Origin of the sequence: Epibacterium sp. MM17-32 (assembly GCF_022348205.1) — a bacterium.
Lineage (GTDB): Bacteria > Pseudomonadota > Alphaproteobacteria > Rhodobacterales > Rhodobacteraceae > Epibacterium.
Map to the genome: position 1 here is coordinate 508,377 of NZ_JAKRFC010000002.1, position 51,300 is coordinate 559,676.

44 protein-coding genes (1 of these 44 cut by a window edge) are annotated in these 51,300 nt (G+C 61.9%); 20 read left to right on the plus strand and 24 right to left on the minus strand.

The features are described 5' to 3' along the window. From MHM88_RS05425 to MHM88_RS05455, 7 genes are all read right to left on the minus strand, one after another. Nucleotides 1–424: the 5' portion of a beta-N-acetylhexosaminidase gene (locus MHM88_RS05425; protein WP_239360934.1), read on the minus strand. 1,460 nt of this gene lie to the left of the window's left edge; the window shows 424 of its 1,884 coding nt (coding positions 1–424); the start codon lies at nucleotides 422–424; its stop codon lies off the left edge, out of view. A gap of 37 nt (nucleotides 425–461) precedes the next feature. Further along, complete coding sequence (locus MHM88_RS05430; RefSeq protein ID WP_239360960.1) at nucleotides 462–917, minus strand: GNAT family N-acetyltransferase; 456 nt, start codon at nucleotides 915–917, stop codon at nucleotides 462–464. Further along, nucleotides 910–1,839, minus strand: coding sequence for an ATP-binding cassette domain-containing protein (locus MHM88_RS05435; RefSeq protein ID WP_239360970.1), 930 nt, complete (start codon nucleotides 1,837–1,839; stop codon nucleotides 910–912). The genes MHM88_RS05430 and MHM88_RS05435 overlap by 8 nt, the downstream gene beginning before the upstream one ends. Next, nucleotides 1,829–2,641 (minus strand): ABC transporter ATP-binding protein, encoded by an 813-nt coding sequence (locus MHM88_RS05440; protein ID WP_239360980.1) that lies wholly within the window; start codon nucleotides 2,639–2,641, stop codon nucleotides 1,829–1,831. The genes MHM88_RS05435 and MHM88_RS05440 overlap by 11 nt, the downstream gene beginning before the upstream one ends. Continuing rightward, nucleotides 2,638–3,546 carry an ABC transporter permease gene (locus MHM88_RS05445; RefSeq protein ID WP_005623685.1) on the minus strand — a complete coding sequence of 303 codons (909 nt, stop codon included), beginning with the start codon at nucleotides 3,544–3,546 and terminating at the stop codon, nucleotides 2,638–2,640. Before MHM88_RS05445 ends, MHM88_RS05440 begins: the two co-directional genes overlap by 4 nt. Further along, nucleotides 3,546–4,523 (minus strand): ABC transporter permease, encoded by a 978-nt coding sequence (locus MHM88_RS05450; RefSeq protein ID WP_239360984.1) that lies wholly within the window; start codon nucleotides 4,521–4,523, stop codon nucleotides 3,546–3,548. Before MHM88_RS05450 ends, MHM88_RS05445 begins: the two co-directional genes overlap by 1 nt. Nucleotides 4,524–4,610: 87 nt before the next feature. Continuing rightward, the gene (locus MHM88_RS05455; RefSeq protein WP_239360987.1) at nucleotides 4,611–6,266 is read right to left on the minus strand and encodes an ABC transporter substrate-binding protein; all 1,656 of its coding nucleotides are present in this window, start codon (nucleotides 6,264–6,266) and stop codon (nucleotides 4,611–4,613) included. A gap of 354 nt (nucleotides 6,267–6,620) precedes the next feature. Between MHM88_RS05455 and MHM88_RS05460 the strand changes: the two genes are divergently transcribed. Beyond that, entirely contained in the window at nucleotides 6,621–9,902 is a 3,282-nt protein-coding gene (locus MHM88_RS05460; RefSeq protein ID WP_239360990.1) for a hybrid sensor histidine kinase/response regulator, read from the plus strand. Between the two features lie 3 nt (nucleotides 9,903–9,905). Here MHM88_RS05460 and MHM88_RS05465 read toward each other — a convergent pair whose 3' ends face one another. Next, nucleotides 9,906–10,811 (minus strand): MurR/RpiR family transcriptional regulator, encoded by a 906-nt coding sequence (locus MHM88_RS05465; protein ID WP_239360993.1) that lies wholly within the window; start codon nucleotides 10,809–10,811, stop codon nucleotides 9,906–9,908. Nucleotides 10,812–10,986: 175 nt separating this feature from the next. Between MHM88_RS05465 and MHM88_RS05470 the strand changes: the two genes are divergently transcribed. The 7 genes from MHM88_RS05470 to MHM88_RS05500 all read left to right on the plus strand — a co-directional run bounded on the left by MHM88_RS05470 (nucleotide 10,987) and on the right by MHM88_RS05500 (nucleotide 17,808). Further along, nucleotides 10,987–11,508, plus strand: a complete 522-nt coding sequence (locus MHM88_RS05470) for a TRAP transporter small permease (RefSeq protein ID WP_065325328.1) — start codon at nucleotides 10,987–10,989, stop codon at nucleotides 11,506–11,508. Continuing rightward, nucleotides 11,505–12,791 carry a TRAP transporter large permease gene (locus tag MHM88_RS05475; protein WP_239360995.1) on the plus strand — a complete coding sequence of 429 codons (1,287 nt, stop codon included), beginning with the start codon at nucleotides 11,505–11,507 and terminating at the stop codon, nucleotides 12,789–12,791. Before MHM88_RS05470 ends, MHM88_RS05475 begins: the two co-directional genes overlap by 4 nt. A 49-nt stretch (nucleotides 12,792–12,840) precedes the next feature. Further along, nucleotides 12,841–13,884, plus strand: a complete 1,044-nt coding sequence (locus MHM88_RS05480) for a DctP family TRAP transporter solute-binding subunit (protein ID WP_239360997.1) — start codon at nucleotides 12,841–12,843, stop codon at nucleotides 13,882–13,884. 63 nt (nucleotides 13,885–13,947) lie between these two features. After that, nucleotides 13,948–15,414: a M81 family metallopeptidase gene (locus MHM88_RS05485; RefSeq protein ID WP_239361000.1), complete on the plus strand. Its 1,467-nt coding sequence runs from the start codon at nucleotides 13,948–13,950 to the stop codon at nucleotides 15,412–15,414. Next, nucleotides 15,414–16,469 (plus strand): D-TA family PLP-dependent enzyme, encoded by a 1,056-nt coding sequence (locus MHM88_RS05490; RefSeq protein ID WP_239361003.1) that lies wholly within the window; start codon nucleotides 15,414–15,416, stop codon nucleotides 16,467–16,469. The genes MHM88_RS05485 and MHM88_RS05490 overlap by 1 nt, the downstream gene beginning before the upstream one ends. Next, the gene (locus MHM88_RS05495) at nucleotides 16,466–17,392 is read left to right on the plus strand and encodes a sugar kinase (protein ID WP_239361006.1); all 927 of its coding nucleotides are present in this window, start codon (nucleotides 16,466–16,468) and stop codon (nucleotides 17,390–17,392) included. The genes MHM88_RS05490 and MHM88_RS05495 overlap by 4 nt, the downstream gene beginning before the upstream one ends. 26 nt (nucleotides 17,393–17,418) lie before the next feature. After that, nucleotides 17,419–17,808 (plus strand): RidA family protein, encoded by a 390-nt coding sequence (locus MHM88_RS05500; RefSeq protein ID WP_239318417.1) that lies wholly within the window; start codon nucleotides 17,419–17,421, stop codon nucleotides 17,806–17,808. A 94-nt stretch (nucleotides 17,809–17,902) separates the two neighbouring features. Here MHM88_RS05500 and MHM88_RS05505 read toward each other — a convergent pair whose 3' ends face one another. Beyond that, nucleotides 17,903–18,748 carry a flagellin gene (locus tag MHM88_RS05505; RefSeq protein ID WP_239318415.1) on the minus strand — a complete coding sequence of 282 codons (846 nt, stop codon included), beginning with the start codon at nucleotides 18,746–18,748 and terminating at the stop codon, nucleotides 17,903–17,905. A 557-nt stretch (nucleotides 18,749–19,305) separates the two neighbouring features. On the opposite strand from MHM88_RS05505, the gene MHM88_RS05510 reads away from it, so the two are divergent. Beyond that, the gene (locus MHM88_RS05510; protein ID WP_239361009.1) at nucleotides 19,306–20,298 is read left to right on the plus strand and encodes a cytochrome c peroxidase; all 993 of its coding nucleotides are present in this window, start codon (nucleotides 19,306–19,308) and stop codon (nucleotides 20,296–20,298) included. Nucleotides 20,299–20,308: 10 nt separating this feature from the next. Then, the gene (locus MHM88_RS05515; RefSeq protein ID WP_239361012.1) at nucleotides 20,309–22,411 is read left to right on the plus strand and encodes a bifunctional diguanylate cyclase/phosphodiesterase; all 2,103 of its coding nucleotides are present in this window, start codon (nucleotides 20,309–20,311) and stop codon (nucleotides 22,409–22,411) included. 23 nt (nucleotides 22,412–22,434) lie between these two features. Here the strand turns inward: MHM88_RS05515 and MHM88_RS05520 are convergent, their stop codons facing one another. Next, the gene (locus MHM88_RS05520; protein ID WP_239361015.1) at nucleotides 22,435–24,480 is read right to left on the minus strand and encodes an NADH:flavin oxidoreductase; all 2,046 of its coding nucleotides are present in this window, start codon (nucleotides 24,478–24,480) and stop codon (nucleotides 22,435–22,437) included. 93 nt (nucleotides 24,481–24,573) lie between these two features. On the opposite strand from MHM88_RS05520, the gene MHM88_RS05525 reads away from it, so the two are divergent. Further along, a complete protein-coding gene (locus tag MHM88_RS05525; RefSeq protein ID WP_239361017.1) occupies nucleotides 24,574–25,194 on the plus strand; it encodes a TetR/AcrR family transcriptional regulator in 621 nt (206 codons plus the stop codon). Here the strand turns inward: MHM88_RS05525 and MHM88_RS05530 are convergent. The 10 genes from MHM88_RS05530 to MHM88_RS05575 all read right to left on the minus strand — a co-directional run bounded on the left by MHM88_RS05530 (nucleotide 25,191) and on the right by MHM88_RS05575 (nucleotide 36,952). Beyond that, nucleotides 25,191–25,982 (minus strand): pyrroline-5-carboxylate reductase, encoded by a 792-nt coding sequence (locus tag MHM88_RS05530; RefSeq protein WP_239361020.1) that lies wholly within the window; start codon nucleotides 25,980–25,982, stop codon nucleotides 25,191–25,193. The genes MHM88_RS05525 and MHM88_RS05530 overlap by 4 nt on opposite strands. 24 nt (nucleotides 25,983–26,006) lie before the next feature. After that, nucleotides 26,007–26,972, minus strand: coding sequence for an ABC transporter ATP-binding protein (locus MHM88_RS05535; RefSeq protein WP_065334913.1), 966 nt, complete (start codon nucleotides 26,970–26,972; stop codon nucleotides 26,007–26,009). Further along, nucleotides 26,972–27,946: an ABC transporter ATP-binding protein gene (locus tag MHM88_RS05540; protein WP_046002536.1), complete on the minus strand. Its 975-nt coding sequence runs from the start codon at nucleotides 27,944–27,946 to the stop codon at nucleotides 26,972–26,974. The genes MHM88_RS05535 and MHM88_RS05540 overlap by 1 nt, the downstream gene beginning before the upstream one ends. Further along, a complete protein-coding gene (locus MHM88_RS05545) occupies nucleotides 27,946–28,887 on the minus strand; it encodes an ABC transporter permease (RefSeq protein WP_239361030.1) in 942 nt (313 codons plus the stop codon). The genes MHM88_RS05540 and MHM88_RS05545 overlap by 1 nt, the downstream gene beginning before the upstream one ends. Next, nucleotides 28,887–29,867 (minus strand): ABC transporter permease, encoded by a 981-nt coding sequence (locus MHM88_RS05550; protein WP_009175819.1) that lies wholly within the window; start codon nucleotides 29,865–29,867, stop codon nucleotides 28,887–28,889. Before MHM88_RS05550 ends, MHM88_RS05545 begins: the two co-directional genes overlap by 1 nt. A gap of 63 nt (nucleotides 29,868–29,930) precedes the next feature. Continuing rightward, nucleotides 29,931–31,508 carry an ABC transporter substrate-binding protein gene (locus MHM88_RS05555; protein WP_239361032.1) on the minus strand — a complete coding sequence of 526 codons (1,578 nt, stop codon included), beginning with the start codon at nucleotides 31,506–31,508 and terminating at the stop codon, nucleotides 29,931–29,933. A gap of 108 nt (nucleotides 31,509–31,616) precedes the next feature. After that, nucleotides 31,617–33,197: an ABC transporter substrate-binding protein gene (locus MHM88_RS05560; RefSeq protein WP_239361034.1), complete on the minus strand. Its 1,581-nt coding sequence runs from the start codon at nucleotides 33,195–33,197 to the stop codon at nucleotides 31,617–31,619. 412 nt (nucleotides 33,198–33,609) lie between these two features. Continuing rightward, the gene (locus MHM88_RS05565; protein ID WP_239361036.1) at nucleotides 33,610–34,224 is read right to left on the minus strand and encodes a hypothetical protein; all 615 of its coding nucleotides are present in this window, start codon (nucleotides 34,222–34,224) and stop codon (nucleotides 33,610–33,612) included. Between the two features lie 13 nt (nucleotides 34,225–34,237). Continuing rightward, a complete protein-coding gene (locus MHM88_RS05570; protein ID WP_239361047.1) occupies nucleotides 34,238–36,490 on the minus strand; it encodes a xanthine dehydrogenase family protein molybdopterin-binding subunit in 2,253 nt (750 codons plus the stop codon). A gap of 3 nt (nucleotides 36,491–36,493) precedes the next feature. Continuing rightward, on the minus strand, nucleotides 36,494–36,952 hold the full coding sequence (locus tag MHM88_RS05575; RefSeq protein WP_009175968.1) for a (2Fe-2S)-binding protein: 459 nt from the start codon (nucleotides 36,950–36,952) through the stop codon (nucleotides 36,494–36,496). 351 nt (nucleotides 36,953–37,303) lie between these two features. Here MHM88_RS05575 and MHM88_RS05580 point away from each other — a divergent pair, with 351 nt between their 5' ends. The 3 genes from MHM88_RS05580 to fdhD are packed head-to-tail and all read left to right on the plus strand — an operon-like array spanning nucleotide 37,304 to nucleotide 40,769. Beyond that, nucleotides 37,304–39,607 (plus strand): FdhF/YdeP family oxidoreductase, encoded by a 2,304-nt coding sequence (locus MHM88_RS05580; RefSeq protein ID WP_239361069.1) that lies wholly within the window; start codon nucleotides 37,304–37,306, stop codon nucleotides 39,605–39,607. Then, entirely contained in the window at nucleotides 39,604–39,939 is a 336-nt protein-coding gene (locus MHM88_RS05585) for a hypothetical protein (RefSeq protein WP_239361071.1), read from the plus strand. The genes MHM88_RS05580 and MHM88_RS05585 overlap by 4 nt, the downstream gene beginning before the upstream one ends. Next, the gene (gene fdhD, locus MHM88_RS05590) at nucleotides 39,936–40,769 is read left to right on the plus strand and encodes a formate dehydrogenase accessory sulfurtransferase FdhD (protein WP_239361085.1); all 834 of its coding nucleotides are present in this window, start codon (nucleotides 39,936–39,938) and stop codon (nucleotides 40,767–40,769) included. The genes MHM88_RS05585 and fdhD overlap by 4 nt, the downstream gene beginning before the upstream one ends. Nucleotides 40,770–40,836: 67 nt before the next feature. Here fdhD and nagA read toward each other — a convergent pair whose 3' ends face one another. The 4 genes from nagA to MHM88_RS05610 form a co-directional block, all read right to left on the minus strand. Next, nucleotides 40,837–41,979: an N-acetylglucosamine-6-phosphate deacetylase gene (gene nagA, locus MHM88_RS05595; protein WP_239361097.1), complete on the minus strand. Its 1,143-nt coding sequence runs from the start codon at nucleotides 41,977–41,979 to the stop codon at nucleotides 40,837–40,839. Beyond that, entirely contained in the window at nucleotides 41,976–43,004 is a 1,029-nt protein-coding gene (locus tag MHM88_RS05600; protein WP_239361099.1) for an SIS domain-containing protein, read from the minus strand. Before MHM88_RS05600 ends, nagA begins: the two co-directional genes overlap by 4 nt. A 73-nt stretch (nucleotides 43,005–43,077) precedes the next feature. Further along, a complete protein-coding gene (locus tag MHM88_RS05605; RefSeq protein WP_239361101.1) occupies nucleotides 43,078–43,833 on the minus strand; it encodes a GntR family transcriptional regulator in 756 nt (251 codons plus the stop codon). Next, the gene (locus MHM88_RS05610; RefSeq protein ID WP_239361102.1) at nucleotides 43,820–44,707 is read right to left on the minus strand and encodes a BadF/BadG/BcrA/BcrD ATPase family protein; all 888 of its coding nucleotides are present in this window, start codon (nucleotides 44,705–44,707) and stop codon (nucleotides 43,820–43,822) included. The genes MHM88_RS05605 and MHM88_RS05610 overlap by 14 nt, the downstream gene beginning before the upstream one ends. Before the next feature lie 191 nt (nucleotides 44,708–44,898). Between MHM88_RS05610 and MHM88_RS05615 the strand changes: the two genes are divergently transcribed. The 6 genes from MHM88_RS05615 to MHM88_RS05640 all read left to right on the plus strand — a co-directional run bounded on the left by MHM88_RS05615 (nucleotide 44,899) and on the right by MHM88_RS05640 (nucleotide 51,040). After that, the gene (locus MHM88_RS05615; RefSeq protein ID WP_239361104.1) at nucleotides 44,899–45,789 is read left to right on the plus strand and encodes an N-acetylmuramic acid 6-phosphate etherase; all 891 of its coding nucleotides are present in this window, start codon (nucleotides 44,899–44,901) and stop codon (nucleotides 45,787–45,789) included. Between the two features lie 40 nt (nucleotides 45,790–45,829). Further along, a complete protein-coding gene (locus MHM88_RS05620) occupies nucleotides 45,830–47,083 on the plus strand; it encodes an ABC transporter substrate-binding protein (protein WP_239361105.1) in 1,254 nt (417 codons plus the stop codon). Between the two features lie 84 nt (nucleotides 47,084–47,167). After that, nucleotides 47,168–48,082, plus strand: coding sequence for a carbohydrate ABC transporter permease (locus tag MHM88_RS05625; RefSeq protein WP_009176119.1), 915 nt, complete (start codon nucleotides 47,168–47,170; stop codon nucleotides 48,080–48,082). 12 nt (nucleotides 48,083–48,094) lie between these two features. Beyond that, entirely contained in the window at nucleotides 48,095–48,934 is an 840-nt protein-coding gene (locus MHM88_RS05630; RefSeq protein ID WP_065328286.1) for a carbohydrate ABC transporter permease, read from the plus strand. A 79-nt stretch (nucleotides 48,935–49,013) separates the two neighbouring features. Continuing rightward, nucleotides 49,014–50,048, plus strand: coding sequence for a Gfo/Idh/MocA family protein (locus MHM88_RS05635; RefSeq protein WP_239361108.1), 1,035 nt, complete (start codon nucleotides 49,014–49,016; stop codon nucleotides 50,046–50,048). Then, nucleotides 50,045–51,040 carry an ABC transporter ATP-binding protein gene (locus MHM88_RS05640; RefSeq protein WP_239361110.1) on the plus strand — a complete coding sequence of 332 codons (996 nt, stop codon included), beginning with the start codon at nucleotides 50,045–50,047 and terminating at the stop codon, nucleotides 51,038–51,040. Before MHM88_RS05635 ends, MHM88_RS05640 begins: the two co-directional genes overlap by 4 nt. Nucleotides 51,041–51,300: the final 260 nt, after the last annotated feature.

The following is a 51,300-nucleotide window of genomic DNA, read 5'->3' on the forward strand; positions in this document are numbered from 1 at the left end:
TTTGCTGAGGTGCGGGCAAAATCCCACATGTTAGAGCCGCATTTTGCGATGCATTTGTATCTGCAACCGCCGCGGAGGCCTGCAAATCCCCCGCAAAGGCCGGGACAAGGGTTCCGTCGTCCAGCAAGACTCCGGCAGATTTTGGCCCCTCATTGGAATGCAGCGCCGGACGGGTGAGGTTGAACTCGGTGAACCGCCACGTCTCGCCCGGTTGCAGCACAAAGCCCGCGTCAGAGGCATACTCGTGAAAATTCGCCTGCCGCCGTATCAGCCGCGCCCCCGTGCAGCGCGAGGGACGCAGGCAGCGCGTCAGGGTGGCGTAGACAAGGCGCGGATTTGCAACCGGCGTGTCGCCGCAATTGGTCAGCGCGAACTCCATCGCGCCCTCTTCGGCGTGCCACAGGCTGTCGAGGTGGAAATGCATTTGAGATGATCCTGTTGGTTGTATGTGTCAGAGGATGTCAGACAAGGGCGCGCGCAAAGACGCCCTCATCAGAGTCCGGGATCGCCACCGCGCCGCAGACCTGCTGATAAAATTCCACCGGCCCGGCCTGACCGATGATGCCATAGGCAAATCCTTCGTCATGGAGGCGATGCAGTGCAGCGAGCAGAAGCGCCTTGCCAAGCCCCTTGCCGCGGGCCTGCGGGTCGACGCCGGTGGGACCAAAAAAGCCGCGACAGGTGACGTCATAACAAGCAAACCCCAAGAGGCGCTTGCCTTCGGTCGCGATCAGAACCCGCGCCGGGCGCGCCGCCAATGCCACCGTGCACTCATCCACCCATTTGGGACTGAAATGCCGACCCACGAATTCCAGCAGGACATGCGATTCAAACGGCAGTGCAGGACGGATCGTGAGACCGTCCACCAGATTGGGCACCGGCGGCAGACGATAGAGCGGCACCAACATATCAGGCATGGGCGGCCTCCGCGTGTTCGGCGATGAGGTGGCCGGGGCCCACCTCCTGCAAGGCACGGACGGGATGCGCGCTGAGGTCCCGCACCCGGCGTGCCTCGGCGGCAAAGCCCGCATCGCTGCCGGTGAGGCGTAGCTCTGGGTCGGGAACCGCCGCGCGCAGCAGTTTCGTATACCCATGTTGCGGCGCGCCCACGACCTCTGCGGTGGGGCCTTTCTCGACCACCTGACCGCGAAACATCACCGCCGTGTCTTCGGCGAGATACTCGGCGGTGGCGATATCGTGGGTGATGTACAGGAGCGACAGCCCGTGTTCGTCCTTCAGGCGCTGCATCAGCCCGAGGATGGACTTGCGGATCGACACATCGAGCATCGAGGTCGGCTCATCCGCCACGATCAGACGCGCCTTGACCGCCAATGCGCGGGCGAAATTCACCCGCTGGCGCTGCCCGCCCGACAGTTCGTGCGGGAACTTTGCGGGTGTCGAGATCGGGTCCAACTCGACATCCTCAAGGATCATGCGCAGGGCGGTTTCGGGATCGGCCTCTGGCTGGTGCAGCGACAGGGCGCGCAGCAGGTGGTGGCGGATCGTATGCGCGGGGTTGAGCGCCGAAAACGGATCCTGAAACACCATCTGCACTGCTTGCCGGTAGCGCATCTGATCGGCGCGTGTGGTCAGCTCTGCGATGTCCTGGCCCTCAAACAGGATGCGGCCCGAGGTCGGCGTATGGTGGCCAACAATCATCCGGCCCACGGTGCTTTTGCCAGAGCCGCTCTCGCCCACCAGTGCCAGCGCACGGCCCGGCATCAGATCGAGCGAGACATTGCGCAGCGCATGCACCTTGGTTGCGCGGCCGAAGGCAGGGCGTAAGGTGAAGGTCTTGCTGAGGTTATCAAGGCTGAGGATCGGGGTTTCAGACAGCATGACGCGCTCCTTCCGGGCGTTTGGCAAGGATCGGCATCGCCTCCCACAGGCTGCGGGTGTAGTCGTGGCTCGGGTTGGTCACGATCTGCGCGGCCGTGCCGATCTCGACAATCTCGCCCGCGCGCATGATGCCGATGCGGTCCGAGATCTGCGCCATCAGGGCAATGTCGTGAGTGATGAACAGAACCGAAAACCCCAGTTCATCCTTCAGCCGCAGCACCTCTTGCAGGATCTCGCGCTGCACCACCACATCGAGCGCCGTCGTTGGCTCATCCATGATGATGAGTTTGGGGTGCAAGGTGAGCGCAAGGGCAAGCGCCACCCGCTGCCGCATCCCCCCCGACAGCTGATGCGGATGTGAATGCATGCGATCCGCCGGGATGCCGACCATCTCCAGCATATGGGCGGTGCGATCCTGTGCGTCCGCCTTGGTGATCGGACCGTGCGCGCGCAGCATGTCGTAGAACTGGCGAAAGATCGTCATCACCGGGCTGAGCGAGTTCATCGCACTTTGAAACACCATGGAGACTTCGGACCAGCGCCACGCGCGCAAATCCTTGTCGGAGAACGACAAAACATCGCGCCCCTCAAACAGGATGCGTCCGCGGCGCACCAATGCCGGAGGTTTGTGCAGGCGCATCAGGGCATAGGCCACCGTGCTCTTGCCACAGCCGGACTCGCCCGCCAGACCGAGGATCTCATTGGGCTGGATCTCAAACGAAATGTCCCGAACAGCGGTGAAGGGTTCGCCTGCGGTCAGGTAGTCGACCCGCAAGCCGTCGACAGAGAGAAGCGCGCTCATTGGCTGGCCTCCTGCATCCGTTGGCGCAACAGGCGCTTTTCGATCCGGAGCGCCTTGGCGACATTGCCAAGGGTGCGCATGCGCGGGTTTGCGATCTCGTCCACGCCGAAGTTCATCAGCGACAGGCCCACGCCGATCAGGACGATGGCGGCACAAGGGGCCAGAACCTCCCACCAGGCGCCAACCATGATCGCCGATGCGGTCTGCGCATTGTAAAGCATGGTGCCCCAAGACAGGGCCAAGGGGCTGCCAAGGCCGAGGAATTCCAGCGTCGCCTCGGTGATGATGGTGAAGATGACAGAGCCGATGAAGTTGAAACCGATGATCGACAGAAGGTTTGGCAGCATCTCCACAAGGATCATCCGCCATGTGGGCTCGCCAATCATCGCGGAGGCCTGAATGAAGTCGCGGGTTTTCAGCGACATCGCCTGCGCACGGGTGACGCGCGCACCCCACGCCCAAGAGGTCAGGCCAATAATCAGCGCAATCGCCCAAGGCCCGACCTGACCGAGGAACGCAGCCAGAACCAGCAAAAGCGGCAATTGCGGCAGCACCAGCACCACATTGGTGAGAAAGTTCAGCACATCATCCACAAGACCGCCGAAATATGCGGCGGTGATGCCGATGAAGGTGCCGATGGCGGTCACGATCAGCCCGGCAACAATCCCCACCATCAAGGAGGTGCGGGTGCCCCAGATCAACTGGCTGAACACATCGCGCCCCATGCGGGTGGTGCCCAGCCAATGCTCGGCCGAGGGGGCCTGATGCGGACGCCCTACGCGGGCGATGGGATCAAAAGGGGCAAGCAAAGGCGCGGCCAAAGCAATCGCCACATAGGCCAGCACGATAGCAAGCCCGATAGCGGCCTTGCGGTTGCGCAGGAAGGTACGGAGGAGATCTGACATCAGGCCCTCTTCAGTCTGGGGTCAAGGAAGACATAGGCCAGATCCACCGCGAGGTTCGCGAGCAGCATGGCGAGTGTCATGATGAGGAGCTGGCCCTGGATCAGCGGGAAGTCCCGCCCGACGATGCCAAGGTACAAAAGGTTGCCCACACCGGGGTAGTTGAACACCACCTCGGTGATCAGCGAGCCACCAAACAGCGCCCCGAAACTGAGCGCCAGCGCAGTGACCGAGGGCAGCAGCGCGTTGCGGGCGGCATAGGCATAGCGCACGCGGGCATCGCTCAGCCCCTTGGCTTCGGCCATGGCGAGGTAGTCCTCCCCCAGCTGCCCGATCATGTTGTTGCGCATGGTAATGAGGTAGCCGCCGATCAGCACCACGCTCAGCGTCACCACCGGCAAAAATCCGTGATAGGCCACGGAAGAGAGGAACTCCCAGCTCCACGCCGGGTCGAGCTTGGGATCAAAGGCATAGGAAGTCGGAAAGAAACGGTTGCGCACCGCAAGGAAATAAAGCCCACAAAGTGCGACCACGACAGCGGGCACCGATTGCAGCGCCAACGCGGTGGGCGAGGCGATCACATCCGTAAGCTGCCCGCGCCGCCATGCCGCAAGCACACCAAGAAGCGTGCCGATGGAAAAGGAAATCAACAGGGCCGAGCCGGTCAGGAACAAGGTCCACGGCAACGCCTGTGTCAGCACATCGGCAACCGGCATCGGGTAGAACTTGATCGACAGCCCAAAGTCCCAGGTAAAAATCGAGCCGAGATAGGCGAAATACTGTTCATGCAGCGGCGCGTCGATGAACCCAAAGGTGGCCATCAGCGCCTCGCGCGCTTCGGGTGCGATCATGCCACCGGAGTTCGCCAGCATGATATCCGCCGGGTTGCCGGGCAACAGGCGCGGGATCATGAAGTTGAAGGTCGCGGCCACCAAAAAGGCAACGGCATAAAAGCCGAGCCGCTTCAAAAGAAAACGCATCAGGTCAAACCATCTGTCGGGAGGGGGAGTGTGGCGCCAAAAGCGGGACCGCCCCTCAGATGAGCGGTCCCGAAGGTCGGGGAGGAATTATTCGACCGGGCGCAGGTTCAGGAGGTGGATCAGACGGGCCGGATTGGTCTTGTGAACCACCGGGTTGGCCACCGGGTTGTCGGCATTAAAGAAGCCTTCAAAACGCTTGGTGTTGTACTGATACCAACGCGGATTGTTGAACACATAGGCCAGCGGCATGTCTTCACCGACGATTTTTTGCACATCGGCGATGATCGCCATCTGCTTGTCGGTATCGCTGGTCTGTGTGAAGGCATCCAGCAGGCCGCTCAGCTCTTTATTGTAGTAGCGCGACGCGGCAAAGCGCGATTTGGCTTGATTGATCTCATGCAGCGAGTCCAGATACTGGTTGAAGGGGGTCGCACCGACACGAACAGAATTGATCGCCATGTCGTAGTCGCCCTTGATCAGCTTTTCGGTCCAGATCGCGGACTCGGGGGTTGAGACATTGGCCTTGATGCCAGCTGCATTCAGGCCCTCGACCGCAATCTGGCTGCTGTTGACCCAGTCAGTCCAGCCATTGGGCACGATAACTTCGATGTCGATCTGCTCACCGCTTGGGGTCTCGACAAAGCCGTCACCATCGACATCCTTGAACCCGGCCTCGGCCAGCTGCGCCTTTGCCCCCTCGATATCGTACCGTGTGAAGGCGCCGAACTTGTCTTCCACCTCGGGGTTGTTCCACGCGTGGTAGGCGCGGCCCAGTCCGGACGGATACTGGTTGATGGTTGGATAGCCGTAGCCTGCGATTTCAACCATCGCCTCGCGGTCAAACGCCATCGACACCGCACGGCGGAAGGCAACATCGTTGATCGCTTCTTTGTCGCCGGCTTCTTTGGCCTCAAAGTTCATGTAGAACGCAACAAGGGAGCCTGCGGGCAGCCAGTAGCTGTGATGCTCCGGGTCCTTGGCAACATAGGTGTTCTCGATATCGGGCAGGAAAGACCCCATCCAGTCCAGCTCGCCATTGGCTGCGGCTGCCAGCGCCTGATCGTTGTTGGCGATCTGCGGGAAACGCATGCAGTCGACCTTGAGGCTCTCGGCGTCCCAATAATTGTCATTGCGGCACTGGATGTATTCTTGCGGCGTGAAGCGGCGGATTTCCGTCAGCGGACCAGAGCCAACCGGATCAGGGTTGGTAAAGGTGACGGGGTCTGCAACTCCGCTCCAGATGTGTTCCGGCACGATCGGCACGCGCACGATCTGATACATTGCCTGACTGGAAGGGGTGGAGAGGTTGAACTTCACCGTCATCTCGTCGATTTTTTCGACGCCAGAGAGCATCTGCGCCATGCCCACGCTATCGAGCGCCGGATCGCTCAGCGCCAGATCGAAGGATTTGACCACGTCATCGGCGGTGAACGCCTCGCCATCGGACCACTGGACGCCCTCACGCAGGGTCACGGTGATGGTGCTGAGATCCTCGGAATATTCAAATGCGGTCGCCAGACGGTAAATCGGTTTGCCGCCATCCAGCGCGTTAAAAATAATCAGCGGCTCGTACATGAAGTGCATGACCGAGGGCGCGGCAGTGGTCTGGTTGAACGGGTTGAAGTTCTCCACCCATGCGGTGACCTGTTCCGGCAGCGCACTCAGCACGGTTTCCTCTGCCTGAGCAGCGGTGGTCCAGAGCGCAACCGAGGCCAGCAGCCCGGCGGTAGCAGTGAATTTCATTTTCTATCTCCCTGTGATGACGGGTTTGCCCCGCCTCGTGTTCATCCGCCTGATGCCGCCTTGCGACAGGTGGCCCATGATAGAATTCATGGCGGCATTTGGTCTCCTCACCAAACGCCGGGGATGTCCCACAATGAAGTCCGCGCTGCGCCTCCAATGGTACCCGAAAAATCGGAAATTTCGTCAAAACGCCGCGCGCGCCGTTTTCACGTATCGCAATTATACAGCCAGACCAATCTGTTAGAGAGTTCGCTTGCCGATACACAGGCATCGCGTTTTCGGCCGGTGCTCTTGCTTCGGCGGGCCGCAAACCGCAGGATCACGCGCAACAAAACCAGAAAAACCGGAGCCACCGTGCCGCTACAGGGAATTCGTGCGCGCCTGCTGTTTACCTTTCTTCTTGCGTCGGTTCTGCCGCTGACGCTGGGCGGCATGGTGTTCTATCGGCTGGTCAATCAGACCATCGCCACCGAGACCTTTCAGAAGGTGGCCTTTGTGCGTGATGCCAAGGCCAGCGAAATCACGCAGTATATGACCTATGCCCGCAGGCAGGCCGAAAACCTCGCCCAGTCTGCCAATGTGCGCTACTCCGTGGGTGAGTTTTATGGCTTTAGCCATGCGCTGCGGCAGATGGACGGCACCCCCGAGGAAGCTGGCGCCAAGCTGCGCAATATTTTCGATATTGATGGCCCGGCGGCGCCCCCGTCCGGTATCGGCAGCGAGGATCGGCTGCTGCGCGAGGCGCTGGAGTATTCCAATACCCATCGCCGCTTTCACGCGGGGTTTCTCGACTTTTTGAACGAGGCCGAATTCGACAATCTCTATCTCGCGGATCGTCACGGTCAGGTGGTCTATTCGGTGCACAAGGACCGCTATCTTGGGCGCATGCTGGACCCGGGCACTGTTGGTTTGGGGCAAGCCTATAGTCGCGCGGTGAGCCAGCCGGGGTATGATCCGGTGTTTCAGGACTACGCATTGGATGCGGTCACCGGGGATCTCGTGGCCTATCTGGCGGTGCCGGTGCGCCTGCATGGCAGCAACAAGGGCGCGATGATCCTGCGCATGCCGCCCAACAGCCTGCAACGGCTGATGATCGAGAGCGAAACCGCCCTGACGGTGTTGTCGTCGCAAGGGACGGTCATTGCCTCCAGTGGCGGGCCCACGCCCGGAGATATGCCAGATGCGATGACCGGGGCGGATGGGGTCGCCCTGCTGGAGGCAGGTCTCTCGGGGGACCCGTCCCTGTCGGCCTGGCGGGTGCTGGACCCGCCGTTTCCCGAATGGACGGTCGTCGCCGAGGCCGACCGGGACACGGCCTTTGCCACCAGCCGCCAGTTGCGCAACGCGCTGTTCCTGATCGGGGCGGTGGCTGTTGCGGGGCTTGGGGTATTGTCCTTTCTGTTTTCCAACGCACTGACCCGCCCGGTGCGGCGCCTTTCAGAGGCCGCCAGCGCGGTCGCCACCGGCAGCCTGAACGAAGCGCTACCGGAATACGACCACCCGGTGGAATATGCCCGCCTTTCGCGCGCCGTGAACCAGATGCGGCGCGCCTTGCGCGATCAGCTCGACATGATCCGCGACAAGAACGCCGAGCTTCAGGAAAACCTGCGCCAGATCGGCGAAAAGAACGCCAAACTCGAAGAAGCGGACCGGATGAAGGACCGCTTCCTTGCCAATACCTCGCACGAATTACGTACGCCGCTAAACGGGATCATCGGCATTCTGGAAACGCTGGAAGGCGGCGCCATGGGCGACATGCTGCCCGCACAGGCGAGCCAGCTGCGTCTGATTACCTTCAGCGCGCGGCGCCTGTCGCGTCTGGTGGATGATCTTCTGGACATTTACCGCATTCGTGAGGGCCGCATGCGGCTGGATTTACAGCCCGTGGATGTCGCCCATGCGCTGCGCAACGTGCTGCAATTGTTGCAGCCGACGTTTCAGGTGGATCCGGCCAAATTCCACCTCGACCTGCCCGAGGATCTGCCCGCCGTCACTGCGGACCCGGTGCGGTTTGAGCAGATCCTGTTCAACCTGCTGTCAAATGCGGTGAAATATGGCGGCGGCAGCGAGGTGCATATCACCGCAGAGCAGCGTGCCTCGGGGCAGATGGCACTTGCGATCCGCGATCATGGCCCCGGAATTGCTGCCGATAGCATGGAGCGGATCTTTCACCCGCTGGAACAGCTGATGCCCGAAGGGTCAGGTCAGACCACGGGCACCGGTCTGGGGCTTACCATTGCGCGCCATCTGGCGGATCTGATGTCGGGCAGCATCGAGGTCTCAAGCACCCCCGGCGAAGGATCGGAATTCCGGGTGCTCTTACCGCAATCCGACCTGCCGGCGATCGCGCCGCCTGAGGACGGGCTGCCGACGCAACTTGCCCCGGCCCCGATGATGCAGTCCGAGACAGGCAACACCAGCCCGGCCGCACCGGATGGGTCGCCGATGATCCTTGCCGTGGATGATGAGCCGATCAACCTGCAAGTGCTGCAAAACGTGCTGCAACCGCAAGGTTACCGTGTCACCACCGCGCGCAACGGGACAGAAGCGCTGCGCAATGTTGCGCAGGACCCGCCTGATCTGATCGTGCTGGATGTGATGATGGCGGGTCTCAGCGGGCTTGATGTGGCGCGGGATCTGCGCCGCCGCCACGGGTTGCATGAACTGCCGATCATTCTGCTCACCGCGCGCGGGCGCACCAGCGATATGCTTGCGGGATTTGAGGCAGGCGCCAATGATTATGTGGTGAAACCCTTTGTCAAAGACGAGCTGTTGAGCCGCATTCGCACCCTTCTTGAGGCCAGCCGCGCCCGCAGCCGGGCCGAGGAAAACCGCGAGCTGAAAGAGGAAATCGAGCGTCGTATCCAGATCGAGGACGCCCTGCGCCTGTCGCAGCGCCGGATGACACAATTGCTCGACACGCTGGAGGACGGGCTGATCTGCATCAATGCCCGTGGTGTGGTCACCTACGTCAATGACGCCGCGCAACAGGTTCTCGACCAGCGCGTGACGGTGAACCGCAGTCGCCTGAAGGAGGTTCTGCCGCCGGAGGTTCTGGCCCCGCTCGAACAAACAGAAGTGGAGGACGAGCCGATCCACATGGAGATCACCCTGCGTGGGACCTCGCATCAGGTCAGCCTGTTTGCCATGCTCCCCGAAGCGGGCGGCGGGCGTGCAGTGCTGTTTACACAGGCGCAGACCCCGCGCGCGCAATTCGTGCACTCTCTGCGTGACGTGGTCGACACCTCGCTGCCTTCCTTGATTACAGAAGATACCACCGAAGACGCCAGCGCCGCGCCCGGTGACAGCTACCGCGAAACCATCGTGGCGCTGATGTCGGACTCGCTGGAGATCTGGAGCGCCGCGACCGGCAAGGGCAAGATCGACTTTGCCGAGACCAGTGGCATCTGGCGCGTGAACCTCGACAAGACATCCCTGCAGACCCGCACGCTCGACAAATACCTGCTGATCGAGACCCTGCCCGACAACCCGCGCTGGCGCGACGTGCTGAAAACCGTGAGCTTTGTGCTCTCGCTCAAGGAACGCGATACCGTGGACGAGGCCCTCGCCCAGCGCTTTGATGCGATGGAAACCCGGCTGGAGGAGTTCCGCGCCTTGATCGCCCAGCGCGGCTGAGGCTCAGTCGCCCAGGGGCTGCGGCCCGGTGCGACCGTGATAGGCGGTGAGAGAGGCCCGGATGCGGCGCAAGTTTTCGGTTGTGGCCTCGCTGCGCGCCTGCGCCACGGACATTGCCAGCGCATCCACGATCACCAGATGGGCATAGCGCGATGCGGTGGGTTTCAGGATGTCCGGATCTTCGGGCAGATCGGCCTCGATTGCGATGGTCGCTTCCTGCGCCAACCGGCTGCCGGGGCGCGTGATGGCCACGACCGTTGCGCCGTAGCCCCCGGCGATCCCCGCCGCACTGACGATTTCATCCGCCGCGCCACTGGTGGAAACCAACAGCAGGACATCATTCGCCCCCAAGGTCGCCGCGCGCATCTGCAACAGATAGCTGTCGGACACCGCAACTGCCGGAATTCCAAGCCGGAACATCCGGTTGGCCGCCTCCTGCGCCACCATGGTTGATCCGCCGCCGACCCCGGCGACCACGATCTGCCCGGCCTCCGTCAACGCCTGCACCGCCGCATCAAGCCGTTCGGGCACGATCTGCTGACGCATCACATTCACGGTCGCATAGAGCGCGCCCAACACCTGATCGACCGCGCCCGCGCCCCCCTCGGACACGTCCCGCTGACTGGGCGAGAGGTATTGCAGGCTGACCGCGAGGTTCTGTGCCAGGCGTAATTTGAACTCTCGAAACCCGTCACAGCCCATGCTCCGGCAAAAGCGCACAACCGTGGGCGTGCTGACCCCAACCGCCCCCGCAAGTTCGGCGATGGTCATGCCGGAAATCTCCTCGAGATGTGCCGACACGAAGTCTGCCACCTTCTGCTCACGCGCGGCAAAGGTGCCGTTCAACTGGCGGAGATTGGAGATCAGATCCACTGCGCCCTGTGCGGGGCCGTTGTCAGGTGTCGGCATCTGTCTCTCCGGTCATTTGATCAAGCGATTCTGTACCTAAGATACATTTTTAGGTCAAATCGCCATCGAATTCTTCCTTTACACACCTGCATTTGTAGCTAAGTAACAAAAATGACTTGACGGAACCCACAATTCCTCCTGAATATGTACCTTAATTACAAAACGGGGAGTCGTCATGATCGGGGATTTTGCAGGTCGGCTGAGCCACCAGATCAATCGCGGGACCGAGGTCATCCTTGCCGCGCTGATGGTGGCTCTGGTGCTCGACGTCTGGATCGGCGTTGTGGATCGCTACTTCTTTCACTGGCAATTGCCATGGCCCGAAGTGCTGGCGCGCTACCTGATGATCTGGGCTGCGATGCTGGCGGTCTCTTCGGGGATTGCGCGGCGCGAACATATCGGGCTGACGGCGGTCTTGCTCAACCTGCCCGCTCCGCTGCGCCGCGCGATGCTGATCGCCATCGACCTGATGACATTCGCCCTGTTTTTCTACGTGCTGTGGTTCGGCATCGGTTTTGCCGAAAGCGGCGCCAAGCGGCAAGCGATGATCCTTGGCGCAACGTTGCAGCCCTTCTACGCCGCGATCCCCGCCGCCGCCGCGCTGGCCTGCGTGCAAGTGGTTCTGGTGATGGTCCGCGATGCCGGACGACAGCTTGATCTGCCCGAAACCGATAGCGAAGAAGGAGCAGGCGCATGATCGTCGGCATCTGTTTTGTCGTCCTGCTTGCCGTCGGCATGCCTATCGGCTTTGCCATCGGGCTTGCGGGTGTCATCGGTATCTTCAGCATGGGCGGCGGCACCACGTTCCTCGCCATCGGACCGAGCAAGATCTTCAACGGGCTCAATATCTTTCCGTTTCTTGCGATGCCTTTCTTCATTCTCGCAGGCGAGATCATGAACAGCACCGGCATCACCGGGCGGCTGGTGAAACTGGCGGAGGTGCTGGTGGGGCGTTTTCGCGGTGGCCTCGCCCATACCAATATGCTGGCCTCGGTGTTCTTTGCCGGGCTCACCGGGTCTGCCACCGCCGACGCCGCAGCCTTTGGCCGGACGTTGGTGCCCGCCATGGTGAAACAGGGGTACAAACGCGATTACGCCTGCGCGGTCACGGCTGCGGGGTCAATCATCGGACCGACCATTCCGCCATCGGGGCTGATGGTGGTCTATGGCTCCTTGATGGGGGTCTCCATCGGTGGGCTGTTTGCAGCAGGGCTGCTGCCGGGGTTGGTGATCTGTGCGGTCTGCATGGGCGTGATCGCCATTGGCGGCAAACGTGAGAACCTGCCCAAGGCCGAGCGCGGTGCCACATTGGGCGAAATCTGGCAGACATTTCTGTCTTCGATCACTGCGCTCTTGATGCCGATCATCATCCTTGGTGGCATCCTTGGCGGGATCGTCACACCGACCGAGGCGGCCTCTATCGCTGTGGCCTATGCGCTGTTCATCGGCTTCTTCGTCTACCGCACACTGACCTTTCCCGACCTCTACGCCATGTTGGTGCGCACCGCGCGCATCACCGGTGTGATCTTTGTCATCATCGCCTTTGCCGGAATCCTGGGCTGGTGGATGAGCTTCGAGCGCATCCCGCAGGCCATCGCGGGCAGTGTGCTGGGCCTGTCGGAAAACCCATATGCGGTGATCGCCATCATCATCTGCATTCTGCTCGTGGTCGGAATGGTGATGGATATCACTGCGATCCTGATCATCCTCGGCCCGGTGCTTGTGCCGCTCACCGAACAGATCGGGCTGGAGCCGATCCATGCAGGCATCATCTTTGTGCTGGCGCTCAATATCTCTTTGATGACGCCACCGGTGGGGGCCTGCCTCTTTGTGCTGTCCTCGGTCACGGGCGAGAAGCTGGAGCGGATCTCGGTCAAGCTCGCCCCCTTCCTGATCGCCGAAGTGATCATCCTCTTCCTATTCGCATTCTGGGAGGACGCGGCCCTGATGCTGCCGCGTGCGCTCGGATTTGCCCCCTGATCGGGGCCATCAAACCAACCATCAAAAAACCAACAGTGAGGAAATCAAAATGAAAACAGTCCTGAAAACTGCTGTCGTTGGCGCGATTGCCGCCCTGGCCGCCAGCTCCGCCATGGCCGGTGGCACCATCCGCTTTGGCCACGACAACAAGACAGACCCGTTTGAAAACCCGGCGCACGCCTGCACGGCTGTGTTTCAGAATATCGTCACCGCCGACACCAACGGCAGCGTCACGGTTGAGGTCTTTGGATCCAACCAGCTTGGCACCGCTGCCGAACATGTCCAGCAGGTGCGTGACGGCGTCATTCAGGCGACACTCACCTCCACCGGCGCACTGGCGAGCTATTACCCGCGTATCGACGTGCTGAACCTGCCGTTTGCATTCGCCAACAACGCATCGACCTACTCGGTCTTTGACGGTGAATTTGGCGAGGCACTGGCGGCAGATATCGAGGCGGAACTGGGTGACGTCGTGGTGCTGGGCTTCCCGGATACGGGCGGGTTCTTTGCCGTCACCAACTCTCAGCGCCAGATCGCCAACCTTGAGGATTTTGACGGCATCCGCATCCGCACCATGACCCTGCCGAGCCACCAGAAGATCGTGCAGGCGCTGGGGGCGGAGGCCTATCCGCTCAGCTGGGGTGAGGTCTATTCCGGCCTGCAAACCGGCGTGATCGACGGTCAGATGAACCCGGTGCCGATCATCTCTTTTGCGAATTTCGCAGAGGTGCAAAAGCACATGACGCTGACCAATCACCTGTTCTCGCCCTACACCTTCATGGTCAACAAGGCGTTTTACGATGGTCTGACCGAAGCGGAGCAGAACACCCTGCACACCGCCGCCGAAAGCTGCGTCACCGCCAGCCGGGGTCTGTCGCGCATCATTGAGGCCTCGGATCGTGGTCTGGCGGGTCTGATGGACAAGATCGAAGTGACCGCCCTCTCCGCCGAGCAGCGCGCCGCGATGGCCGGTGCCACCCAGCCCGCGTTTGAGGCCCATGTGGCCGAGAACCTCGACGCCAAGGCGGGCGAGTTGCTGACGCTCTTCAAATCCGAAGTCGGGAAGGCCAACGACGCCTCTTACCTCGACTAACGGTCCCCGTCCGGGGCGTGGGTGCGCTCTCGCCCCGGAACCCAAATTTCAAGGATTTGCCTCATGCGCGTCTTCTGCGCTTCTCTTGCCACCGAAACCAATACCTTCTCGCCGCTGCGCACGGATTTCTCCGACTTTGCGCAGAGCTTTTACGCCCCTCCGGGCGAACACCCGGAGACGCCAACGCTGTGCTCCGCCGTGTTCCCGGCCTTGCGGCGGCGCGCAAAAGAAGAAGGGTTCACCCTGATCGAAGGCACCGCCACATGGGCGGAACCCGGCGGGCTGGTGAGTGCGGCAACCTGGGAGCATCTGCGCGATGAGGTGCTGAGCCAGTTGAAGGCCGCTCTGCCGGTGGACGCGGTGATACTGGGCCTGCACGGTGCGATGATTGCGGATGGCTGTGTCGACTGTGAGGGCGAATTGATCGCCTCCGCCCGCGCGCTGGCGGGACCGGACGCCAAGATCGGCGTGAGCTTTGACCCCCACAGCCATCTGAGCGCCAAACGGGTCGAGAACGCCGACATCATCACCGTGTTCAAGGAGTTCCCGCATACGGATTTTGTCGAGGCGGGCGAGGCTTGCGTGGATCTGACCCTGCGCGCCGTGCGCGGTGAGATTGTGCCCGAGATATCAGTTTTTGACGTGCGCATGATGGATGTGCTGCCGACCAGCATTCAGCCGATGCGCGGGTTCGTGGATAAAATCATGGGGTTGGAAGCGCGCGGCGAGATCCTCTCCGGCTCTGTCATTCATGGGTTCATGGCCGGCGACAGCCCCGACCTTGGCGCCAAGATCATCGTGATCACCGATGGCGATCAGGCCAAAGGGGAACGCCTGTCCCGTGACCTCGGGATGGAGCTATTTGGCTTTCGTGGTCGCACCAAACCCGATTTCCTACCCGCGGCCGAGGCCCTGCGGCGCGCCGATACCAGCACCAAGACCCCCGTTGTGGTCGCGGACGTCTGGGACAATCCGGGCGGCGGTGTGGCGGGCGATTCCACGATTTTGCTGCGCGAGGTGCTGACCCAACAGCTGGATGGCGTGGCCTTTGGCACCATTTGGGACCCGATGGCGGTGCGTCTGTGTTTCGCCGCCGGAGAGGGGGCCACGCTGGATCTGCGCTTTGGCGGCAAGACCTCTGCCCATGCGGGCGCACCGGTGGACGCGCGGGTGACCGTGATGCGGCTTCAACGTGATGCGGTGCAGAGTTTTGGCACCTCGGTGGTGCCGCTTGGCGATTGCGCGGTGATCCGGATCGGGGATCTGGACATTGTGTTGAACACCAACCGCAGCCAGACCTTCTCACCCGATCTCTTCACCAACCTCGGCATTGATCTTGCCCATAAACGCATCGTGGTGGTGAAATCCACCAACCACTTTCACGGGGCCTTTGCGCCGGTGGCCGGAGAGATCCTCTACGCTGCCGTTGACGGCCCTTATCCAAACAACCCGGCGCGCACCGACTACACCCGTCTGACCCGTGCGATCTGGCCGCGTGTTGAAACGCCGCATGCTGAGGAAACCGCCTGATGACCTTGCCCATCGACACCCCCGCTGTCCTCGTCGATCTGAACATCGCAGAGGCCAATGTCCGCGCTTTTCAGGACTATTGCGATACTCACGGACTGCAGCTTCGTCCGCATATCAAAACCCACAAACTGCCGCGTCTGGCAGAATATCAGATCGAACAGGGTGCCATCGGCATCACCTGTCAGAAAATCACCGAAGCCGAGGCCATGATCGCGGGTGGCGATATGCGTGATATCCTGATCACCTATAATATCCTCGGTCAGGACAAGGTCGCACGGCTGCGCGCCCTGTCGGAACAGGTGCGCCTGTCCGTCGTGGCGGATAACGCCGCTGTTGTCGAAGGGCTGAGTGCAGGGTTTGCGGATGCAAAGACCCCGCTCCCGGTGCTGGTCGAGTGCAATACCGGCGCGGATCGTTGCGGTGTGGAAACTCCGGCAGAGGCGCTTGAGCTGGCGTCGGCGATCAATGCCGCCCCCGGTCTGCGCTTTGCGGGGCTGATGACCTACCCGCCGACGGGGGGCGCAACGCAGGTCACCACATGGCTCGCCGAAGCCAAGGATCTAATTGAGGCCACGGACCTGACAGTCGACGTGATTTCCTCTGGCGGATCACCCGATATGTGGCGCGCCCACCAGATGCCGCTCGCCACCGAATACCGGATCGGGACCTATATCTACAACGACCGCTCCTTGGTGACGCGTGGCACCTGCGACTGGGACGATTGCGCCCTGACGGTTCTGGCGACGGTGGTTTCCACCCCGTCAAAGACCCGCGCAATCATAGACGCAGGGTCCAAGGTACTGACCTCGGATTTGCTTGGTCTCGATGGCTTTGGTCACGTTCTGGGGCACCCCGATCTGAACATCGATCAACTGAGTGAAGAGCATGGCCGGATCACCTCGGATCAGCCAACCGGGCTTCGGGTTGGCGACCAACTCCGGATCGTGCCCAATCATGCCTGCGTGGTGTCGAATATGCTCGACCACGTCACGCTGATGCGCGGCGATGAGATCATCGGCACCGAACCCGTCGCCGCGCGGGGGCAAGTCTGGTGAGCAGTCCTCAGATCCTATGCCTTGGCGAGCCACTGGTGGAGTTCAACCAGACGTCTGACGGTTCCTTTGCGATGGGCTTTGGCGGTGATGTGTCAAACGTCGCCATCGCCGCCACCCGGCAGGGCGCGCGCGCAGGAATGATCACCCGCGTCGGCGATGATCCCTTTGGGGCCGCCCTTGGCGATCTGTGGTCTGACGAGGGCGTCTCGACCGCGCATGTCACCCGCGCCACCGGAGAAGAGACCGGCGTCTATTTCGTGACCCACGATGCGGATGGTCATCACTTCACCTATCGGCGCAAGGGATCAGCCGCCTCACGCCTCGCCCCCGCGGATCTGCCGCGCGCAGCCTTGCAGAACGGCCCGATCTTTTACGCCTCGGGCATCAGCCTTGCTGTGTCCCCCAGCATGCAGGACGCCGTGACCGAGGCCGCAGCACTCACGCGCGCCGCAGGCGGCATGTTTGCCTTTGATCCGAACCTGCGCCTTGCGCTCTGGTCGCTGGACGTGGCCCGCGAGACGACACATCGCTGCATGGCGACCTGTGACATTGCGCTGCCGGGTCTCGATGACGCACGGCAATTGACGGGCCTGAACACGGCTGAGGACATTGCCAGGTTCTATCACGACCTCGGCCCGCGCATCGTGGCCCTGACGCTGGGGGCTGAGGGCGTGCTGATCTCTGTCGACGGCGCGCAACGCAGGCTGTCCGGGCACCGCGTCGCGGCCAAAGACGCCACCGGCGCAGGCGACTGTTTCAACGGCGCCTTCCTCGCGCGCCTTCTGACAACCGACGATCCATTCGCCGCAGCCGAGCACGCCAATATGGCGGCCGCGCTCTCGACCACCGGTTTTGGTGCTGTGACACCGATCCCGACCCTTTCCCAAACCCGCAACGCCCTTGAACAGGCGGTGCGGGGCTAAACTCCCAAACTATCAGGAGACTCCTCATGACAATTGAACGTATCGGCGCAGAGCGCACTGGCGCAGGCGGGCAGAACCTGCCGTTTTCCCCGGCCACCCGCGCTGGCGATTTTGTCTTTATTTCCGGTCAGGTCGCGATGAATGAACGGGGTGAGATTGAGCCCGGCGGCATCGAGGCACAGACCAAGCGCACCATGGAGAACGTGATCGCCGTACTGGCGCAGGCGGGCTGCACGCTGGACGACGTGGCCAAGGTCAATGTCTGGCTCGATGATCCGCGGGATTTCTGGACCTTCAACCGGGTCTACGCGAGCTATTTCCCCAACGGCGCTCCGGCACGTTCGACGGTGCGCTCGCAATTGATGGTCGATGCCAAGATCGAAATCGATGTGACGGCGTATAAACCGGTCGCCTGATGCCGGATCGAAGACGCGCGAGGCGCTGCCTCATGCAAAAAAGGGGCGCGAAACGCGCCCCTGAAGTGTGACCTTCATCGTATGGTTCAGACGGTTAGTTGAACAACTGGAGCAGGGCCTGTGGCGCTTCGTTGGCAATGCCGAGCGATTGCACCGCCAGCTCCTGTTGGGTCTGTAGCGCCGACAATCGGGCCGATGCTTCTTCCATGTCGGTATCCGTCATTGTCGAGACCCCGAGGGTCATGGAGTCGACAAGGTCGGTCACGAACTGGGACTGATCGTCGATCCGCGCAGAGGCGGCCCCGAGGGCCGCAGCGCCGGAGATGGCGGTCTGGAGATAGACCTCGATCTCCGCCAGAGCGGATTCGGCGGTTGCGGTATCGGTGATCGTGGTCAGGCTGGTGGACAGGTTCAGACTGGATTCGAAGCCCTGCGCCGCGATGGTAATATCCACCGAGGTCACGGTGCCGCCGGCGCCGACGCGATCCAGCGAGGCCAGAACACCCATTTCGGTTGCCGTGCCGTCGATCGTGTTGGCCAGCAGGTTTGCGCCATTGAACTGCGCCGCGGAAATGATCGATTCGATCTGATCCACCTTGGAATCAATGTCGGTCTGGATCTTGTCGTGGTCGACGTTCTCAGCCTGGGCAGAAACGATCAGTTCCTTGATTTCCACAAGCTTTTCAACGATCTGCTCGGCCCCTGCCGAAGCAACCGCAACGGTCGCATCGCCCATGGCCAGACCTTCCTCGATCGCTTCAAAACTCGCGATGTCGGATTCCATGGTCTTGGAAATCGCCCAAACCGCGGCGTTATCCTTGGCGGTGCCGATTTCCTTACCGGTGGAAATCGCGTTCTGTGTGTCGGTGAGGTTCATATTCACAGACTTCAGCGTCTGCAGGGCGACCATTGCACCATTGTTTGTCAAAATGCTGGACATAGCATGAGTTCCTTTGAGCAAGGAGCACTTTGGCCCCGATGTATTTCCTTGCCCCGTTATGGGGTTTCTCTCTCGTCTTTCTGAACGTGCGGGGCGCTTTGGCCACCACAACAAACTCAATAAGATGCAGGCCAACTCTTGCCGTGAGGATGCTAATGAAGAGCTAAAATGTCGGCGTATATATCTAAAATGCGAGTCAAATTGCAAAGGAGCGCCGTGTTCGCGCGGCCCCTTCAGCACCGATGTCCAGCACCAGTTGGTCGCTTTGGCGAGGTGAGCGAACAGCCAGTAACCTCCTGTTTGAAATATACTTTTCTCGCATGTGCCGTGACTTCTGAAACCGGTGCATCCGCCATGCCACGGGCACCAGATCCGGGTGTTTCAGCAGCCGCCCATCAGGCGATAGAGGTCGAGAAGAGATAAATTAGACCGAGGATTTAATTTGTTTTTCAAAGAACTAACCGGGTTCTCGCGGTTGGAATAAACTGTTTTTTCACGGGCGCAACCTCACGCTGAACGGCAATTCAACGCTGTTCTAGGCTCTGGGGAAAGCAGCCGTGCATCTCATCAAGACCCTCTCTTTTTTGCTGTGCAGCGTCCTCCTGCTGGCAGCGACCACCTTTCACGACCTGCGAGTCGGGTTTGAGCGCCCCGCCCGCATCGCCTTTCCCGAGACCAATCCCTATTCCCCGCAAAAAGCGGCGCTTGGCAAAATGCTGTTCTTTGACACCCGCCTGTCGGGCGCGCAGAATCTCAGCTGTGCCACCTGTCACAACCCCTCCTTCGGGTGGGAAACCCCGGCGTCGCGGGCGGTGGGCGCGATGAATCAGGCGCTGGAACGGCACACGCCCACGATCGAGAATCTGGCAGAGTCAGAGTATTTCTTCTGGGACGGGCGGGTCGGCAGCCTCGAACTGCAGGTCGTTGGGCCGATCACCCATCCGCTCAAGATGAATTCAAGCATGCGGCAGGTGGTGCGGCGGCTGGAGGCGATTTCCGGGTATCGCCGCTATTTCGAGATCGCATTTCCCGAAGACGGCCTGACCCAGGACAACATCGTGGCTGCCCTGGCCACCTATCTCCGCACCCTGCGGTCCGGATGGTCGCCCTTCGACGATTGGATCGAAGGGGACGAGGAGGCGATTTCCACCTCCGCCAAACGCGGCTTTGAGGTCTTTACCGGAGTCGGGCGGTGCAGCAGCTGCCACCAGAGCTGGGCCTTCACCGATCACGGGTTTCACACGATCGGACTGGCCAGCGACGACAGTGGCCGTGGCCTCCTGGATCCGGAGATGCAGTATCACTTCAAAACCCCGGGGCTGCGCAATATCGCCCTGCGGGCCCCCTACATGCATGACGGCAGCCTGACCACGCTGCGCGACGTGATCGCGCATTACCGCAGCGGCGGTGTTCCGCATCCGGACCGGCAGAACGACATTGCGCCGCTGGACGGGTTGACGGACCGCAATGTCAATGACCTGCTCGCCTTCCTTGAAACACTGACGGCGTATGACCCGCATGTCTCGGCACCCTCGCTGCCGGTGGATTGAAGGACCCCCTATGTCGATCAAACGCCGTATTCTGGGACCAATCGTGTTGCTGATCCTCATCGGCATCGTTGCCGCGTCCTGCCTGTCGATTGCAGCGATCCAGACGCAGAACGCCATCCAGAAATCCGACAGCACAACGCTGAAGACGCTACAAGCCACCGAACGCGCCCAACGCATCCGGGAAGAAATCGAAACGCAGCTGTCCCGCTTTCTTGAGTTCAACACCGTTCCCCCCTCCGCCCGGGTCTCCCGCCGTCATGGGCAGTTCGTAGACGGGTTTCAGGCCGTATGGTCCATTCTGGAGACCAGCGAGGGCTCGCAGCGCCAGAAGGCCATGACCCAACGCGTGGCACAACAGTTTGACGCCTGGAACACCGAAGCCTCGATCGCGCTTGGCCTGATTGCCGATACCCATGTGCCCTCGCACAGCCGCCTCGAACGCCTGGCCCGGAGGCTGGAACTGGACCTTGTGGCGCTGGAGCAGGAAGTGCGGGCCAGCGCGCTCCAGACCAATCGCAGCGAGCGCCGCAAATACGCCCGTCAGGTTGTGATCGTCTTTGCGGCGATGATCGTGGTGTTTCTGATTGCCGGGTCCATGTTTCTCGGGTTCGGCAGCCATCTCGTGTCCTCCCTCACGCGGCTGGCCGCTGCCATGGAGAGCATTCGCAACGGCAACTATGACACCACCGTCCGCGACCTGACGCGCGAGGACGAGGTCGGGCAGATTGCGCGCGGTGTGGCGGCCTTCTCTCATACGCTGCAGGATCTGAGCGCCGCAAAATCACGCATTGAGCATCTGGCGCTGCACGACCAACTGACCAACCTGCCCAATCGCCGGGCTCTGCAGGAGTATCTGCAACGCCGACTGGCGGAGGCGCGGGACAGCACCCGACCGGCAGCGATCCTGCATGTCGATCTGGACCGGTTCAAGCAGATCAACGATCTGATGGGCCACGCCGCCGGCGACGAAATCCTGCGTCATGCCGCCCGGGCGATGCAGCGACAGGTCGGCCCGGAGGATCTGACCGCGCGCGTTGGCGGAGACGAGTTTGTCATTGTTCTGCAAAACCCCGGCGACGAGGGCACCTTGCGGAGCTTTGCCCAATCCGTGATCGAAGCGGTGTCCCAGCCGATCGAGGTCTGGGGAGAGTTCATCAACGTCGGGGCCAGTATCGGCATCGCCTTTGCCGACGACAGCGAAGAAGACCCTGCCCGCATCCTGTCCAATGCCGACATCGCGCTCTATGTCGCCAAGAGCAAGGGCCGCGGGCGGGCGTCGTTCTACAACGATGCCACGCGTGCCAAATTCGAGGGCAACATGGCGCTGCTCAAGGATCTGCGGCGTGGTTTGGAGCAGGGCGAGATCACCGCGTTCTTCCAACCCCAGATCGATGGCCACACGGATGAGGTCATCGGGTTCGAAGCGCTGGCGCGCTGGCATCACCCCGAACGTGGCATGCTCGACCCCGGTGTCTTCATCACGCTGGCCTTCGAACATGGCCTCGGCGACCGGTTGACGGAGCGGATCGTGTCAGATGCCATTGCCGCCCTGCAGGACTGGCGGCGCCGCGGCCTGCCCGCGCCTTGTGTCAGCGTCAATTTCTCGGCCAAGCAGCTGCGCGATGGTGGTCTGGTGGAATATCTCGACGATGCGCTCTTTGCGGCGAACCTCCAGCCCAAGGACATAGCCATCGAAGTTCTGGAAAGCGTGTTGTTCAGCGACGGTGTGGACCCGGCCCTGAACACCATTTCCCAGCTCCAGGCACGCGGCTATCGGATCGAGCTGGATGATTTTGGCACCGGACATGCCTCGATCTCCAACCTGCGGCGCTTCAAGGTCGACGGGGTCAAGGTGGATCGTGACTTTGTATCCGGCGTCGATCAGGACGCCGAACAGGAAATGATCCTGCGCACGATGATCGACCTGTGCCGCAACCTTGGCATCGAGTGCCTGGCCGAAGGTGTCGAAACCGAGGTGGAGCAGGACAAGCTGCTGTCGCTGGGGTGCAGCCGCTTTCAGGGCTACGGCATCGCACGCCCGATGCCGCAGCAAGCGGTGACAGAATGGCTTGAGGCCCGCGAGGGGCGTCAGACCACCGCCAGGGCGGTCTGACAGAAAGGGTGAAGGCTGCGCACTCAGATGTCTTTCATCAGGCGCAGCGCATCGTAGATCGCCGCGTGGGTGTTGCGTGCCGACACCGCATCGCCGATCCGAAACAGTTGAAACGCGCCTTCCGGGTTGCGGCTGACCGTCTGTAACTGACCGGTAATAAGCGCTTCATGGTCGACTTCGCCATGGTTCACGCTCGCGGGGCGCAACTCCTGATAGAGGTCATCATTGGGCAAAGTGCCATAGTTCACCACCACCTGATCGTAGGTCTGATCATAGGTGAAATCGCTGTAATCCGTGCCAATCGTGGCAACCAGCTCGTTGCCCTTTTTGGCCACGCCTAACAAGCGGCGGGTCACGGTGAAGGTCACATCCTTATCTTGCAGGGACCGCATATAAGGCACGAGATTCATCGCCATGATTTCGGGCGCAAAGGTGCGGTCCGGGGTCATCACCTCAACCTCAGCGCCCGCCTCTGCGGCCACCTCTGCCGCCTGCAAGCCGGGGTGGTCGCCGCTTTCGTCATAGATCAACACACGGCCTGCCGGTTTCACATCCCCCGCAATCAAATCCCAGGCTGAGACCACATGCGCCGCCTCTTGCCCGGTCTCGAACAGCTCCAGATTGGGCAGTCCCCCGGTGGCGATAATGACCACATCCGGGGTCTCCGCCAGCACATCGGCCTCCTCGGCCCAAGTATTAAAGTGAAACTGCACATCCCGCGCCGCGCATTGCGCCATGCGCCACTCGATGATGGAGATCATCTCGCGGCGGCGTGGGGATTGCGCGGTCAGGCGGATCTGGCCGCCGGGATCGGGCTGGGCCTCAAAGACTACCACCTTATGCCCGCGCTCGGCTGCGACGCGCGCCGCCTCCAGCCCCGCCGGACCTGCGCCGACGATCACCACTTTCTTTGAGGTCTCGGCGGCTGTGATCTCATGCGGCATCGTCAATTCACGCCCGGTGGCGGCGTTGTGAATGCACAGCGCATCCCCCGCCTGATAGATCCGATCCAGACAATAGGTCGCCCCCACGCAGGGGCGGATGTCGTCCTCGCGCCCCTCGCGGATTTTGCGCACCACATGCGGGTCGGCCATATGCGCCCGCGTCATCCCCACCATATCCAACAGCCCCGCCTGCACCGCATGGCGCGCGGTGGCGACATCCGGGATACGCGCGGCGTGGAACACCGGCAGGTCGGTTTCCTGTTTGACGCGGCCTGCAAAATCCAGATGCGGCGCGGATTTCATCCCCTGCACCGGGATCACATCGGTCATCGCCGGATCGGTATGGATGCGCCCTCTGATCACATTGAGGAAATCCACCTGCCCCGTCGCGCTCAGGATGCGGGTGATTTCCAGCCCTTCCTCTGCGGTGATGCCGCCTTTTTGCACCTCATCCGCCGTGAACCGCATACCCACGATGAACTCATCCCCCACCCGCTTGCGAATGGCCGAGAGCACATCCATCGGGAACCGCAAACGGTTCTCCAAAGTGTCCGCCCCATAGGGGCCGCTCAAATCATTGGTCAGCGGCGACCAGAACTGATCGATCAGATGGCCATACGCCTGCAACTCGATCCCATCCATGCCCCCGGCTTTCATACGTTCGGCGGCATCGGCGAAATCCGTGATGATACGTTCAATATCCCAGTCTTCGACAAGCTTGGGAAAGGCCCGGTGCGCCGGTTCGCGGTGCCGTGACGAGGACACCGACGGCAGCCAGTCGCCTTTGTTCCACCCTGTGCGTCGACCCAGATGCGTGAGCTGGATCATCACCGCGCAGCCGTGTTCATGGCAACCATCCGTAAGGTCGGTGATCCAAGGTACCACCTCGTCCTTGTAGGCGAGGATGTTGTTGAACACCGGCGGGCTATCCTTTGAGACCGCCGCAGACCCCGCCGTCATCGCCAGCGCCACCCCGGCCTTGGCCCGCTCCGCATGATAGGCGCGGTAACGCGCCTTGGGCATGCCGTCCTCCGGGTAGGCCGGTTCATGACTGGTGGTCATAATGCGGTTGCGAAGGGTCAGATGCTTCAGCTGAAAGGGCTGCAAAAGCGGATCGTGTGACATGGCGCTGCCTCATGGAATCGGGTGACTTGACACAAGTGTAAAGTCAGCCTGCATCGCAATTGACACATGTGTCAATTGTTTTAGAGTGCCCGCATGTCCAAACCCGCCTCCCCTCGCCCGCGCGGCTCGCGCGACCTCTGGCTCGATGCCGCGCTTGATCTCTTGGTCTCAAGTGGGATCGACGCGGTGAAAATCATGCCGCTGGCCCGCGCCGTGGATCAGACGCGCACAGGGTTTTACTGGTATTTCAAGGACCTCGGAGCGCTGCACGACGCCATGGTTGAGACCTGGGAGGCCCGCAACACTGGCCAGATACAGGCCCGCTGCGAGGCCCCGGCGCAGACCATCAACACAGCCCTGTTCAACCTGATGGATTGCTGGCTGGACCCGGCCCTGTTTGATGCGCGCCTCGATCTGGCGATCCGCAATTGGGCGCGCAACGACGCCACACTGGCGGCGCGGCTTGATGCGGCGGATAATGCCCGCATCGCCGCCGTGCACGACATGTTCCTGCGCTTTGGCTACAGCAGGGAACAGGCCGACGTCAGAAGCCTCACCACGATTTACACGCAGGTGGGCTATATCTCGATGGAGGTCGAAGAGGACCCTGTCGCGCGGCTGAACCGCGTACCGCATTACGTGGAGATGTTCTCAGGCCAGCCCCCGACACAGGCGGAAATTGCAGAGTTCATGGCGCGCCACACGTCGGGCTAGCCAATGGTTCGGCAACGGGCAACCGCGGCGTCCAGCCCTTTTGCCAGTTCTGCGCCAATGTCTGAGGCCCGCAGCACCTCCAGCCCCGCAGCCGTGGTGCCTGCGTAGTCGATCATCTCCTGCACATGATCGCTGGGACGGGCCGCACCCGTCGCCATCATCTGCCCGGCCCCGAGGAACAACTGCCGTACTGCCTTGTCGGCGACCTCGTGCGGCAGGCCCTTGGCCCCGGCGTAATCCGCCATCAGTTCGGCAAAATAGGCGACAAACCCCGGCACCGGCCCGGTCATCGCGGTAAAGACGTCCAGATGCGCCTCCTGCGTGATTTGGTCCGTGCTGCCGCAGGCCTCGAACAGCCCCGTGGCAAAGGCCCGATCTGCATCCGACGTGGCCTCTGTCGCAACCCAGGGCGAATAGGCAAGCCGCTCTGCCGCCGCCGGGCTGCTCATGGCGCGAATGATCCGCGTCGCCCCGGTCATCTCGGAGATCCGGTCGATCGTGATCCCCGCCATGACGGAGATCACCAGCTTGTCTCTCAGGTCCAGCGACAGCTTGCCCATCGCCGCAGGTGGCACGCACAACAGCACCACGTCCGAGGCCGCAATCAGGGCTGCCGTGTCCGTGGTGATGCTCAGCCCCGGATGACCCGAGAACCAGTCAAGCTGCCCGGACCGCGATGCCACCCAGATCCGCTCCTCGGCGACCATCTGCGTCTGCACAACCGCACGCAGGATCGCACTGCCCAGCATGCCCGTCCCTCCGATGATACCGAATGTCTGGTCTGCCATGGCACTGCGCTCCTGTTGTCTGTGTCAGCCCTCCGCCATGTGACAGGCGACTCGGGTTGTCCCGATCCTGCGCATCTCGGGGCGTTCTTGTCGACAGATGTCACCCGCCAGCGGGCAGCGCGGGTGAAAGGCGCAGCCGGGCGGCGGGTTGATCGGATCGGGGATTTCGCCCTCGGGCGGGGCCACCTCGCGGCCAAACCCATCCATGCGCGGGGCGGCCTCCAGCAGCATCTGCGTATAGGGGTGTTTCGGGCGCTCAAACAGCTCGTCCGGTGCGCCCTCCTCAACCAGACGCCCGAGGTAGAGCACCCCGATCCGGTCCGCCATATGCTGCACCACCGTCAGATCGTGGGTGATCAGCACATAGGTCAGGCCAAAGTTATCCTTGAGGTCGCTCATCAGGTTCAGCACCTGCGACTGCACCGACACATCCAGCGCCGAGGTGGGCTCGTCACAGACGATCAGGCGCGGCTCGGAGGCCAGCGCACGGGCAATACAGATCCGCTGCCGCTGCCCGCCGGAGAACTCATGCGGAAACTTGCCCGCGTCTTTCACCGACAGGCCGACCTGTTCCAGCAGGCGTTCGGCCAGCCCATCGGTCTTGCCACCACGCGCCGCCACGGGTTCGACGATGATGTCACGCACCCGCCAGCGCGGGTTGAGCGAGGCATAGGGGTCCTGAAAGATCATCTGGATGTCAGAGCGGATCGCATCGACCTTGGCGGCGTCTGTCTCGTTCGCCAGATCAACGCCTTCGATCTCCACATTGCCGCCCGAGGGATTGAGTAGCCCCACCAGCATGCGGCCAATGGTGGATTTGCCGGACCCGGATTCGCCAACGAGCGCATAGGTGGTCTGTGGCTCGACCTCGAAATCCACCTCGGAGACGGCGGTCAGGAATGCCTTGGGTTCGCGTTCGATCACCCGGTTCAGCCAGGGTTTGGAGACGTCAAACACACGGCTCAGGTTCTTGACGGAGACAAGCGCCATCAGGAGGCCTCCTCATGTTGTAGCGGGAACCAGCAGGCAGCGGCAGCACCGTCGACCTTGGGCGCAGGTGCCTGTCGGCATTTGTCGGCCACGCGCGGACAGCGCGGATTGAAAGCACAGCCATCGGGCACCGCATCCAGACGCGGCATGGCGCCGGGGATCTGGTGCAGACGTTTCTGCCCACGCGACGCCAGCGGCGTCGAGGCCATCAAGCCATGCGTATAGGGGTGTTCCGGCGCGGTGATCACATCGCGCACCGGGCCAAGCTCGGCCAGACGCCCGGCATACATCACCGCCACACGATCTGCGGCCTCGGCAATCACGCCCATGTCGTGCGTGATCAGCATCACCGCTGTGCCCCGCTCACGACAAAGCCGTTTCAGCAGCGCGATGATCTGCGCCTGTACGGACACATCAAGCGCGGTTGTCGGCTCATCCGCGATCACCAAAGACGGCTCAGCACAGAGCGCCAGCGCGATCACCACCCGCTGACGCATGCCGCCGGAAAATTCGTGCGGGTAGCTGTTCACACGTTTGGCGGCGCCGGGAATACCGACTTCCTCCAGCGCGGCCACGGCGCGTTTCTCGGCCTCGGATTTGCTGATCGGCAGATGGGTCAGCATGGTCTCCACCAGCTGATCCCCGATCCGCAACAGCGGATTGAGCGAGGTCAGCGGGTCCTGAAAGACCATGCCGATTTCCTTGCCCCGCAGGCGGCGCAGCGCGTCGCCTTTCAGGGTGTCGATGCGTTTGCCATTGAGCCAGATCTCGCCAGAAGACACATGCGCCGGCGGGTTCAGAAGGCCAATGACGGCATTGCCGGCCATCGACTTGCCGGCGCCACTTTCGCCAACGATGCCGAGGATTTCGCCCTTGGCAATATCATAAGAGACGCCATCGACCGGTTTCAGAATGCCGTGGCGGGTCGGGATTTCCACACAAAGGTTGCGGATGGACAGAACTGGGTCAGCCATTAGCGAAGCCTCGGGTTCAGGGCGTCACGCAGCCAGTCGCCCAGCAGGTTGACGCTCAGCGCCAGTCCCAACAGCGTGATCGCAGGGAAGAGAAGAATCCACCATTCGCCGGAGAACAGGAAGCCCTGCCCGATGCGAATGAGTGTACCAAGAGACGGCTGGGTCGGCGGCGCGCCCACCCCGAGGAACGACAGCGTCGCCTCGGCAATGATCGCCAGTGCCAGCGAGATCGTCGCGATGACCAGCACCGGCGACAGCACGTTGGGCAGGATATGCCGCAACATGATCGCACCGGAGCGTCGTCCGATCAGCCGGGCGGCCTCGACGTATTCCTTGTTTTTCTCAACAAGGGTCGCGCCACGCACCACGCGGGCAAACTGCACCCAATCCGACAGGCCAATCGCAAGGATCAGCACCCAGATCGCCATCTGATCGCGGTATTCCACCGGGGTGATGCCCTTGGCGACACCAAAGATCAGCATCGCCACAAGGATCGACGGAAAGGTCAGCTGCACATCGGCAATCCGCATAATCACCGTCTCGACCCAGCCACCGAGGTAGCCGGACAACAAGCCCAGCGTGATCCCAAGCACCATGGCAAATAGAACGGCAGCGACGCCAACGAACAGCGAAATCCGCATCCCATAAAGGATGGTCGAGAACACATCGCGGCCCTGATCATCGGTCCCCATAAAGAACGTCTCACCGGTGAAATCATTGGGCGACATCGGCGGTGTGAAGCCGTTCATCAGGTTGAGCGAGGCCGGATCAAACGGGTTGGTGGGCGCAATCAGCGGCGCAAAGACCGCCGAGAGCACCAGAACCAGAACCACCACGGTGGAGACCACCGCCACGGGCGAGCGTTTGAAGGTATAGAACAGATCGCTTTCCAGCGCGGTGCGCAGGCGCGATTTCTGGGCGGGGGTAGATGCCTCAGACATTAGTGACCTCCCTTGCGATCAACGCGCAGACGCGGATCGATAAAGAAATAGAGGATATCGACGATCAGGTTGATACCGACGAACATCACCGAAATCAGCATCAGATAGGCTGCCATCACCGGGATATCGACGAACTGGATCGCGTTGATGAACAACAGGCCGACACCGGGCCACTGGAACACCGTCTCGGTGATGATGGCGAATGCGATGATCGCGCCCACTTGCAGGCCGATCACGGTGATCACCGGCACCATGGTGTTCTTCAGCGCGTGACGGAAATGCACGGTGCGATCCCGCAGGCCACGGGCGCGGGCAAAGCGGATATAATCCTGCCGGAGCACCTCGAGCATTTCCGAGCGCACCAGCCGCATGATGAGTGTCATCTGATAAAGCCCCAGCGTGATCGACGGCAGGATCAGCGCCTTGAGGCCACTTGCGGTTAAGAACCCCGTGCTCCAGCCGCCAAGGTCGACCACCTCGCCGCGCCCGAAACTCGGCAACCAGCCAAGTTCCACAGAAAACAGATAAATCAGCAGGATACCAATCAGGAAGGTCGGCAAGGACACCCCTATGAGGGAGCCGGACATAATGAGATTGGCCGTGATCCCGTTTCGCTTGATGGCGGTAAACACCCCAAGCGCGATGCCGAATATGATCGCAAGAATGCCCGAGACCGCCGCCAGTTCCAGTGTCGCGGGCGCGCGTTCCATCAGGATGTCGATAACGGGCCGGCCCTGCCGGTAGCTGACCCCGAAATTGCCCTGCACGGCGTTTTCGAGAAACCGGTAGTATTGCACCACAAAGGGCTGATCGAGGCCAAGTTGTCCGCGCAGCCGTTCGATGTCCTCGGCGGTGCGTTCCTGGCCCAGCATGTTGTCGATCGGGTCACCGACAAAGCGGAACATGGCAAAGGCCACGAGTCCGACGATAAGAAGAACCAGCGCGGATTGGGCCACGCGCCGGATGATATAAGCGAGCATATCCGTGCTCTCCTGTGGGTGGATGAAGGGGGCCGAAGCCCCCGTCTGCCTTGATGAGCGGCGTTAGTTAACGGAGACCCAGCGCAGAATAAAGAAGTTATCCGGCCTTTGGGTCAGGGTGACGTTGCTGCCGGTGCCCCAGACCAGCGGTTGCACATAAAGCGGCACATAGGCGGTCTCGTCCTGCAAGACCTGCGCCACCTCATCGAGCATCCCCTGCCGGGTCGACTCGTCGATCTGGGACTGGATCTTGGGCAGCAGTTCATCCACGCGTGCGTTGGAATAACCGCCAAAGTTCCACGAACCGAGCTTCTTTTCCTCATTGGGGGTTGCCGCAAGGAAGCGGATCGGGTGTTCCGCATCTAAGGTGCCCGGCGACCAGCCCAGAAGGTACATATCGTAATTTCCGGCCCGCAGTTCCGGCCAGTAATTCTGCACCGGCATCGCATCCAGCGTTGCCTTCAGTCCCACCTGCGCCAGCATGGCGGTGACGGCCTGACAGACCGCCTCGTCATTGAGGTAACGGTTGTTGGGGCATTTCAGACCAAAGGAGAAACCCTTCGGGTATCCTGCCTCGGACAGCAGGGCTTTGGCGGCCTCCGGATCATAGGCGGGCGCATCATCCAGTTCGTCGGAATAGCCCCGCATGGCGCCACTCACCAGTTGGTTCACTGGTTCGGCATTGCCACGCATGATGGTGCGCAGGATTGCCGGCACATTGATGGCATGGGCCACGGCCTTGCGCACGCGCGCATCGGCGAACGGGTTGCTCTCGGTTTCGGCTGAGAACTTCAGCGCTTCGGCCTCATGCGGGAACCCCAGCATGATGACGCGCGCCTCGATGCCTTGCACGACCTGCACATCCGGATTGCCTTGCAGGCGCTCAACGTCCTGAATGGGCACCGGGTTGATCATATCCACATCCCCCGACAGCAGCGCCGCAAGCGCTGTGGCCGGGTTCTGGATCGGCGTCATTTCGGCGCGGGTGATGTTGTGTTCGGGCTCACCCCACCACTCCGCAAAAGGCTCCAACACCGTGCGCAGACCCGGCTCGCGGGTTGTCACACGAAACGCACCGGTGCCATTGGCATTGAGCGTGGCAAAGTTGCCGCTTTCCTTGTCGGGGCGGGTCGCGGCGTTGGCCTCGGCCCAGCCGCTGTCCATGATCATCCAGTTGGCGATGCTGTCAGGAAAGATCGGGTTGGGAGAATGGGTCAGGAAATCAACGGTGTAGTCATCGACCCTGACCACATCCGAGACCGGCGCAAACCAGCTGGCCGTGTCCGATTCCGGGCTGGATGCACGCTCATAAGAGAACAGCACATCCTCTGCGTCAAAGGTGCTGCCGTCCTGAAACGTCACCCCCTCGCGCAGGAAAAACCGCCAGCCTTCGCCGTCGCCGATCGGCTCCCAGCCGGTGGCCAGCGCAGGCTCGATGCTCATGTCCTTGCCGCGCCGCACGAGGCCTTCATAGACGTTGTTCAAGAACCCCAAAACGGGGGTGGAGTTGACCGCATGCGGGTCCATCGTCTGCGGATCGGTGGTCACCGCCCATGAAAATTCCTTGGCCTGAGCGGCAGGCACAAGGGCTGCGGGGAGGAAGGCTGCCGCGCAGGCAGCGGTGCGTAAGAAACGGAGCATCGGGAAGTCCTTTCCGGTCAATGCGCGTGTCGCCGGGATGCGTATGCGCCCCGGCGACCTTGGCATGTCATGCAGCACACCGGGCACGCCGGTCCGCTGCGACAGAGATCAGTTCATCTTGAAGTATTTGACCTTCGGCTGATCTTCGGGATCAACCGCGATGTCGACCTTCTCGGACATGCCCCAGTTCAGCACCTGATGGTGGATCGGGATGTAGAGCTGCTCGTCCTGAACCACCCGCCAGATGTCGGCAATGTCCTGATTGCGCGCGTCCAGATCGGTGTTCGAGGCCAGCGATTTGATCTTCGCGTCCAGCTCGTCATTGTCGTAGCCGGTGCCGTTCCAGGTGCCGATGTCGCTCTCACGACCATGCACGAGGAAGTTGAAGATATACTCGGAATCGTATGTCGGCACGCCCCAACCCAGCATGTAGAAGTCGGTCTTGCCATCGGTGATCAGCGGGAAGTGCTGCGCCTTGGGTTTGGCGTCGAGGTTCACGGTGATGCCGATCTGACCGAGCATGCCCACGGCGGCCTGACAGATCGGCTCGTCGTTGACATAGCGGTCATTGGGGCAGTCCAGACGGATCGAGAACCCGTCGCCGTAGCCCGCTTCAGCCATCAGCGCCTTGGCACCTTCGATGTCGGTCTTGGATTCCGCGTCCATCTCTTCGGTCCAGCCGTTGACGAAGGGCGGTGCGATCATGCCGGCGGGCTGGGACTGTCCGCGCATCACGACCTTCTGGATCGCATCGCGGTTGATCGCCATCGACATCGCCTTGCGCACGCGCACATCCGCAAGCGGGTTCTTGCCGTCCACATTGTCGGCCTCGATGTCATCGGCGCCCATGTTCATGCCAAAGAAGATCACCCGGTTCTGCGGTGCCTGGCGCACCATCAGGCCATCGGCGCCATTGACGCGGTCCAGATCCTGCACCGGCATGTCCTGAAGGAAATCCACCTCGCCCGACAGAAGCGCCGCAACACGGGTCGCGGGGTTCTGGATCGGCGTATAGACGATTTCGGTCACCTCAAGCGGGAACTGGTCCTTGCCCCAGTAGTTCTCGTTCAGGGTCATCACGGTTTTGACGTCCGGCTCGCGGCTTTGCAGCACATAGGGGCCGGTGCCGTTGGCATTGGTGGTGGCATAGGTGATCTCGCCACCCTCGAAGTCCTGCACGTTCACGGTGTCGTTGGCCTCGGTCCAGCCCTTGTCCATGATGAACAGGTTGGTGAGGTTCGACGGCAGGATCGGGTTCGGCCCGTCGGTGACAATCTCGACTGTCAGGTCGTCGACCGCGCGCACCTCGGTGATGGAGCCAATGAGCTCCTTCATGTCGGAGTTTTCCTGCTTGGCGCGGGTGAAGGAGAACACCACATCCTCTGCGGTGAAGTCTTCGCCGCCGTGGAATTTCACACCTTCGCGCAGTTTGAACACCCAGACGTTCGGATCACCCTCTTTGGGGGCCCATTCGGTCGCCAGTGCAGGTTCGAACGCGCCGGTCACATCACGGATGATGAGCGGTTCATACATCTGGTGGCGGATGGTATGCGTCGGCCCTTCGTTTTGGGCGTGCGGGTCCAGCGTCAGCGCGTCGCCGGAGCGCGCCCAGCGCAGGGTTTCCGCGCTCAACGGCGCGGCCGACGCCAAGAGAAGCGACGTCAGTGTCAGTGCAGTAGTGGTCTTCATGGGACCCCCCTCGTCGTTTTTTATCAATGTCTGTCAGCCGGTCCGACCTGGCGGCTCCCGGCCCATACGGCGCAGTCTTGGCGAACACCCAGGGTTTGACAAGACCGCAACGCTGGATTGGATAAAATATATTTGGTGAATATATTTTCGGCGATGGTCAAGCCATCAGTCCCCCGAAAATGCTGGAAAATCGCGTGGTGATCCCGGGCTCCCGTCCCCGGATCAGGGGCGACAACCGTCGAAGTCTGACAGGCGCAGCGCTGGCCTGCCTATGCTTCCTGTGATGCGTGCCGCGTGGTGGCTTGTGCCACGATTTCCATTGGCGCGGCGCAGATCTGCCAGACCTGGCCGCGCAAACAAGAATCATTATCGGGGCAACACCCGTCGCCCCGCGCGCGCCAATTCCCCTGGGTCAGTCTGCCGGGCAGGGCTGACCCGCAGCGCCCCAAAGCGCCATATCCTCGACATGCTCTTGCAGCGTGCGGGGCGCGGGTTCGCGGTCTCCACCGGGCGACCACCCCCAGGCCACGGGCCCGTTAAGGCTGGCGTCATGTTCTAGATGCTCAACGAGTTCGCGCCAGTCGCGTCCGCCGTTGCGCTCCGGGTCTTTGAGCTGCGCACAGATCTCGGCGCGGGATTTGCCGAACCATTCGAACTCCACCGGCGCCAGCTGCCAGGCAATACCAAAGCGCGGCGCGGCGTGTGGTGCGGTGTCAAAATCATCCGAGGTCACATGGCAGGTCTGACAGGGCAGGAACTCCGCCCCGATCCGGCTCTCACCGGCATTGATGTGCATCCCATGCGGGCGCGCCTCACCGTAGCTTGGCCCGGACCACATCGGGATATTGTCCGCACCCACGTGGCAATTGGCGCATCTGGGATGGGTCACCACCTCATAGATGCGCTCAAACGCCGCCTGCCCGTCTGCGCGACTGATGCTGCCCTCTTCCGGCAGGGTCAGCGCAGTTTCGGCAAGGGCTGCACCGGCGATAGAAACCGCGGCAAGGATGACAACGCTCTTTTGCATGTCCCGGCCCTCCTCAGACGAAATCGATATGTTTGTTCAGCGGCAATTCGCGGATGCGTTGCCCGGTGGCGGCAAAGATCGCATTGGCCAGCGCCGGGGCCGCAGGCGGCACAGCCGGCTCGCCCACACCCCGGATGCGGCTGCCGTTGCTCAACGCGCGCACCTCAATTTGAGGAGCCTGATAGAGCCGCATCCCCTCATAGGCGTGATAGTTGGTCTCAAGCGGGGCATGGCCCTCATAGGTCAGCGCGCAGTTCATCGCGTGCCCCAGTCCAAAGATCACCCCGCCAAAGACCTGCGCCTCCAGGTTTGTGGGATCAAGCACCTCGCCCACATCCACCGCCACATAGACCTGATCGATGCGAATACCCGCATCCGTCTGCGTGACCTCGATGACTTGTGCGCAGGGCACGCCAAAGGACATGCAGAATCCAACGCCACGTCCGCGCCCCTCAGCGATTGAGGGACCATCCCAGCCCGACATCTCGCCTACGGCCTCCAGCACCTTGCGCGCAGGCTCATGCAGACACAGGCGGATGCGCTCGGCCAGCGGATCAGCCCCGGCGGCATGGATCAGCTCATCAAGGAAGCAATCGTGGTAAAACCCGTTGCCCGACGCGCCAACTGAACGCCAGGACGACACCGGCACCATGCTCGGCGCGCGGTAGCCGGTGACACGATAGTCGGGAATAGCAAACGGCTGATCCCACGACCCGGTGGTGATCGTCGCATCGGGGCCCGGCAGACTCATTCCGCTCAGACGGCCGAACCATTCCGGCGCCATGGCCGACTGGCTGACCGAAAGATCAAAGGCCACCACCTTGCCATCTGCGACCTTGCCGCGCCCGGCGGCAACCGAGGCCGGACGCGGGTAGTCGTGGCTCATGTCCTCTTCGCGGCTCCATGTGAGTTTCAGATGCCGACCCGGCACCGCCAGCGCCAGCTCCACCGCCTGCTCCACATGGGTCATCTCCAGCCGGTGACCAAAGCTGCCGCCCATGGGCAGCACATAGACTTTCACGGCCTCTGGATCGACGCGCGCAATGGTGGCCGCGCGGTCGCGGATGAACAGCGGGATCTGGGTTCCGGTCCAGATTTCCACCTGCCCCTCCAGCACCCGCACCACCGCGTTCATCGGCTCCATCGGCGCATGGGCGAGGTAGGGAATGCGATAGCGCGCGTCGATGACCTCGCCCGCCTCCAGTGCGGCGTCCACATCGCCCTCATCGCGCTGGCGGTGGTCATAGCGGTCGGGATCGCCCAGCGCCTGTTCAAGCGCGGCAAATATCCCGTCCGAGGTGCCGGGATAGTCCGGCGCGCTCCACTCGATCTCTAGCGCCTCTGCCGCCTGAAACGCACGCCAGGTGTTGTTGGCAATCACACCGACACCGTTGCTGACCGGCAAGATTTTCTCCACCCCGCGCATCCCCTCTGCCGCCGAGGCATCAACACGCGCGCCCGCAGTGCCAACGGCAGGGTTGGCACGCACGGTGGCATGCAACATGTCCTGAAATTCCATGTCGATGCCGTAGACCTCTGTGCCGGTGCATTTGCGCAGCATATCCAGACGCGGCAGATCGGGCTTGCCCAGATAGCGCCACGCAGAGGCAGGACGCAGGGTGACATCCGTGATCGGGTCAATCTCTGCCGCCTCTGCCGCCAGATCCGTATAGGCGATGGACGTGCCATCCGGCAGGATCACCGCGCCATTCTCGGTCCGCAGATCCCCACGCGCCACGCCAACCCGACGGGCCGCGGCCTCTTTCAGGGTTTCACGCGCTGTCGCCCCCGCCATGCGCATCCGGTCAAACCCATCCGGCACAGTGGACGACCCGCCGGTCATCTGGATCGACAACAGCTTGGCCGGCACCGACATGAAGTCACGCAGGGTCTCGGCCACGAATCCTTCCTTGTAGGCAGGGATTGGCACGCCCTCGCCCAGCACCGTGGCGTTGTAATAGGCTTGCCCCGGCATCCCGGGCGTAATCGTCGCGGTGGCCGGGTCGATGTCGAGTTCCTCGGCGATCAGATAGGCTTGGATGGAATAGGCGCCCTGCCCCTTGTCCGCACGCGGCGTGATCAGGGTGATGCCATTGGCGTCGATCTTCACAAAGGGCGTGATCGCCGCTTCACCCTCCTTCAGATCATCAAGCAGCGGATTGGGGATCGGCTTTTTCGCCATATAGACGCCAAAGGCCACGCCCCCGGCAATCGCGGCGGACCCAATCAGGAATGTACGGCGGGCAATTTTTCCGACACGGCTCATGGCTCAGGCCTCGCTCAATTTCTGCGCAGCGTCATGGATCGCGGCCCGGATACGGGGATAGGTGCCACAGCGGCAGAGGTTCCCCGACATCACCGCATCAATCTCTGCGTCCGAAGGCTCCGGGTTCAGATCAAGCAATGCTGCCGCCTGCATGATCTGGCCCGATTGGCAGTACCCGCATTGCGCCACCTGATGCGCCACCCATGCGGCCTGCACCGCATGCAGGCTCTCGGGCGTGCCCAGCCCCTCGATGGTGGTGACCTCGCCCTCCAGATCGCCAACCGGTAACTGACACGAACGCACCGCCATCCCGTCCACATGAACCGTGCAGGCCCCGCATTGGGCGATGCCGCAGCCGTATTTTGGACCTTTGATGTTCAACTCGTCGCGCAGCACCCACAACAGGGGCATCTCGGGTTCGACATCGACCTCATGCTCGGTTCCGTTGACGGTCAGCTTCATGATCTTTCTCCGTGGCAGCCGCTTAGGCCCCACCCTAAGGCAACCGGGGCGCGGAAACAGTGGCACATCGTGCCAATCCTCACGACCTGGCGTCACCCAGAGCAAGTGCCGTGTGATCCGCAATGCTTATCACGACTTCAAAAATTACGAATTCAAACGGCGTTTCAATACGTTGACAGAAATCCCGTGGCGCAGCATCTAAGGTGCAAACGATCCTCGCGCAGACAATCTCGGCGCGCGCACGACCACTGACCCACCCACTGCTCCGCCCGGCTCCGACGCGGATCGTGCAGCACATGCGGTGCTGGCGACCGGCTCGGTGCGGCCAGAGCCTGTCACAAGGCCCCAGCCATGACCCACAATAACGGATCCGAAAAAGCACCTTCTGCAGCCGCCGGTGGCTGGGGCGCACTCAAGAGCGTCGGGCGTCAGTTGATGGGCAGCGGTAAGCCCCTGTCCGGTGCGCGCACCATGCTGAAGGCCAACCAACCCGATGGGTTTGACTGCCCCGGCTGTGCGTGGGGCGACCCCGAACATGGCTCCTCCTTTGAGTTTTGCGAAAACGGGGTCAAGGCCGTCGCATGGGAAGCCACCCGTGACCGCGTGACGCCCGCATTCTTTGCCCAACACAGCGTGAGCGAGCTGCGCACATGGTCGGACTACGCGCTGGAAAATCAGGGCCGCCTGACCCATCCCATGCGCTATGATGCCGACAGCGACCGCTATGTCGAGGTCACATGGGACGACGCTTTTGCCGGGATCGCCGCGCGCCTCAATGCGCTGGATGATCCCAACCGGGCGGAGTTCTACACCTCCGGTCGTGCCAGCAACGAGGCGGCCTTTCTTTATCAGATGTTCGTGCGCCTTTATGGCACCAACAACTTCCCCGATTGCTCCAATATGTGTCACGAGGCCAGCGGCGTTGCCCTCACCGAGGCCATCGGCATCGGCAAAGGCACCGTGCTTTTGGAGGATTTCGAGAAGGCCGACGCGATCTTTGTGGTTGGTCAAAACCCCGGCACCAACCACCCGCGCATGCTGGCCGATCTGCGCGCCGCCACCCAACGCGGGGCACGCGTGGTGGTGTTTAACACCCTCAAGGAAAAGGGCCTGCACCGTTTTGCCGACCCGCAAAACAAGCTGGAAATGATCCGCGGCGGCTCCGAGGCAACCTCGACCGACTATTACCGTCCGCGCCTTGGCGGCGACATGGCGGTGTTTCGCGGCATGGCCAAAGTCGTTCTGGCCGCCGAGGAGGCCGCACAGGCCACCGGCCAGCCCGCAGTGCTGGATCACGCCTTCCTGAGCGCGCACACCGAAGCGTTCGAGGCCTACCGCGACGCGGTGAACGCCACCTCTTGGGACGAGATCGAAGACCAATCCGGCCTCAGCCGCAACCAGATCACTGAGGCGGCAGAGATCTATCTGGCCTCTGATCGCGTCATCACCACATGGGCGATGGGGATCACGCAGCACCGCCATTCGGTGCCGATGATCCGCGAGATTGCCAACTTCATGTTCCTGCGCGGCAATATCGGACGTCCGGGCGCGGGTCTGTGCCCGGTGCGCGGCCATTCCAACGTGCAAGGCGACCGCACCGTCGGCATCAATGAAAAAGCCCCGGCAGCCCTCTTGGATGCGATGGAGCGCGAGCTGGGCGTGGCGATGCCGAGTGACCGTGGCCACAACGTCTTGCAGGCCATCGGCGCGATGCTGTCGGGCGACGCGCGCGCCTTTATCGCGCTTGGCGGCAATTTCGCCCGCGCCACCCCCGACAGCGCGCTGATTGCACAAGCGATGCAGAACCTTGATCTGACGGTGAATATCGCCACCAAGCTCAACCACGGTCATTTGCTGCCGGGCACTCACAGCTACATCCTGCCCTGTCTGGGCCGCACCGAGATCGACAAGAACGCCGCAGGCGTGCGCCAGATCGTAACCGTCGAGGATTCCATGTCGATGGTGCATGGCTCCGGCGGGATCAACCCGCCCGCCGCCAAGACCCTGAAATCCGAGGTACAGATCGTTGCGGGCATTGCCCGCGCCACACTTGGCAATGCCACCGTGGACTGGGATGCGCTCGCCCAAGACAACGACAAGATCCGTGACCTGATCGCCCGCGTGCTGCCGATCTTTGGCGATTTCAACGCACAGGTGCGCAAACCGCGTGGCTTCCATCTGCGCAATGGCGCATCAGAGCGCGAATGGAACACCCCCGCCGGGCGCGCGACCTTCTCTGCCGATCCGCTGCCCGAGCAGACCGAATGGCAGAATCTGCGTGGCGAAAACCGGCGATTTGTGCTGCAAACCTTCCGCTCGCACGATCAGTACAACACCACCGTCTACGGCATGGATGACCGCTATCGGGGCGTCTACGGCGAACGCAACGTGGTCTTTATGCATCCCGATGACATCGCCGCACTGGGTGCCGAACCCGGTGATGTCATGGATGTGGTGGGCCTGCACGAGGATGACGTGGACCGCATCGCGCCGGGGTTCCGTCTGGTGGCCTATGACATCCCCAAGGGCTGTGTTGCGGGCTACTATCCAGAGCTTAACGTGCTGGTGCCGCATCAGGTCTTTGGCGACAAAAGCTTCACGCCTGCGTCCAAATCCGTGCCCGTCACCTTTCGCCCCAGCGAGACGCCCGCATGATGGCGCTCATCGAGGCTCTGGTCGCCGACCACCCGGAGGCGCTCTCCCCGCTCGGGGCCGGTCTGATGACAGCGGCGCATCTGGGGATCGCGCATGACAGCCGCAGTTTTGCGCGCAAGTTCGGCCTTGCCCATGCGCTGGTGCTGCGTGAATGCACGCTGTTGGCCCATGAACACGATCTGCTGACGGTCGAGAGCCGGGGCGATAAATCCCAGCGCCTGTTCTACCAACTCAGCGATACCGGCCGTGCCACGGTGGAGCTGGCCTGCGATGACACTGACAACACCGCCCACCTGAGCGCGGCAGGCGCAGCCAAGGAGTACGCCTCATGACCGCGCCGCTGCGCCATCCCACGGCCCCTGCGCATTTCACCGCGCATCGCCACGAAGGGCTGATCGTCTCGGCGGATGAGGTCGCGCCCCACAGCCGCGATCTGGCCGAGGAAACCCCTGTTGCCATGGTGTTTGACGGCTCCAGCGCCGCCGTGATGATGGCCAGCCCCTCCGACGTTGAGGATTTTGCCTTTGGTTTTGCCCGCACCGAAGGGTTCATCACCAGCTTTGACGATGTGCGTGAATTTGAACAGGTTGCGCATGACAGTGGCATCGAGGCGCGGTTTTGGCTGCGCGAGGATCGCGGTGCCGCGATTGCCAGCCGCCGCCGCGCCATGGCCGGTCCCATCGGCTGTGGCCTTTGCGGCATCGACAGTCTGGAACAAGCGCTGCGCCATCCGCGTGATGTGTCGGATGTTGCACTCCGGTTTCGGGCTGCTGCGATTGCCGCCGCGCCCAGTGACCTCGCCCGCCACCAGCCCTTGCACGATCAATGCCGCGCGGTACATGCCGCAGGGTTTCTCTGCCCGGATCATGGCCTGATTGCAGTGCGCGAGGATGTGGGGCGTCACAATGCGCTCGACAAACTCATCGGCGCGCTGCTGCGACAAGGGATCGACCCGGCCAGCGGTGCCTTCGTGATGACGTCGCGGATCTCGGTGGATCTGGTGCAAAAGGCAGCAGAAGTGGGGTCGGGCATGATTATCGCCGTCTCCGCACCGACCTCGCATGCGGTGCGGCTGGCAGATCGCGCAGGCATGACCCTTGCCGCGTCAACACGCGGTGGGCGCTTTGCCCTCTATACGCATCCGCACCGGGTCGTCGCATAACCGGGCGATTGCAACGGGGTGGCACAGCCGCGCGCCCATGCGCCCGGCCATGCACTTTGGCAAACCTTTAGCCAATCACGGGTGACGCCGCGCTCAGATCTGATTTGATGCGGATCATATCCGTCAACATCTGACCCGGCAGCGTCAGATCCACCGGCGCATCAATCAGCGCCGCCGGGATCGCGGTCGCCGCCTCCAGCGCCTCATCCAGGGACACACCGCATTGGCTGGTCAGCACCCTGAGCGCCGTGGTCAGATCCAGATCCGCCCCGGCCAAGGTGCCATCAGACAAGCGCAGCCGCCCTTCGCTGCGGGTAATCCGGCGCCCTTCCAGTCGGAACTCGCTATTCGCCGTGCCCGCAACCGCCATGGCGTCAGACACAAGGAAAATCCGCCCCGGCCCGCGCCGTTTGGCCAGCCACGCCGCCCGGAGGCTGGCGGGGTGCACGTGGATGCCATCCGCAATCAAACCCGCCGACAGCTCTGCGGTGTCCAGCACCGCCCCCACCAACCCCGGCGCGCGATTGCCCAACTGGCTCATGGCGTTGAACAAATGGGTCGCACAGCCCGCGCCCGCCTTGGCATAGGCGACACAGGTGTCAAAGGGCGCATCTGTATGGCCAAGCGAGACCAGAACGCCGGCCTCCACCATGCGCGTCACCTGTTCAGGCGTGACATTCTCCGGTGCAATCGTGACCTTGAGCTTGGGCAGCAGGGCCGCCGCCTCGCAGATCGCGCTCAGGTCGCTTTCCTCCATCGGACGGATCAGGGCTGCGTCATGCGCCCCCTTGCGCGCGACCGACAGATGTGGCCCCTCCAGATGCAAGCCGCCAAAGCCACGCACCCCGGCCTCATGGGCATCAATCCCAGCCTTCAGCGTCGCGCGGGTCTTCTCGGCGGTATCCGTGATCAGCGTTGGCAGGATCGTGGTCGCCCCCAGACTGCGATGCGCATCGCAAATTGTCGCAATCGTCTCGACGTTCGGCGCATCGCCCAACATCACACCACCGCCGCCATTCACCTGCAGATCGACATAGCCGGGCGACAGGATATCGCCGCCCAGATCGATCATATCGCCGCGCTCGCCCAACTCCGTCAGCGGCACCATCTTCGCGAGCTGACCTGCGCGAAACTGTGCTGCATAGCCTTGCCGCAGGCGTTTACCGTCAAAGATCGGCCCGCCCAGAAAGGTAATCAGCCGCTGCATCATACGGTTTCCGTAACCTTGTTGAGGTGACGCGGTGCATCCGGGTTCACGCCACGACGCGCAGCCACGGCTTCGACCATACCGTAAAACGACACAATCGACGAAATCGGATCGGTGATCCAGTGATCGGTGCGCACATGCGGCAGAACGTCTGCACCTTTGGCCTTATCCGTGGTGGCAAAGACATGCGCGCCCTTATCCGCGAGCGCCTGCACCATATCGCCGACGCTTTCCTCGGCGGCGTCAGCCGCAGCAAAGGCAATCACCGGGAAATTTTCACCCACGATCGACACCGGACCATGCAGCACCTCCGCCGCAGAATAGCTCTCGGCGTGAATCTGGCAGGTTTCCTTGAACTTCAGCGCCGCCTCGTTGGAGATCGCCCAGCTTGGCCCGCGCCCCAGCGTGTAAAGCGACTGACCGTCGATGGCCTCAACCGCCGCGCTCCAATCGCAATCCTTTGCCTTGGCCAGATGTCCGGGCAGTTTGCGGATCGCATCCAACAGCTCAGCGTCCTGTTTGATTTCAGCCAGCAACCAAAGACCCGCCACCAGCGAGGTGACAAACGTCTTGGTGGCCGCAACACTCAGCTCGGGGCCCGCGTGGATGGGCAGCACCGCCGCCGAGGCCTCCGCCAGTGGCGAGGTCGCATCATTGGTGATCGCAACCGTGTAGGCGCCCTTGTCGCGGAAGGCGGAGGTCAGTTGCACGATGTCCGGGCTTTTGCCCGACTGCGACACCGAAATGCTCAGCGCACCCGCACAGTTCAGATCGACCCCGTAGATGGATTTCACCGACGGCCCCACCGACGCCATCGGCAGGCCCAAGAGCAATTCGCTGGCATATTTCAGATAGGTCGAGGCATGATCCGAGGAGCCGCGCGCCACCGACAACAGATAGCTCGGGGCGAGGTCACGGATTTCAGCGGCGGTGGCCGTCACCGCGCCCGCGCCTTCGCTCAGAAGACGCTCGACCGCGTCGGGGATTTCGTTGATTTCACGGCGCATCTGCGTTTGAGGAGCGTTCATGGTTCAAAACCTTTCACTGGGCAGATCAGTCATTAAGGAAGGGAGGAGTAAGGCAGGTCGCAACGGCTGAGGCTCAGCCCGACAGTTGCAACTCCGCGACGAAGTCATAGGCGTCACCGCGATAAAGCGAGCGCGTCAATTCCGCGACCCGGCCATCTTCGAGGAAAGACAGGCGTTGAATGCGCAGCCCGGCGGTGCCTTCGGCCACGTTCAGCAGCTTCGCTTCCGTGGCTTCCAGGTTGATGGCAGAGATTTTCTGGATCGCGCGCACCGGACGGTGGCCGATCACTCCAAGCGTTGCATAAAGCGAGGTGGTCACCTCCAGCGGGTTCGGCAGAATACTGAGCGGCAAAGCCGCGCGCTCCAGCGCCATGGGCTGACCGCCCGCTTCCCGCAGACGATAGATCCGGGCCACCGAGTCCTCAGCGCCAAGCCCCAGCACAGAGACCTCTTCTTCGGTGGGCAGGAAGACGCCACGCTCCAGCCATTTCGAGGTGGTCTCCAACCCGCGTTGCTGCATATCCTCGGTAAAGGACGTCAGATGGCGCAGCGATTGTTCAACCCGCGCGGTGCTTTCGCGTACAAAAGACCCAGACCCCTGCCGCTGTTCGATCGCCCCCTGCTGCACCAGCTCATGCATGGCCTTGCGCACTGTGACGCGTGACAGATCGGTGATTTCGGCAATCTCGCGCTCGGGCGGCAGGGAACTGTTGGGGGGCAGCACACCGGACTGGATGGCCTCTTCGAGGCGGCGGCGCAGCTGCACATAGCGCGGTCCTGCGCCCTGATCGAACCAGATATCGGGTTTCAGGAATTCAGTGATGGTCATCCCGCACCTCCTGTGCGAACTCATGCGCCAGCGTAATCGCCCCGTCGAGCGGCGTGCCCCTCGGCGCGATGCAGGCTTCCTGCATGGCCGGTGGCAGATAGGGCAGGAACTGCGGTGCAATCCCGCCGGTCAGGCACAGCGGCAATCCGGCCTTCCACCCCATCCTATGTAGCGTCGTGGCGATCTCATGCGCGGCATCCGTCAGGATCTCTACCGCCAGCGGGTCGCCCTTGGCGGCAAAAGCGGTGACATCCGGGGCCACCCGGCCAAAATCCGCAGGCCGTGCCTTGACCGCAAAGGCGACAATCTCTGCCGAGCCGCCAAACCGCTCCAGAAGCTGCGCCCCCAGTTCCGAGGGCTCGCGCAGGCGATCCACTTCCTCAAGCGTGCAAGCCAGCGCGCGTCGTCCCACCCATTGCGCCGACGCCGGATCACCAAGCACCGATCCCCAGCCCCCCGCGAATCGGCTTTGCCCTTCGATCTGCGCGGCAAAGAACGACCCGGTGCCACAATGGGCAATGAGTCCATCACTGCCGCCCAATGCACCGCTGAGTGCGGTAGGGCGATCATCGGTCACGCGCACCAGCTGAAAGGGCAGCGCCTCCGAGAACCGTGCGGCGATCTGCGCGCCCGTCACCCCGGCAATTCCGATATAAACCGGGCACATGGCCAGCGCCGCAGCGCTATGACCTGTCGCCTCAGCCAGTTGGTCAAGACCGTCGCGCACCTGCGCCACAGCCCCCGCCATATCGGTAGAAATATTCGCCGAGCCGGTCTCTACCGTGATCACAGAATCCCCATCGGATAGCGCCAGCCGACACCGCGTACCGCCACCATCGAGAGCCAGAACAGAGGTTTTCAATGTGTCCGTCATGAAAATACCAATACGATACCAAGGCGGTCTTTGAAAGATGAAATCAGTACCAAATTTGCGGATAGGGCCGTAAATATCGGCAAAATCGGGATTTTTACATGATGAATTCAAACCTTGGAACGCAACTGGAACGCAAAGGTAGACAAAAGGTATCAAATGGGTATTGTTGGTTCAAATCTGGAGGGAATCACGTGTCGACCGCTGCCACGGAACAATTGCACGAAAACGCCAAAGATCTGGACGCCCGCCCATTGGCTGAGGTGGCAGAGATTCTGGCCCATGCGCAACACGATGCGTCTCAATCCCCTCTTGCCGCGACAGAAGCCATTTGCGCCGGCGCTTTGGCCATGGCGCAGGCGATCCGTGCGGGCGGCACATTGCATTACGCCGCAGCCGGGTCTTCGGGGCTGATGGCTGCGGCCGACGCCCTTGAACTGGGCGGCACGTTTTCCATCCCCGCGGCGCAACTGCGCATCCATATGGCTGGTGGCATGCCCACCGGGGTCGAGATGCCAGGTGGCACCGAGGACGAAACCGCAGAGCTGGAACGCGCCCTCGCAGAGATCGGCCCGGATGATGTGCTGATTGGCGTCTCTGCCAGCGGCACCACGCCTTATACGGTTGCGGGCGCAAAGCTCGCAAAGACGCGCGGCGCCTGCGTCATCGGCATCGCCAACAACGCCAGGTCGGCACTGCTGGACATCGCCGATCACGCGGTCCTGCTGCAAACCCCGCCAGAGGTGATCTCCGGCTCCACCCGCATGGGGGCCGGCACCGCTCAGAAGATCGCACTCAATATGCTGTCGACCCTGATGGCGATCGATCTTGGCCATGTCCACGACGGCATGATGATCAACCTGCGCGCAGACAATATCAAACTGCGCATCCGCGCCCGCCAGATCGTGACCCGCATCACCGGTGCCACCGACGACACCGCCAATGCCGCCATCGAGGCCGCAGGCGGCAATGTGAAATGCGCCATCCTGATCGCGGCTGGCGCAACAGACCTCGCGGACGCCAATGCGCGTCTGGAGACGACAGGCGGCAAGCTGCGCCCAGCGCTCTCGTCGCTCAACACATAAGAAAAACAACAATAAATCCATTCCAATAGGAGGAAGACCCATGAAAAGTAAGTTTATGTTGGCCGCGCTTGCGGGCACCGCTCTGGTTGCCACATCCGCTTTGGCCGAGGATGTCACCCTCACCGTCGAAAGCTGGCGCAACGACGACCTGACCCTGTGGCAGGACAAGATCATCCCCGCGTTTGAAGCGGCCCACCCCGGCATCAAGGTGAAATTCACCCCCAGCGCGCCGACCGAATATAACGCGGTTCTGAACTCCAAGCTGGACGCAGGCTCCGCTGGTGATCTGATCACCTGCCGCCCGTTTGACGCCTCTCTTGCGCTCTATGAGGCGGGCCACCTTGCCGCGCTTGATGATATGGACGCGATGAGCAACTTCTCCGATGTTGCGAAATCCGCATGGCAGACCGATGATGGCTCCGCGAGCTTCTGCGTGCCGATGGCCTCCGTGATCCATGGCTTCATCTACAACAAGGAAGCCTTTGAAGAACTCGGCCTTGAGGTTCCCGAAACCGAGGACGAATTCTTTGCCGCGCTTGAGAAAATCAAGGAAGACGGCACCTATATCCCGATGGCGATGGGCACCAACGACCAATGGGAAGCCGCCACCATGGGCTATAACAACATCGGCCCGAACTACTGGAAAGGCGAAGAAGGCCGCAAGGCGCTGATCGACGGCGAGCAGAAGCTGACCGACGAACAATGGGTTGCCCCTTATGCGACCCTCGCCAAATGGGCGGATTATCTGGGCGACGGCTATGAGGCGCAGACCTATCCCGACAGCCAGAACCTGTTCACGCTGGGCCGCGCGGCGATCTATCCGGCAGGCAGCTGGGAAATCTCCGGCTTCAACGCGCAGGCCGATTTCGAGATGGGCGCCTTCAAGGCTCCGGTCAAATCCGCAGGCGACACCTGCTACATCTCGGATCACACCGACATCGGGATCGGCATGAACGCCTCGACCGAGCACCCCGAAGCGGCCAAGGCGTTCCTGACATGGGTGGCCTCGCCCGAGTTTGCCGACATCTTCGGCAACGCACTGCCGGGCTTCTTCCCGCTGTCCAATGCTCCGGTTGAACTGGACGACCCGCTCGCGAAGGAATTCGTCAGCTGGCGGGACGAGTGCGAAAGCACCATCCGCTCCACCTACCAGATCCTGTCGCGTGGCACGCCGAACCTCGAAAATGAGACCTGGGGCGCATCCGCCGCAGCGATCAAAGGCACCGAGACCCCCGAAGCTCTGGGCGCAAAGCTCCAGTCCGGTCTTGAGAGCTGGTACGAACCGCAACAGTAAGTCCCCGAAACGACACGAAAACCACTGTTGTAACACTCCCGGACGCGCCAATCCGCGCGTCCGGGACCTGGACCGGAGGTTCCCATGCAAAAGCCCCGCATCCGCTGGCATATCGCCCTCTTCTTGGCCCCTGCCGTGCTGATCTACACCTCGGTTATGATCTTCCCCCTCTTCAATACGCTGCGCCTCGCCCTCTTTCAGGAGGTCGATCAGGAGCGCGTCTATGTGGGGCTGGAGAATTTCCGCACGCTCTTCTTTGATCCGATCTGGTCGGAGCAATTCTGGAACGCTCTGGGAAATAACTTCTGGTTCTTCCTCGTTCACATGCTGGTGCAGAACCCCATTGGGATCGCGCTCGCAGCCCTGCTGAGCCACCCACGCCTGCGCTTTGCGGCACTCTATCGCTCTGCAATCTTCATCCCGACGATCCTGAGCTTTGTGATCGTGGGCTTTGCGTGGAAACTGATCCTGTCTCCAATCTGGGGCATCGCGCCTTCGATGCTGGATGCGGTGGGTCTGAAGTCACTCTTTGCGCCATGGCTCGGCAAGGAAGAATACGCCCTCACCACGCTGGCGCTGATCTCCGTGTGGCAATTCGTTGGCATCCCCATGATGCTGATCTATGCCGCACTCCTGTCGATCCCCGAAGAAATGCTTGAGGCGGGCGAAATTGACGGCGTCACCGGCATGGCCGCCTTCTGGAAGATCAAACTGCCGCTGATCCTGCCCTCGATCGGGATCATCTCGATCCTGACCTTTGTGGGCAATTTCAACGCCTTCGACCTGATCTACGCCTCCCAAGGCGCGCTGGCGGGGCCTGATTTCTCCACCGACATCTTAGGCACCTTCATGTATCGGACGTTCTTTGGCTTCCAGCTGCAACTGGGCGATCCACATATGGGGTCCGCGATTGCAGGGGCGATGTTTGCGATCATCCTTGTGGGCGTCTGTCTTTATCTCTTCGGCATCCAGACCCGGATGCGCCGCTACCAGCTCTGACGGGAGGCACACATGAGTTCCGCACGCTCCAACCCGATCAACACGGCTGCAATGCATGGCGCGCTGATCATCTACACCTTGATTGCGCTGTTTCCGGTCTTTGTGATCCTGATCAACAGCTTCAAGACCCGCAAAAAGATCTTCCGCGAACCGCTGGCCTTGCCGGATGCGGACAGTTTTTCCCTCGTGGGCTATCAGACGGTGATGAAACAGGGGGATTTCTTCCTCTACTTTCAGAACTCCTTCATTGTCACCGTCGGCTCGCTCACGCTGATCCTGCTGTTTGGCGCCATGGCAGCCTTTGCGCTCAGCGAATATCGCTTTCGCGGCAATATGCTGATGGGGCTGTATTTGGCGCTCGGGATCATGATCCCGATCCGCATCGGCACCGTGGCGATCCTTGAGATGATGGTCTCCACCGGGCTGGTGAACACGCTCTGGGCGCTGATCCTTGTCTACACGGCGCAAGGCCTGCCGCTCGCGGTCTTCATCCTGAATGAATTTATGCGACAGGTGAGCGACGATCTGAAAAACGCCGGGCGCATCGACGGGCTCAGCGAATACACCATCTTCTTCAAGCTGGTTCTGCCCCTGGTGCGGCCTGCGCTGGCGACGGTGGCGGTGTTCAACATGATCCCGATCTGGAACGATCTGTGGTTCCCGCTGATCCTCGCCCCCGCCGAGGAAACCAAGACGCTGACACTTGGCAGTCAGGTGTTCATCGGCCAGTTCGTGACCGACTGGAACGCGGTTCTGTCGGCACTGTCTATGGCGATCCTGCCGGTACTGATCCTCTACGTGATCTTCTCCCGCCAGCTCATTCGCGGCATCACGTCAGGGGCGGTGAAATGATGGTTTCTCTCGTCACCACAGAAGGGCAGTGCCCGGTCGCGGAGGGGCGTGAAGGCCCAAACCGCAAAGGAGCCACATCATGACCCGTGTTCTGATCGCTGGCCTCGGCAATATGGGCCTCTCCCACGCGCTCGCGCATCACAAAGAAGACGGCGCCGAGATTGTCGGCCTCGTCAATCGCTCGGGCCAGGTCGACCACCCCGACCTTCAGGGCTATCCGGTCTTCACCGACTTTCACGCGGCCCTCAACGACACAAAGCCGGATCTGGTGGTCGTGGCCACCTACTCTGACAGCCACGCCGACTATGCCGTGGCCGCGATGGAGGCCGGTGCGCATGTGTTTGTCGAAAAACCCCTCGCCACCACGGTGAAGGACGCCCGCCGGGTGGTCGCCACCGCCGAGGCGACAGGACGCAAGCTCGTGGTAGGCTATATCCTGCGCCACCACCCCTCTTGGGTGCGGCTCATTGAGGAATCCCGCGCACTTGGCGGACCTTACGTGTTCCGCATGAACCTCAACCAGCAAAGCAAGGGCGCTGAGTGGGAAACCCACAAGGCGCTGATGCAGACCACCGCGCCCATCGTCGATTGCGGCGTGCACTATGTGGATGTCTGGTGCCAGATCACCGATGCAAAACCCGTTCAGGTCAACGCCATGGGCCTGCGCCTCTCGGACGAGATCGCGCCCGAGATGTATAACTACGGCCAGTTTCAGGTCACATTCGAGGATGGCACTGTCGGCTGGTACGAGGCGGGCTGGGGGCCGATGATGTCGGAGACCGCCTTCTTCGTCAAAGATGTGATCTCTCCCAAAGGCTCGGTCTCAATCACCGAGGCCGACAAATCCGGCTCGTCTGATGTGGACGGCCATACCCGCGTTGGCGGGCTGCTGGTGCACCGCCCCGAGGGCGACCAGCTGATCGACCTGCCCGATGAACCCGGCCATCAGGACCTTTGCGACGCGGAGCAGGCCTATATGCTGCGCGCCATCCGTGAGGATCTCGACCTCTCCCGCCACGCACGAGACGCCGTCCAGTCGCTGGCCATCTGCCTTGCGGCGGATGAAAGCGTCCGCACCGGGACCCCTGTCAAACTGAAAGAGGTAACGCCATGACCGCGCTGACCCTGACCAATGTGAACAAATCCTTCGGCAATGTGCATGTCCTCAAGGACATCAACATCGAAGTGAACGAGGGCGAGTTCGTCGTCTTTGTCGGCCCGTCGGGCTGCGGTAAATCCACTCTCTTACGCACCATCGCGGGACTTGAGGATGTGACCTCTGGCGAGGTCTGCATCGCAGGCAATGTGGTCAACCAGACCCCACCCTCCAAGCGTGGCATCGCCATGGTGTTTCAATCCTACGCGCTCTATCCGCACCTCAATGTGCGGGGCAATATGTCCTTGGCGCTGAAACAGGCCAAAGAAAGCAAGGAAACCATCGAGGAACGCGTGGCCGAAGCCAGTCGCATGCTGAGCCTTGGCGATTATCTCGACCGCTTTCCGTCGGAACTCTCGGGCGGGCAGCGCCAGCGCGTCGCCATTGGCCGCGCCATCGTGCGCCACCCCAAACTGTTCCTCTTTGATGAGCCGCTTTCAAACCTCGATGCGGCGCTGCGGATGAACACCCGGCTGGAAATCGCAAACCTGCACGAGCAGCTGGGCGCAACGATGGTCTACGTCACCCACGACCAGACCGAAGCGATGACGCTTGCGGATAAAATCGTGGTGCTGCGCGATGGCCGTGTCGAACAGATCGGCTCTCCGATGGAGCTTTATAACAACCCGGCCAATCAGTTTGTGGCGGGCTTCCTTGGCTCCCCGGCGATGAACTTCCTGCCCGCAGAGTTGATCGAGCCGGGCAACCCCAACACGCTGGGTGTGCGCCCCGAGGACCTCATGCTGGATGACGCAGGCCCGCTCCAGATCACCACCAAACATGTGGAGCATCTGGGCGGCGACACCAACGTCATTGCCGATTGCAACGGCCATCAGATCACCGTGCGCCTGTTCGGCCAGCATGCGATCCGTTCCGGCCAAAGCCTGAATCTGAGTATCTCGGCGGGCAAATCCTACCTCTTTGACAGCACCGGTGCACGGCTGTCCTGACATGCCCCTCTGCGCGCCGACCCGGGCGCGCAGAGGCCGTGAGCGGCGATGATTTTTTTATTGTCTGACGCGTCAATAACGCACTACTCCTAGCGCACAGCCACCCGGCGCTCGATTCGGCCCTTGCCCATCGACCCGGCGCACCGACGTGAGGGACAGTGCTTATGACATCGCCTAACATATTGATATTCATGGTTGACCAGTTGAACGGGACGCTGTTTCCGGATGGTCCGGCAGACTGGCTGCATGCGCCGAACATG

Excerpts from the sequence above, each read along its gene's own strand:
- MHM88_RS05430 (WP_239360960.1), bottom strand. The coding sequence starts at position 917 with ATGCCTGATATGTTGGTGCCGCTCTATCGTCTGCCGCCGGTGCCCAAT.
- MHM88_RS05435 (WP_239360970.1), bottom strand. The coding sequence starts at position 1,839 with ATGCTGTCTGAAACCCCGATCCTCAGCCTTGATAACCTCAGCAAGACC.
- MHM88_RS05440 (WP_239360980.1), bottom strand. The coding sequence starts at position 2,641 with ATGAGCGCGCTTCTCTCTGTCGACGGCTTGCGGGTCGACTACCTGACC.
- MHM88_RS05445 (WP_005623685.1), bottom strand. The coding sequence starts at position 3,546 with ATGTCAGATCTCCTCCGTACCTTCCTGCGCAACCGCAAGGCCGCTATC.
- MHM88_RS05450 (WP_239360984.1), bottom strand. The coding sequence starts at position 4,523 with ATGCGTTTTCTTTTGAAGCGGCTCGGCTTTTATGCCGTTGCCTTTTTG.
- MHM88_RS05455 (WP_239360987.1), bottom strand. The coding sequence starts at position 6,266 with ATGAAATTCACTGCTACCGCCGGGCTGCTGGCCTCGGTTGCGCTCTGG.
- MHM88_RS05465 (WP_239360993.1), bottom strand. The coding sequence starts at position 10,811 with ATGCCGACACCTGACAACGGCCCCGCACAGGGCGCAGTGGATCTGATC.
- MHM88_RS05470 (WP_065325328.1), top strand. The coding sequence starts at position 10,987 with ATGATCGGGGATTTTGCAGGTCGGCTGAGCCACCAGATCAATCGCGGG.
- MHM88_RS05475 (WP_239360995.1), top strand. The coding sequence starts at position 11,505 with ATGATCGTCGGCATCTGTTTTGTCGTCCTGCTTGCCGTCGGCATGCCT.
- MHM88_RS05480 (WP_239360997.1), top strand. The coding sequence starts at position 12,841 with ATGAAAACAGTCCTGAAAACTGCTGTCGTTGGCGCGATTGCCGCCCTG.
- MHM88_RS05485 (WP_239361000.1), top strand. The coding sequence starts at position 13,948 with ATGCGCGTCTTCTGCGCTTCTCTTGCCACCGAAACCAATACCTTCTCG.
- MHM88_RS05490 (WP_239361003.1), top strand. The coding sequence starts at position 15,414 with ATGACCTTGCCCATCGACACCCCCGCTGTCCTCGTCGATCTGAACATC.
- MHM88_RS05500 (WP_239318417.1), top strand. The coding sequence starts at position 17,419 with ATGACAATTGAACGTATCGGCGCAGAGCGCACTGGCGCAGGCGGGCAG.
- MHM88_RS05505 (WP_239318415.1), bottom strand. The coding sequence starts at position 18,748 with ATGTCCAGCATTTTGACAAACAATGGTGCAATGGTCGCCCTGCAGACG.
- MHM88_RS05515 (WP_239361012.1), top strand. The coding sequence starts at position 20,309 with ATGTCGATCAAACGCCGTATTCTGGGACCAATCGTGTTGCTGATCCTC.
- MHM88_RS05520 (WP_239361015.1), bottom strand. The coding sequence starts at position 24,480 with ATGTCACACGATCCGCTTTTGCAGCCCTTTCAGCTGAAGCATCTGACC.
- MHM88_RS05525 (WP_239361017.1), top strand. The coding sequence starts at position 24,574 with ATGTCCAAACCCGCCTCCCCTCGCCCGCGCGGCTCGCGCGACCTCTGG.
- MHM88_RS05530 (WP_239361020.1), bottom strand. The coding sequence starts at position 25,982 with ATGGCAGACCAGACATTCGGTATCATCGGAGGGACGGGCATGCTGGGC.
- MHM88_RS05535 (WP_065334913.1), bottom strand. The coding sequence starts at position 26,972 with ATGGCGCTTGTCTCCGTCAAGAACCTGAGCCGTGTGTTTGACGTCTCC.
- MHM88_RS05540 (WP_046002536.1), bottom strand. The coding sequence starts at position 27,946 with ATGGCTGACCCAGTTCTGTCCATCCGCAACCTTTGTGTGGAAATCCCG.
- MHM88_RS05545 (WP_239361030.1), bottom strand. The coding sequence starts at position 28,887 with ATGTCTGAGGCATCTACCCCCGCCCAGAAATCGCGCCTGCGCACCGCG.
- MHM88_RS05550 (WP_009175819.1), bottom strand. The coding sequence starts at position 29,867 with ATGCTCGCTTATATCATCCGGCGCGTGGCCCAATCCGCGCTGGTTCTT.
- MHM88_RS05555 (WP_239361032.1), bottom strand. The coding sequence starts at position 31,508 with ATGCTCCGTTTCTTACGCACCGCTGCCTGCGCGGCAGCCTTCCTCCCC.
- MHM88_RS05560 (WP_239361034.1), bottom strand. The coding sequence starts at position 33,197 with ATGAAGACCACTACTGCACTGACACTGACGTCGCTTCTCTTGGCGTCG.
- MHM88_RS05565 (WP_239361036.1), bottom strand. The coding sequence starts at position 34,224 with ATGCAAAAGAGCGTTGTCATCCTTGCCGCGGTTTCTATCGCCGGTGCA.
- MHM88_RS05570 (WP_239361047.1), bottom strand. The coding sequence starts at position 36,490 with ATGAGCCGTGTCGGAAAAATTGCCCGCCGTACATTCCTGATTGGGTCC.
- MHM88_RS05575 (WP_009175968.1), bottom strand. The coding sequence starts at position 36,952 with ATGAAGCTGACCGTCAACGGAACCGAGCATGAGGTCGATGTCGAACCC.
- MHM88_RS05580 (WP_239361069.1), top strand. The coding sequence starts at position 37,304 with ATGACCCACAATAACGGATCCGAAAAAGCACCTTCTGCAGCCGCCGGT.
- MHM88_RS05585 (WP_239361071.1), top strand. The coding sequence starts at position 39,604 with ATGATGGCGCTCATCGAGGCTCTGGTCGCCGACCACCCGGAGGCGCTC.
- fdhD (WP_239361085.1), top strand. The coding sequence starts at position 39,936 with ATGACCGCGCCGCTGCGCCATCCCACGGCCCCTGCGCATTTCACCGCG.
- nagA (WP_239361097.1), bottom strand. The coding sequence starts at position 41,979 with ATGATGCAGCGGCTGATTACCTTTCTGGGCGGGCCGATCTTTGACGGT.
- MHM88_RS05600 (WP_239361099.1), bottom strand. The coding sequence starts at position 43,004 with ATGAACGCTCCTCAAACGCAGATGCGCCGTGAAATCAACGAAATCCCC.
- MHM88_RS05605 (WP_239361101.1), bottom strand. The coding sequence starts at position 43,833 with ATGACCATCACTGAATTCCTGAAACCCGATATCTGGTTCGATCAGGGC.
- MHM88_RS05610 (WP_239361102.1), bottom strand. The coding sequence starts at position 44,707 with ATGACGGACACATTGAAAACCTCTGTTCTGGCTCTCGATGGTGGCGGT.
- MHM88_RS05620 (WP_239361105.1), top strand. The coding sequence starts at position 45,830 with ATGAAAAGTAAGTTTATGTTGGCCGCGCTTGCGGGCACCGCTCTGGTT.
- MHM88_RS05625 (WP_009176119.1), top strand. The coding sequence starts at position 47,168 with ATGCAAAAGCCCCGCATCCGCTGGCATATCGCCCTCTTCTTGGCCCCT.
- MHM88_RS05630 (WP_065328286.1), top strand. The coding sequence starts at position 48,095 with ATGAGTTCCGCACGCTCCAACCCGATCAACACGGCTGCAATGCATGGC.
- MHM88_RS05635 (WP_239361108.1), top strand. The coding sequence starts at position 49,014 with ATGACCCGTGTTCTGATCGCTGGCCTCGGCAATATGGGCCTCTCCCAC.
- MHM88_RS05640 (WP_239361110.1), top strand. The coding sequence starts at position 50,045 with ATGACCGCGCTGACCCTGACCAATGTGAACAAATCCTTCGGCAATGTG.